Genomic DNA, 57,671 nt, shown 5'->3' on the forward strand with positions numbered 1-57,671 from the left:
CACCGTTGTATAACCACTCATCTACAGTAGCTGCTTCCCAAATTGGGTAGAAGTGTAGACCAATAGCGTTAGATGAAGGAACAACTGCACCTGAGATGATGTTGTTTCCATATAGGAATGAACCAGCAACTGGCTCTCTAATTCCGTCGATGTCTACTGGTGGTGCTGCGATGAATGCAACGATGAAGCAAGCCGCTGCTGTAAGAAGGCATGGAATCATTAAGACGCCGAACCAACCAACATAAATTCTGTTGTTAGTTGATGTTACCCACTCACAAAACTGTGGCCAACCTTTTAACAGCGAAGAACGCTGCTGCTGAATAGTTGTCATGAGTTCGTAAAGTATGTCTCCAAATTGAGACGTGTAAATAAAAACGGAAGAATTCCGCTTTGAAGATTTTAGACCAAAATCGCTAAAAATGTGTATTTTTTTTTCTTTAGGTAAACTTATTTTTTGCAATATCAGAGAAAAGAACCTCCATGTCTTAATATTTTCTTTGTTATTGAGGATTTAACTTGGTAATAATCGAATGGCTTCTTAACGGAAAAAGATCGAAAGAGGTAGTTTCCTTAAGAGAGGCTAAGCATAGAAGACTGCAATTAGAGGCTTTTGGAGCTATTATTTATTGGAGCGAAAGAATTTAAGTTTTTAAGGATTAAGACTTAGCAAAAAAAATAGAAGCATTTAATATTAAATAAACTTATCTTTTAAATAAAAAATCCTTATTAGTTTTCAACAATTTATTGTCCTTGTTTCTTAATTTAAAGGCTTTCAAACTCATAAACCCATTGATTGTTAGAACTAATAACTTCTTTCTTCGTGTAGCTCATGGCAATGTTTTTTTCCTTATAGGCAACTTCGCCAATAAAAACAGGCCAAATCAATTCTTCTCCATTATATTTATGTATTATTCCTTGGCTATCAAGAAATAATGGATCTCCTTTTTTAATCAATTTCCAATCTTGGTTTATTCTTTCAGGATGTATTAGGCCATCAATATATCCTTTTTCATCTCTTGGATAATCTACACTCCCTTGATGAACATGAACAACCAATTCCTTTGGAAGTTCTATAAGGTTGTTTTTTAATTTATCTATCTCTTCTCTTAAAGATCTAATGATTATTAAGAATCTATCTATGATTTTTGGATCATAAAAATTTTGTGCGACAGCTCCTATTTCAATAACTAAACCACATGGCCAAGCTTCTACAAGAAAGCCTGTTTGGGCTTTGTCTTTTTCGTGCAAATAAATAGGCAACCCAAATTTGTTCTGAAGTAATGCAGCTAAACAAAAATCTTTGAATCTCCTCCCATACAAAACAATGCTTGTTCCCATATTTGCAGTAGTAGTATGCAAATCAATTGCAATTTGACAGGGCTTGGATCCATGGATTCCAAATTGATCGACTAAAAAATTAGCTCTATTAGTCTCATAAAAGCTATTCTTTCGTTGGTCAAAATTTTCACTTTCTTTAAAAGATCTATTTAAATCTACATCTACATATCTGTAACCTTTTTCATAGGCAACAGGATTACCTATGATGTACTCATACTCAATACCATAATTTAGCCTATTTTCCTCTCTATTAAATTGCTTAACCGCCCACACAGGATTAATTTCATTCCCATGGGTTCCTGAAACGATAAGTATTCTTTGAACAGTCATTTTTTCTTTAAAAATAAAATTTCATGCAAAATAAATACCTAATAAAGGCCTCCAGAAAATTCTGGTTTTGGTTTTGGAGCAAATTAATGAATGGATTCGCACCATCAGATTTACATGGTAATTATAAAAGGCCTAAAGGTATAACAATTGATAGTGAATACGATATTAATAATGAGAATGGACAAATTTATTTATTGGTAGGGAATTCTTGTCCATGGTGTCAAAGAACTTTACTAGTCCACGCAATAAAACATTTATCTAAAAAAGTTAAAGTTATTTTTTTAAAAGCAGATCTTGAGCATGGCGAATGGATTTTCAATAAAAAGTTTAAGGGATGCATGAGACTCTCAGACCTTTACAAAAAAGCTAATAAAAAGATTATTTTTAGAGCGACTTTACCTCTTTTAATTAGTTTTGTAAAAGATGAAGTAAATATTTTGTCTAATGAAAGTTCACAAATTATAAGATTACTCAATTCAATAAAAATTCAATCAGAAATTCATATATTAACTATTAAGGACTGTAATCAAAAATTTTTAGATTTAATTAATAACCGCATTAATGATGGAGTATATAAATGTGGTTTCGCCAGAAACCAGTTAGCTTACGAAAATGCAAGTCACAATCTTTTCGCAGCTATAAATGAAGTTGAAAATTTTCTACAAAAAAACAAAGGTGACTGGATATTTGGAGAAGAGTTAACCTACGCAGATATTTACCTTTTTCCAACGCTTATAAGATGGGAATTGATATATAGCAAACTTTTCAAATGTACTGAACAAGAACTATCAAATTTCAAGAAAATTATTGAATGGAGACTAAATTTTTTTAAATTATCTAATGTAAATAGGACATGTTTCGACAATGAGTGGAAAAAAGATTACTACAAAGCTTTATTCCCTTTAAACCCAAATCAACTAATCCCAGTTTTACCATCGCTAGAGAAAATAATGAGATTAGAGTCCGAAAAAATATAAAAATCAATTTCCAAAAAAAAATGATGTTGTAATGAACACTTATTTAGTTCATAGATAATGCAATTTCATTAGAAATTAACTATGTTATGTATGTCTACTAAAGTACGAAAAGCTTAAAATGAAATCCATTGACGAACACATCCAAAAAGATCAATCGGAAATCGAATCTGCAAAAGCAGAGGGCAATCTTCCAAAGGTCAGACATTTAACTGAAGAGCTAAAAGAACTCGAAGAGTATAAGGATCATCATCCAGAAGATAAACATGATCCTAATGCTTTGGAATTATTTTGCGATGCAAACCCAGATGAACCAGAATGTCTTGTTTATGATGATTAAGTTTATTTAATTATTAGATAATGCAAAAAAAAAGGGCTTAAAAAGCCCTTTTTTTAATTCTTGAATTCTTTTAGTAATCCATATTGAAATCTGATGGGCTACCTGTCAGAGAACATACCACCGACTCTTCATTTTTCATTTCCTTAACTTCTACAATCGGTCTTCCCATTTTCTTAAGAACCTCAATATCTTGTATTGTTTGACATCTAGCTATTATTTTTCCTTGTTTATCAAAACAACTGTAGAAATTCATATTAGGTTTAAAGAATTATCTTATTTATGGCTAATTTTCATTATTAAATCAAGTATATTTATTTACAAAAAAATTTTTAATTTAAGTTAGATCCTTTTCCACACTTCAGAAAGCAGTGAGGATAGACCTTTTTTTAAAGATGAAGAAATAACTAAAACTTTCTTTTTTGATAAATCTTCTAACTTTTTTGTAATTATTTTCAAATAATCATCATCTACCAGCTCCATTTTATTTAACACTATTATCCTCTCTTTATCTAAAAGACCTTTCCCATATTTTTTTAATTCCTGCTCAATAATCTCAAAATCATGTAAAGGATTTTCTGCAATTGCATCAATTAAGTGAACAAGTATCTTCGTTCTTTGGATGTGCCTTAAAAAATCATGGCCTAAACCTATGCCATCAGCTGCACCTGATATTAATCCAGGAATATCCGCAAAAAGGCAACCATTCCCATCAATTTTTCTTACTACACCTAAGTTAGGTATTAGAGTTGTGAAAGGATAATTTGCGATTTTTGGACGGGCAGATGATACAACGGAAATCAAAGTACTTTTTCCAGCATTTGGAAGGCCTATAATCCCAACCTCTGCAAGAAGTTTTAGTTCTAATTGAACCTCCCATATCTCACCATCTTTTCCTTCAGTGAATGATTCAGGGGCTCTATTTTGATTACTTAAATAGTAAGCATTACCATGTCCACCTCTTCCTCCAATGGCAATAGTTAAACTTTGTTTATCTTTAGTTAAGTCTCCTAAAATGATGCCGGATTTAATATCCCTTATTTCTGTACCGCAGGGGACTTTAAGGATTCTATCCTCACCTGAAGCACCTGATCTCTTATTCGGACCTCCTTTGCATCCATCTTCAGCAATTATTTCACGTTTGAATTTGAAATCTAATAATGTTTGAAGGTTATTATCAGCCATCAAAATAACTGAACCCCCTCTTCCACCATTCCCCCCCGAAGGTCCTCCAGCAGGAACGAATTTTTCTCTTCTAAATGAAACTATTCCATTTCCACCTTTTCCTGCTTTAAGAATAATGTTGGCTTGATCAATAAATTGCACTTAATACGCTTATTAAATTGTTTTCTAGGTATTTTAAATTTTATTTTATCCACGCAATACTGCAACCAGGGCCACCCTCGTTGTTGGCTGCATCTTCAATCTTATCAACATAATTTAAACCTGATAACCAATTTCTTAGTCCTTTTTTTAATTTTCCTGTGCCAATTCCATGAACAATCCATAGCGGTCCATGAAATTTTCTAATTTTCTCTTCAATAATTATTTCGGCTTCATGGACTCTTAACCCTCTTACGTCAATTGTATTTTTACTCGTTCTAATTTTAGAAAAAGAAAAATCTTCTCTTATAGACTTGATCTCAATTTTTGAACTTTTGAAATTAGGCTTTTCTCCATTAATACCTTCAAAGTCATTTACAGATAATGTGCTTCTAAATGAACCACATTTAATTTCATAAAAACCACCTTTTTTATCTAAATCTACAATTTGTCCCGTACTATTTAGACTTTTAATTTTTACAAAATCACCTACCTGAGGGTTCCACGATATTGACTTTTCAGATTTTTTTTGGGTTAAATGTTCCGTTTCAATTTCCTTTAATCTTTTTCCAATAATTCTCGTATCCTCTCCATTTACATTTTTATCTCTTAATTTTTTAATCAAATCTATCACCTCTTTTTTAGCGGATACAATATGTTTTGATAATTTAGACCTTTCAATTTCCTGGATTTTTTCAGCATTTATTTTTTGATATTCATAATTTCTCTTCAGTTCATCATGTAATATTTCAGTCCTTGCAATCAATTCTGCAGCAGCTTCTGCAGAATTTTGTTGTTTAATCTTCTCTTCCTCAAGTCCTTTGATAATACTGTTAATATTGTCAACTTCTTTTGGCTTTAGATAATTTGCAGCTTCATTGAGTATGCTTTCATCGAGACCAATTCTCTTTGAAATTGACAAAGCATTACTTCTCCCAGGAATACCCCAGTTGAGTATATATTTTGGCTTCAAAGAATCCTCATCAAAGGCAACTGATACGTTTTCAAATCTTGAGTCGTTATATTTTAAAGCCTTAATATCTCCATAATGTGTAGTTGCAAAAGTGATATCAGATTTATTTGCAAATTCTTTTAATAAAGCCATCGCAAGAGCACTTCCTTCAAGAGGATCTGTGCCAGATCCAATCTCATCTAGCAAAACAACCGACAATCCTTTCTTATAATTAAGTGAATCTAATATTTCTTTTATGCGGGATATGTGCCCACTGAAGGTAGATAAATTTTCTTCTAATGATTGATTATCTCCTATATCCACATATATATTTGGACAAAAAGGAATAATAGGATTATTAGTTGAAGGTATCAATAATCCTGCTCTAGCCATAAGTAAAGACAAGCCCAAACCTTTTAAAGCTGCTGTTTTACCTCCAGTATTTGGACCTGTAATAGCTACAACTTTAATATTCCTATTTATATAAAAATCGACAGCTACTGGTGGAGGGGCTCCTTTTTTCTTATGTTCCCAAATTAATAACGGATGAGAAAAACCAATTAAAGAAATAATAGGACTTTTCTCAAAAGTAGGAGTTTTGCCTCCAATCCATTTCGAATATCTTGAACGAGTTAGGGCATTTTCTAATCTCAATAAAATGGATGCCATTTCAATAAGATTTTCTGAATTATCACTAACAATTTGGGACCATTTCTTAAGTAATTTAAATTCTTCTGCTGTGATCCTAGCCTCTAAAGAAGCAATCTTATTACCTTTAGTTACTACACTTTCAGGCTCAAAATATACTGTATTTCCTGAAGATGAAGAGTCATGAATTATTCCTTTAAATTTATCTACATAATTAACTTTCACTGCTAAAACAGGCCTTCCATATCGATCTCCAATAGTAGTATCTTGCAAATAAGCTAAATTCTTTTGAATAAATTTTTCAACTAATATTTTTCTTTCAAGTTTCTTAGATAAAAATTCTTTTCTAAGAATAGATAGTTCATTACTAGCATTGTCTGAAATCCTTCCATTGGATTCAATGCCTTTTTTAAAAATCGTTTCGATATTCTGATGGTCAATTAAATTTTTTGTGAATGATGAAATATAAGGCCTTTGTTCAAAATCTAATAAGATTTTTTTTAAATTTCTAGCTGCAGCAATTGTTTTCGCTATTTCTAACAATTCAGAAGATGAAATTACACCTCCCTTCGAACAAATTTCAATATTTCTACTTATATCAAAAACACCAGAAAAACTAATTGATTTATCTAAATTTTTTTCTAGCTCATTAATTTCAACAGTTTCATTCAAAAATCTTTTAGATGCCTCGTATTCTGAAGGTATAACAAAACTTAAAATTGATCGTTTACCCATTTCCGTTGAGGCGAAGGAAGATAAATGCGTTTTTAATGAATCCCACTCTAAAAGGTTTATAGATTCTTCTTCTAAGGTGTTATCTGAATATGATTTTTTAGAATAACTTTTCTCTTGCATACAAAAAAAAGAATCAAGTATTCGATTGAATACCCTCAGGAGGAACATAAAGCATCTCAAGCCAGTTTCCTTCAGTATCCTTCATATAAAAAGATGCTGTTCCATCTCTATGCTCATGTAAAGGACCAACTTTTACACCAGAATTTTTTAAATCATTTTGAAAATTTTCCACTTCTTTTTTATTTTCAAAATGAAAAGCAAAGTGAGGTCCCGCAGCTTTGTAGCTAGGGCCTAACAAGGCAAGTCCATCTTTCCCTTTACCTGCCTCTAAATAAGACCAATCTTTATCATCCCAAACCAATTTCATACCCAGCTTAATATAAAAGGATTTCGCCCTTTCGAGATTCTCTACTCTAAGCGCAATGTGACCAATCCTATTTACTCCTTGTGAAAACTTCAAAACAAAGCAATTAATTTATTACTTATCTAAGAATAAACCAAATTTTTGTTAATAATGAGTTTTTAAGTATCCTGCAACCATTGAGATGCATCACAAGCATGATAAGTGAGTATTAATTTTGCTCCTGCTCTTTTAAAACTAAGCAATGTCTCTAAAACAATATCTTTTTCGTTAATCCAGTTCTTCATAGCAGCAGACTTTACCATGGAATACTCCCCACTAACGTTGTATGCAGCTATGGGCTTATTTGAAAATGTGCTTAGTCTATAAACAATATCCAAATATGAAATTCCTGGTTTTACCATCAAAATATCAGCTCCTTCATACTGATCCAATGCAGATTCAATTAAAGCCTCTTTTGAATTGGCAGGGTCCATTTGATATGTAGACTTATTGTCTGGAATTACTTTCTTACTATTTTCTCTAGGAGCCGAATCTAAAGCAGTTCTAAACGGACCATAATAAGCAGATGAATATTTAGCTGTATAACTAATAATACCTACATCACTAAATCCTTCACTATCAAGAGCAGTTCTAATTGCTCCAACTCTCCCATCCATCATGTCACTAGGACCAATAAAATCTGCTCCAGCTCTAGCTTGAGTTAAAGCTTGTTTTTTTAAAATTTCGATTGTTTCATCGTTCAATATTTTGCCAGTTTCATCAACTAATCCATCATGACCATCACAAGAGTATGGGTCCAAGGCAACATCTGTCATTATTGCCATTTCTGGAATCTCTTTTTTTAATATTCGAATAGCTTTAGGTATTAAACCATCTTCATTAAAACATTCTGCTCCATCTTCAGTCTTTAAGCTATCGTCAATTTTTGGGAAAAGAACCACACACCTTATTCCCAATTCCCATGCCCTAGTAACCTCCTTTATTAAGCCATTAATATCCCATCTATAAGTTCCAGGCATTGCTGAAATGTCCTCTTTAAAATCTTTTTCATGAATAAATAATGGATATATAAAGTCCGATGCCTTTAGATGGTTTTCTCTAACCATTTCTCTAATTGCCTCATTTCTTCTTAATCTTCTTGGACGAATAATCGAATTCATTTGAATATTATTTAAATTGAAAAATATTTATCTAATACATTAATCGCTTGCCTCGCACAAAAATTAATCAGAGACTACTTTTGTTCAGGAAAATTAACTAAAATTTATTTAATAAGTGCAAAAAAAGTTACAAAAATATTTTGCACAATCTTCATTTTTCACAAATTTTCATCATTTAGAGATAATATCTTTTAGTTAAGTATTTATTTTGAGGAAAGGATCTTTGAACATAATTAATGGATTTCATCTGAAAAATGTAAGAGGCGATATTCTAGGAGGCATCACAGCCGCAGTAGTGGCTTTACCTCTCGCTCTTGCTTTTGGAAATGCTGCGTTAGGACCTGGCGGAGCAATTTATGGACTTTATGGAGCAGTAGTAGTTGGTTTTTTAGCCGCATTATTCGGCGGAACACCTGCTCAAGTTAGTGGACCTACAGGTCCCATGAGTGTAACTGTTGCGGGTGTAGTAGCAGGCTTGGCCGCAGTAGGGGTTCCAAGAGATCTTTCTGCAGGACAAATTTTACCTTTAGTTATGGCAGCGGTAGTCATTGGAGGCTTACTGCAAATATTATTCGGGATTCTAAAACTAGGTAAATACATTACTTTAGTTCCATATTCTGTTGTTTCAGGATTTATGTCTGGTATTGGAGTAATAATCATTGCGCTTCAGATTGGACCATTACTTGGAATTAGCACTCGAGGTGGAGTAGTCGAATCTTTAACTACTGTATTTTCAAATTTCCAGCCCAATGGTGCTGCTATTGGAGTTGCAATAATGACACTAGGTATAGTATTTCTTACTCCTAGAAAAATAAGTCAGTGGGTACCTTCTCCTCTCTTGGCCCTCTTGATAGTTACTCCAATATCAATATTAATTTTTGGAGATGGAGCAATTGATAGAATTGGAGAAATTCCAAGGGGAGTTCCATCTTTAAATTTCCCAAGTTTTAATCAATATTTCCCAATTATTTTCAAAGCAGGATTAGTCCTAGCAGTACTTGGCGCAATTGACTCCTTACTGACATCTCTAGTAGCAGACAATATCTCTCAAACAAAACATAATTCTGATAGAGAACTTATTGGTCAAGGGATAGGAAATGCAGTTGCAGGTCTGTTTTCAGGTTTACCTGGAGCAGGAGCAACAATGAGAACAGTCATAAATGTTAAATCTGGAGGATCAACTCCTATCTCTGGTATGGTTCACTCAGTTGTATTGTTGATAGTTTTAGTTGGTGCGGGACCTTTAGCTGAGCAAATACCAACTGCGTTACTAGCAGGAATCCTTATAAAAGTAGGTTTAGATATTATTGATTGGGGATTTTTAAGGAGGGCTCACAAATTATCTTTAAAAACTTCAGTAGTAATGTATGGTGTACTTTTGATGACAGTTTTTTGGGATTTAATTTGGGCAGTTTTAGTAGGTGTATTCATAGCAAATATGCTCACTATCGATTCAATAACTGAAACTCAACTAGAAGGTATGGATGAGGATAATCCTTTATCAAAAGATGATCATGCAAAAAATGCATTACCTGCTGATGAAAAAGCACTACTAGATAGATGTTCAGGCGAAGTAATGCTATTTAGACTTAAAGGACCACTTAGTTTTGGAGCAGCTAAAGGTATATCTGAGAGAATGATGCTTGTAAGAAACTACAAAGTTTTGATATTAGATATCACTGATGTTCCAAGACTTGGAGTGACCGCGACTCTGGCAATAGAAGATATGATGCAAGAAGCAAAAAATAATTCCAGAAAAGCATTTGTTGCAGGTGCTAATGAAAAAGTAAAAGATAGATTAGCTAAGTTTGGAGTTGAAGGGATTATTGAAACAAGAAAAGAAGCTTTAGAAACTGCTCTAAATGAAATAGCCTAATAATTTATGGAAATAAGTCCAATTCTGCAAAATGTATTAGCCCCGCCAGTTCTTTTCTTTTTGATTGGAGCAATATCAGTACTCTTTAAATCTGATTTAGAGATACCAGCTCCATTACCTAAACTCTTCTCCTTATACCTACTCCTAGCTATTGGTTTTAAGGGAGGTATAGAGATACAGAAAAGTGGTTTTACAGATCAAGTATTGCCTACTTTAAGTGCTGCAATACTGATGTCACTAGTAATCCCGCTGATTGGATTTTTAATTTTAAGATTTAAGTTTGATGTCTTTAATTCAGCCGCGATAGCAGCAGCATACGGTTCAATTAGTGCTGTTACATTTATCTCTGCAGAAAGTTTTTTAGAAAGTCAAAAAATAGCTTTTGATGGGTTTATGGTTGGCGCTTTAGCTTTAATGGAATCTCCTGCAATAATTGTTGGATTATTACTTGTGAAATTTGCAGCTCCAAAAAATAGACCAAAATCAAGAAAAATGCATCTAAGCGCAATATTACACGAATCACTTTTGAATGGATCAGTTTATTTATTGCTCTCAAGCTTGATTGTAGGATTTCTCACTGCTTCCAGTAATCCCTCAGGAATTGAAAAAATGGAGCCTTTTACTGGACAATTATTCTATGGAGCAGAATGCTTCTTCTTGTTAGATATGGGAATAGTTGCTGCTCAAAGATTGCCGAGACTGAAAAATGCGGGTTCGTTCTTGATTGGATTTGCCATTTTTATGCCTTTATTTAACGCATTTATTGGTGTTTTCGTTGCAAGATTTTTATCTTTAGGACCTGGCAACGCACTTTTATTTGTGGTTTTATGTGCAAGCGCCTCTTATTTAGCAGTTCCTGCAGCAATGAGGATGACAGTTCCAGAAGCTAAATCTAGTTATTATATTTCAACTACACTAGGTCTAACTTTCCCATTCAATATAGTTCTCGGCATTCCCATATATATGAGTTTAGTAAATACTATTATCCCACTATCCCCTTTATAAAAATGAAAAGATTAGACTTGATATTTAGTGAAAGAGAACTAGATGCAATCATTAAAACATTAGAAAAAGCTAATGTTCCTGGATATACAGTTATGAAACACGCTACAGGCAGAGGACCTGAAAGAGTTGTTACTGAAGATATGGAATTTACAGGATTAGGAGCGAATGCTCATGTAATTGTTTTTTGCGAGCAAGAATTAATAGATAAAATGAGAGATAACATCAGGGATGATTTGAGCTATTACGGAGGAGTCGCTTATATTTCTGAAGCAACACCCCTTTAGATCAAAGAAGAAATATTTTATTTAAGAATGAATCCAATCCACTCTAATATTTTTTCTACTATTTAAATATCTATCAATTGACATTGCAGCAATACATCCGTCAGAAGCTGCAACTACGGCTTGCTTAAATGGTGTGTTTCTTATATCTCCAATAGCCCATACTCCATCAGAATTTGTAGACATAAAGTCATCCACAATAACTCCTCCGTCTTCTTTTAAAGCAATTTGATCCCCTAAAAAATCAGTAATCGGCTTCGAACCACTCATGTAGACAAACACTCCATCTAAATTTAAATTGATAGGATTTTCCTCTTGCTTATTTTTTACAACGACCCCATTAACACCCATATCATCTCCCAATATTTCTAATAATCTTGTTCTACTCCAATGTTTTATATTTGAATTATCCATCAATTCCATAGCTTCTTCGTTATCTGATTTAGGATCACTTGATGTAATCCAATGCACGGTTGATGCGAATTTAGTTAGAACAGTTGCCTCTTCAATTGCCTCCTTGTTTACTCCAACAACGGCAACCTCTCTATTTTTATAAAAAGCCCCATCACATGTAGCACAATAACTTACTCCTTTACCAAGAAAATCCGCTTCTCCCTTAAATGATGCAGGCCTACCCATGGCTCCACTTGCAAGTACAAGTGCTTTAGCTTTAAAAGTGCCCTCGGGCGTGTAAACCATTTTCCATTCTCCACTAGCGTCTATTCCAAACACTTGCGCTCTTCTATAATCTGTGCCATATTGCACAGCCTGTTCTCTCATTAAGGTAAGTAATTTTTCTCCACTTATATCAACAGGAACCCCTGGATAATTAGCTATTTGATGAGTTATTGCTAAGGCGCCAACAGATGGATTTTTATCTAAAATTACTGTCTTTAAATTTGAACGAGATGTATAAAGTGCGCAAGTACATCCGGCAGGTCCTCCTCCGATAATAACTACATCTGACTCAATGATTTCCAATTTTTAAAAACTCCTTTTGTAGTTAATTAGATGAGTTCTTGGTTAGAAGATATTTTTAAAGTAAATACCTGAACCTTTATATAGATATAAGTTAAAAGAAAAAAGAGAAAAAAGCTTAATATAGAAACAAACTTACATAGGAAAAACATAAAAAATTAATTTTCAAAATGATCAGTTACGTGAAATGTTCTGTATTGATCTATTATTAGATCATATCGAAAAATCAATTGCCGTTGAAACATTATATTTTTCATGACCAACTCTGATTACCTTTTAAAAGCTGCCATTAAGAAAGTAACCGAAAAATTAAACGAAATATTGGTTGAAAAAATTGAAGAAGCAACACATATTGCTCAGGATGCTCCTGAAATTCTCAAAAAAGAATTTGATAATTTAAAAGAATCCATAATCGAAGAAGCATCAAGACTAGAAAAAGCAGAGAATATTGAAGAAAATGAGTCTACAAATACTTATCAAGATTCCAAAATAAAAAAAGCTTTAAATGAAATTGAGGGTATCAATAAGCAAATTGATTTCTTTAATAAAAATATAAATAATCAAATTAAATGAGTTATCACGTTCTTCATTATCGTTTAAAAAAATTGAAGAGGTCCTTTCTTATTTGGATAACTCTGATTTCGCTTTTATTAAATTTATGGATAGATAATATTAGATTTACAATTTTCCAAACCAAGAACAATGAAAAAAGTAGGGTCCAAATTAAAAGAGCTAGGTGGTTTACTAATCAATTAATAGAGCTTGGATCAGCATTTATTAAAATTGGACAATTATTATCAGCGAGACCTGATTTAATTCCTAATACCTGGATACAGGAATTGTCTAAATTGCAGGATCAAGTACCTAATTTTTCATTTGCACAAGTTGAAAAGACTATAAGAAATGAACTAGGGTCTAAGTTTAATAAAATAGATCAAATAATATGTGATCCGGTTGGATCAGCATCACTAGCTCAGGTTCATAGGGCGACTTTAGAAGATGGTAAGAAAGTAGTTTTTAAAGTTCAAAGACCCAATTTAAAAGAATTGTTTATTATCGATTTGGGCATAATGCAGCAAATAGCAGGATTATTGCAGAAAAATAAGAATTGGAGTCGAGGTAGAAACTGGGTTGAGATTGCTAAAGAGTGTAGGAAAGTTCTGATGAAAGAACTTGATTTTAATAGCGAAGCGCAATATGCAGCAAGATTTAGGCAGCAATTTCTTGATGATGAAAATGTTGAAGTTCCCGAAGTAATTTGGGATATGAGTAGTGAAAAAGTGCTTTGTTTAAGTTATGTAGAAGGGACAAAAATAAGCGATTTAGAAAAATTAAAATCACAAGAAATTGATTTATCTAAAATTGCAGAGATAGGTGCAATCAGCTACTTAAAACAATTAGTAAATTACGGTTTTTTTCATGCAGATCCTCATCCAGGGAATCTAGCAGTTTCAAGTGAAGGTAAATTGATTTTTTATGATTTTGGAATGATGGGGAACATCTCAAATAATCTTCAAACAAGATTAGGGGGGATGGTAAAGGCTGCTGCTCTTAGAGACGCCTCATCACTTGTTAGTCAATTACAACAAGCTGGGCTAATTTCAAAAGATATTGATATAGGACCAGTCAGAAGATTAGTCAGATTGATGCTTAAAGAAGCCTTAACTCCGCCATTTAGTCCTAATATTATTGAAAAATTATCTGGAGATTTATACGAACTGGTTTATGAAACGCCATTTCAACTGCCAGTAGATTTAATCTTTGTGATGAGAGCTTTATCAACTTTTGAAGGAGTTGGTAGAATGCTTGATCCAGGGTTTAACCTTGTATCAGTTACCAAGCCGTATTTAATAGAACTTATGACTTCAAATAATCAAAGTCCCAACGATTTAATTAACCAATTTGGAAGGCAAGTAGGTGAACTAGGATCTAAAGCTGTTGGAATTCCCAAAAGAATAGATGAAAGTTTAGAAAGATTAGAACAGGGCGATTTACAATTGCAAATAAGAATGGGAGAGTCTGATAGGCAATTCAAAAAAATGTTTACTGCTCAAAAAACTTTAGGCCATTCAATTCTCATAGGAAGTTTATCAATTGCATCTGCTTTACTTGTAACCAATAAACAAAATAATTTTGCATTGTTGCCACTTTTTTTTGCACTACCAATAAGTATTGATTGGATAAAGTGCCAATTAAGTATGAGAAAAGGCTCACGTTTAGAAAAACTTAAGCGCTAAAAAAACTATATATTTTTGGGACCTAAACCTAGAGCTCCAGCGAATCTTGCTTGATTTCCTAATTCCTCCTCAATTTTTAAAAGCCTATTATATTTTGCAATCCTTTCACTTCTGCTCAAAGAGCCAGTCTTGATCTGACCCGATCTTGTGGCGACAGATAAATCTGCAATTGTTGTATCTTCAGTCTCACCACTTCTATGACTTATAACACTTGTGAAACCAGACATTTTAGCTAACTCAATAGCTTCCAAAGTTTCAGTTAATGTTCCAATTTGATTAACCTTTATTAGGATTGAATTGGCAGATTTTTCCAAAATCCCTTTCCGTAATCTTTCTGTATTAGTAACGAATAAATCATCACCTACAAGCTGAACTTTATTCCCTAATTCTTTGTTTAATTCTGACCAACCCTCCCAATCATCCTCAGCTAAACCGTCCTCTATTGAAACTATGGGATAATTAGAAACTAATTTTGAAAGATATGAAATCATTTCAGAACTATTTAAGCTTTTACCTTCATATTTATAAATACCATCACTATAAAATTCAGTACTAGCAGCATCTAAAGCTAAAGATACCTGCTCACCAGGCTTAAATCCGGCTTTTTGAATTGCTTCTAATAATAAGTCCCCTGCTTCTTCGCTTGATGACAAATTAGGGGCAAATCCACCCTCATCCCCTACAGCAGTAGATAGACCTTTTTGATCAAGCAATGATTTTAATGAGTGAAAAATTTCAGTACCCATTCTTAATGATTCACTGAAATTATTAACTCCATGTGGGACAAGCATAAATTCCTGAAAATCAAGACTATTTGGTGCATGAGCACCACCATTTATTACATTCATTAATGGGACTGGAAGGAGATTGGATAATGGATCTCCAAGATACCTATATAGTGGAAGGTCTAAAGCATTTGCTGATGCTCTGGCAGTTGCAAGACTTACCGCAAGGATTGAATTTGCTCCAAGGTTAGATTTATTATGAGTTCCATCAATTTCAATCATTAATTTATCTACTGCAGTTTGATCTAAAGCTGACAAACCACATAAAGCCGGGGATATTGTTTCATGAATTTTATTAACAGCATTTAAAACACCCTTCCCCATATATTTGGAACCACCATCCCTTAATTCATGTGCCTCATGAGCTCCAGTGCTAGCTCCGCTAGGAACAATTGCTCTACCACTTGCACCACATTCCAAAAATACTTCTGCCTCTACAGTTGGATTACCTCTTGAATCAAGGACTTGTCTTGCTTCAACTGTATCAATAAGAAAATCAATAGTTTCTTTCACAATTTAATTATTACTATTTAAATCCTATTAATAGCTGAACTATTTGGCTAACATCTGAAATATATATGTTAGACAATTAAAATTTTTATTTCATAACAGTTCAAATATTAGCTAACACTTTTATTAATTCCAAAGTCCCCGAAATCCCTCTCATAAAAATATTTTTGAAATTCATCTTACAATTTGAAAATTATTGGATGATTATTAATGCAGATCCTATTTAGAATATTAATTAATAATCAACAGTAGTTGTATAGTTTATGAGAGAAACCCTTACATCCAGTCCTGAACTATTTAGCGATATCAGTTGGAACCTCCTTTTATTAGGGGAAGAAACCGCAAAAAAATGGGATCATAGCGAATTTAATATTGAACACATAATTCATACATTGTTCTCATCAAGCGAATTCTTTGCTTTCATTGAAAAATTATCAATCGACCAAGATACAGTTTTAGACATAACAGAAGATTTTTTAGAAGAGACACCAACTAATGAGTCAGATATTTTTACTATCGGAGAAGATTTAGAAATTTTGTTAGATAATGCGAATCAGATTAAAACTCAATGGGGATCAAGATTAATAGAAATCCCTCATTTACTAATTGCTCTTGGAAGAGATTTAAGAATTGGAAATTATGTTTTTGAAGAAGGAAACCTTTCAATGGAAAAATTAGAGGAAGAGTTAAAGTTTTACCCAAATATTAATCAATCAAAAGATTCTTTTAATTATGGGAAGGTAATTGAAATAAATAATCAATCTAATTTTGAATCAGGCAAAGAAACTTTAGTTAAAGAAGAAAAATTGAAAAAAGCTATTGTTCCATTACCGAAAAGTGAACTTCAAATTGAAACCAAAAAACAAGTTGGAAAAGATGAAAATGCTCTTTCAATTTATGGAAAAGATTTAACAGAATCAGCTAAAAAAGGCTTATTGGATCCCGTTTTAGGAAGAGAAAATGAGATCAATAACTTAATGAGGGTACTCTGCAGAAGAAACAAAAATAACCCTATACTTATTGGAAATCCTGGAGTTGGTAAAACCTCAATTGCAAAATTACTTGCTCAATTAATTGTAGACAAAAAAGTTCCTGATACTTTAAAGGACTTAAAAATTATTTCACTTGACTTAGGCGCATTAGTTTCTGGGACCAAATTTAGAGGTCAACTAGAGGAAAGACTAAGCTTAATAATGCAGGAACTAAATAATCCAAACCAAGGAATGATTCTATTTATTGATGAAATTCACGCAATATTAAGTTCTGACAGATCTTCTACCGGCATCAGTAATATCTTAAAACCTTTACTAGCTGAAGGAGAACTTAGATGTATCGGTACAACAACACCTGAGAAATTTCGTGAAACTATTGAAAAAGATCAGGCATTAAATAGTTGCTTTCAAAAGATAGCTGTTAATGAACCTTCAGTAGAATTAAGCGCAAAAATATTACAAGGGATCAAAAAGAAATATGAATTACATCATGGCATAAAAATTTCTGAAGAGGCTGTAAACTATTCCGCAAAATTAGCCGATAGATACATCAGCGATAAATGTCTCCCTGATAGTGCAATAGATTTAATTGATGAAGCAGCTGCACAGTTGAAAATCGAGTCTAATAATATGCCTCAAATCATTCTTCAACAAGAAGACAAACTTAATACAATTGATGAAAAATTGAATAATTTGCAAGGAGAAAATATCGAAGCTCAAGAAAAACTATTGAATAATAGAAAGCAATCAGAGGCAAAATTAAACGTTCTTTTGGGAAATTGGAACAATTTATGTGAAGAAATGGAGGAACTTTCTATTTTAATGAAAGAAGAAGATAAGCTAACCAAAAAAATTAAAGATAAATCAAATCGCGAAATTGAAAATGATCTAGATTATTTAGAAAAGCTTGAAGAAGAGTTAAGTGAAATAGAGAATGACATACAAAAAGTTGAAGACAACTTTAATAAAATAAAGAAAAATAGAAATTTCCCTTTTAAATATCAAGTTGAACCTGATGATATTGCAGATGTCATATCAAAAATCACAGGAATTCCAATTTCTAAAGTAGTTTCAAATGAACGTAAGAAATTAGTCAATCTAGAAACAGAACTAAGTGAAAAAGTTATTGGACAAGAAAAAGCTATAGAAGCTGTTTCTGCTGCAATTAGAAGAGCTCGAGTTGGTATGAAAAGTCCTAAAAGACCTATTGGATCTTTTTTATTTATGGGTCCTACTGGTGTTGGCAAAACAGAATTAGCAAAATCTCTTGCAACAGCTTTATTTGATGAAGAAGACGCACTTTTAAGATTAGACATGAGTGAATATATGGAGAAAAATGCCGTAGCAAGACTTTTAGGAGCTCCCCCTGGTTATGTTGGTTATGAAGAGGGAGGTCAATTAACTGAAGCTGTAAGACGTAAACCCTATTCAGTAATACTTCTTGATGAGATAGAAAAAGCACATGCAGAAGTATTTAATATCCTTTTGCAAGTCTTAGATGAAGGAAGATTAACGGACTCTCAAGGGAGGACCGTAGATTTCAAAAATACGGTAATCATTATGACAAGTAACCTAGCTGGTAAATCTATATTGGAGTATTCACAAAAGATTTCTAAAAGTGAGGGAAAGTTAGAAAAAGATCAACAAACTCTAGATGATTCAATTAGTAATGCATTGTCTTCAATTTTTAGACCTGAATTTTTAAATAGAATTGACGAAGTTGTAAAGTTTGATCCATTATCTATTGATGAACTTCAAAAAATAATCATTCTACAAACAGAAGATTTAAAGAACCTGCTACTTGAGCAGAAAATAAATATCGCTATAGACAAAAAAGTTATCAACAAAATTGCAAACGATTCTTACGAACCTGAATATGGTGCTAGGCCACTTAGCAGGGAACTTAGAAGACAAATAGAAAATCCTTTGGCTGCAAAACTTTTAGAGGATAACTTCAAAAATAAAAAAAATATAACAATTAAACTTAACCCTACCAAAAAAGATGAGATCGTTTTCAAACCTAGCTGAGGTGTAAATCAATAAGCTAAAATAAAGACTAAAGCATAAAGCTCAATTTCAAAAAAATTTTGTGACAAGTCCTACTACTAATAAAGAACCTCTTAAAAAGGATTCTCCTGAAGTTGAAGAGCCTAAAAAAAAGAATAATTTTTTTAGATCTACCTACGATGAGCTTAAACTTGTCGTGTGGCCTAACAAACAACAACTTTTTAGTGAATCAGTAGCAGTTATAATTATGGTATCTTTTTCTGCTGCAGCCATTGCTTCTGTTAGTAGATTCTATGGATGGGCAGCCTCGCAAATTTTTGGTTAAATTATCTCCCGAATATCCATTAATAAAGATCTTAATTAAGCTTCAAGAAAAATGAGTAATGAATTAACTACAAACCTTGCTTCTTCAAAAGCAAATACAAGCATAGCAAGATGGTATGCAGTTCAAGTAGCATCAAGCTGTGAAAAAAAAGTAAAAGCGACTCTTGAGCAGAGATCAGTAACTTTAGGTGTTAATAATAGAATCATTGAAATTGAAATCCCCCAAACTCCAGGAATTAAATTAAAAAAAGATGGAAGCAGACAAACTACTGAAGAAAAAGTTTTCCCTGGTTATGTCCTCGTAAGAATGATTTTGGATGAAGATACAATGATGGCTGTTAAAAGTACTCCAAATGTAATTAACTTTGTCGGTGCTGAAGACGGTAGAGGCAGCGGAAGATCGCGAGGTCATATCAAACCTCGACCATTATCAAGACAAGAAGTTAATAGAATCTTTAAGCGAGCATCAGAGAAAAAAGCTGTAATCAAGTTAGATATTGAAGAAAAAGATAGAATCATTGTCACTAGCGGTCCATTCAAGGATTTCCAAGGAGAAGTTATAGAAGTTTCCGGAGAAAGAAATAAATTAAAAGCATTACTTTCAATATTTGGGCGCGAGACTCCTGTAGAATTAGAATTCTCCCAAATCAATAAACAAAATTAATTTTTAATTGTTCTTGTTTATCGAGTAAAATTATGATTTTCTACTCCAGCTTAAATTATCTAATCTAATGGCAAAAAAAATTGTTGCAGTTATTAAGCTTGCTCTACAAGCAGGCAAAGCAAATCCTGCTCCTCCTGTAGGGCCAGCTTTAGGACAACATGGTGTCAATATCATGGCATTTTGCAAAGAATACAACGCAAGGACACAAGATAAAGCAGGTTTTGTAATTCCAGTCGAGATTTCTGTTTTTGAAGATAGAAGCTTTACTTTTATCACAAAAACACCCCCTGCTTCCGTCTTAATAACAAAAGCAGCTGGTATAGAAAAAGGTTCAGGTGAATCCGCAAAAGGCTCTGTTGGGAATATAAGTAAAGCTCAATTAGAAGAAATAGCCAAAACTAAGCTTCCTGATCTAAACTGTTCTAGTGTTGAATCAGCAATGAAAGTAATTGAGGGTACTGCTCGAAATATGGGCGTCTCTATCACTGATTGAGTTGAATACACAATTTCTCACTATTTAGGGGAGGTTAGTTTATAACCGTTTGCACCCAATATTATTATGAAAAAACTATCTAAAAGAATGGCGGCTCTATCAACAAAGATAGAAGATCGCATCTACGCACCACTTGAAGCTCTTAGTATTATCAAGGAAAATGCTAATGCAAAATTTGATGAAACTATTGAAGCACATATACGTCTAGGTATTGATCCAAAATATACTGATCAACAATTAAGGACCACTGTTGCATTACCTCATGGTACTGGCCAAAGCATCAAAATTGCAGTAATTACAAGCGGTGAGAATGTATCGAAAGCTAAGGCTGCTGGTGCAGATTTATTTGGCGAAGAAGATCTTGTAGAAAGCATCAACAAAGGAAATATGGAGTTTGATCTTCTTATTGCAACTCCAGATATGATGCCAAAGGTTGCAAAATTAGGAAGAGTTTTAGGACCTAGAGGTTTAATGCCTAATCCTAAAGCTGGGACAGTAACTAATGACATTGCTAATGCAATAAAAGAATTCAAAGCTGGTAAGCTCGAATTTAGAGCAGACAAGGCTGGAATCGTTCATGTCCGCTTTGGAAAAGCAAGTTTCACAAAAGAGGCTCTATTTGACAACTTAAAAACCTTACAAGAATCAATTGATAAAAATAAACCAAGTGGAGCTAAAGGAAAGTATTGGAAAACTTTTTATGTAACTTCAACAATGGGGCCTTCAGTTCAAGTTGACATAAATGCTGTACAAGATTACCAACCTGAAGGTTAACGCTTTGTAGTATAATTTATATTGCAATAATACGGCCAAAGAAAGTAGGTTGATTTAGTTATTCTAAATTTTTAATTCCTACCGAGGACTCGTCTTAAATTATTTCTTTTTGGATCTAATAAAAGCGGCCTCTTAAAAAAGAACTTTGCCGCATTTCCTGCTCTCCCTAAATTACGATCCAAAAAACATCAATGGGCCGAACACTAGAGAATAAGCAAAAAATCGTTACTGAGATTAAATCTCTTTTAGACGACTCGGAAATGGCTGTAGTTCTTGACTATAAAGGTTTAACTATCAAAGAGATGTCAGATTTGCGATCTAGATTGCAAACAACTAACGGCATCTGCAAAGTTACTAAAAATTCATTAATGCGCAAAGCTATTGATGGAGACAGTAATTGGAACGATCTTGAATCTTTACTAACCGGAACAAATGCTTTTGTCTTAATTAAAGAAGATGTTGGTGGTGCTGTAAAAGCAATCCAATCTTTTCAAAAAGACACCAAAAAATCCGAGACCAAAGGAGCTTTATTTGAAGGCAGACTTCTTAGCGATTCTGAAATAAAAGAAATTGCAAGTCTTCCATCTAAAGAAGTATTGATGGCAAAAATTGCTGGCGCTCTTAATGGCGTTGCAACAAAAATTGCGATCTCTATTAATGAAGTACCTTCTGGACTTGCTAGATCACTTAAACAACATTCTGAAAAATCAGAATCCTAAATTCAAAACCTAATTAACTTTTAAGAAAATGTCCGCAAAAACTGAAGAAATTCTTGAATCATTAAAATCTCTATCACTTTTAGAAGCATCTGAGCTTGTAAAGCAAATTGAAGAGGCTTTTGGTGTATCTGCTGCAGCTTCTGCAGGTGTCGTTATGGCAGCTCCAGGAGCAGCTGGCGGTGACGCAGATGGTGGCGCTGCTGAAGAAAAAACTGAATTTGATGTAGTTCTCGAAAGCTTTGATGCAGCTGCAAAAATCAAAGTACTTAAGGTTGTAAGAAATGCAACTGGTCTAGGTCTTGGCGATGCAAAAGCACTTGTTGAATCTGCACCAAAAACAGTAAAAGAAGGAATTGCAAAAGCAGATGCCGAATCTTTAAAGAAAGAGATTGAAGAAGCTGGCGGTAAAGTTACACTTAAGTAAGAGAATATTTTTTCAAGCCGATAGACTGTATATCGGCTTCAAAAATCATGAATATTGATAGTATTGCAATTGAAGCTGCAACTGATGGAGCCTGTAGAGGTAATCCAGGTCCAGGTGGTTGGGGCGCACTGATAATTTTTGATGACAAAAGTGAATTAGAAATAGGTGGTTCCGAGCAAAATACTACCAATAATAGAATGGAACTCACTGCGGCTATAAAAACACTTGAGAAATTAAAAACCTATAAATTAAAGGAGAACTTTAAATTAAGAACTGATAGTAAATATGTCATAGAAGGTTATACAAAATGGATTGCTAATTGGAAGAGAAATGGATGGAAAACAAGTTCAGGAAAATCAGTTCAAAATCTTGATTTATGGCAAAAAATTGATCAATTAAGAATTAATGGCCTTGTAATGGAATATGTTAGGGGTCATAGTGGTGACAAACAAAATGATAGAGTTGATAAAATCGCAACCAACTATAGCAAAGGTATATCTTTAGAAAGTAAATTAAAAGAGTCAGAATCATCAGCTGACTTTTTTGAAAAAAATGCCCCTTCAGAAATTCAGGAATTATTTTCAAGGAATGAATTAATACAAAAATTTGCCGACAAAAAGTATTTGTTAAGTTCACCAGAACTAAGCACCTTATTAGGTGAAGAAAACCACTTAAAGATCAAACTCTATTCACTTTTTGAATGGCGTAATTGGAGATTGATTCCTAAAGATAAAAAATATTGGATAATAGAAAAAAAGAAGCCTAATTTTTTATGAATGAACAGAAGGGGGTATTTAAAAATCTTTATAAAGACTTGATTACCCCTGTATTAAAAAGAGACTCTGGAATTGATGCAGAATACTTAACTAATTTATCTCTTAGCCTTTTATCATTCAGTTCAAGAAAATATAATTGGCCTGTAGTTTCTTCTATCTTAAAAAATCTAAATGAAGAATTTTCTATAGTTGATAAAAGGTTAACTCAGAGCATATGTGGTATAGAATTTTGTAATCCAATTGGTTTAGCTGCGGGTTTTGACAAAAATGGAAATGCTGCAAATGTATGGAAAGATTTTGGTTTTGGATTTGCCGAACTTGGTACAGTAACCAAATTTGCTCAGAATGGAAATCCCAAACCAAGGTTGTTTAGATTAGCGGAGGAAGAAGCAGCATTAAATAGAATGGGTTTTAATAACAATGGTGCGGAAAATCTAGTTAAAAACTTTGTAGAACAAGGAATTGAGTTTAAAAAAAATAGAAAGAATATTTGTTTAGGGATAAATTTTGGCAAGTCTAAAATTACAGATTTATCTCAAGCAAAAGATGATTATTTAACTTCTCTAAAATTATTAATTCCATATTGTGATTATGCAGCAATAAACGTAAGTTCTCCAAATACTGAAGGACTAAGAAAGTTGCAAGATCCGATTCTTCTAAAAGAACTTCTTAGAGAAATTAAAAACTTACCTAATTGTCCGCCATTATTTGTAAAAATTGCGCCAGATTTAAGCCTTAAAGATATTGAAGATATTTGCCAATTAATAATAGAGGAAAATATCGATGGGATAATTGCTACTAACACCAGCATAGATAGATTAGGTCTTGAAAATAGGAAGATCAGGCAAACAGGATTATTACTTTCTGAAGAAAATGGAGGATTAAGTGGAAAGCCTCTACAAAAAAAAGCAAATCAAATAATAAAACATATTCATAATATTGATAAAAAGATTATTTTAATTGGCGTAGGAGGAATCGATAGCCCAGAGTCGGCTTGGGAAAGAATTTGTTCTGGAGCATCATTAATTCAAATTTATACGGGATGGATATATAAGGGGCCACAATTAGTCCCCAATATACTTGAAGGGATTTTAAAGCAACTCAATAAACATCAATTATCTAATATAAAAGAGGCCATTGGATCAGATTTAAAATGGGTTAAATAAAAATTAGAAAATGAATAATGAACAATCCGAAAACTAATGATTACTCAACATTAGCCATGCAAATATCAAACTTAAAGCATGGAGGAAATGTGTATGCAAATGCAAAAAAATTAAATTTATTACCCTCTGAAATCATTGACGCAAGTGCCTCTTTAGTACCCTTTGATCCACCTCAAATACTAATAGATTCATTAAATGATGAAATTAAGAATCTTGGATTTAGATATTACCCAGAGAGAAACTTGAATGATCTGAAAGAAATAATCGGTCAATTTCATGGGATAAATCCAGACAATATATTGCCTGGAAATGGAGCTTCTGAACTAATAACCTGGGCAGGTTATGAAGCATCCAAATTTGGAATAAGTTGTATCCCTTCTCCATCATTTGTTGATTATGAAAGATCCTTAAATTGTTGGAATAGCAATTTTATACATTGCGAATTACCAAAAAACTGGAATGATATTTTTCCTCAATCATTTCCGCTGCATCCAAAAGGTGATGTTATTTGGATAACAAATCCACATAACCCTACCGGCCAATTATGGGAAAAGAATTCATTGGAGGAAGTTGTAAAAAAATATAAATTAGTTATCTGTGATGAAGCTTTCTTATCGATAACACCTAATGGAGAGAAAGAATCTTTAATACCATTAACCCAAAGATTTGACAATTTATTAGTTCTGAGAAGCTTGACCAAAATCTTCAATATTCCTGGTCTTAGATTAGGTTACGTCATTGGCTCATCAAAAATACTAAAAAAATGGGAAATCAATAGAGATCCTTGGCCTTTAAATTCATTTTCTATTAAAGCCGGAATTGATCTACTAAGTAATAAGAAATTCTATGAACAGTGGACAAAACAGATTCACAGCTGGATAAATATTGAAAGACAGAGAGTATTTGAAAAATTATCAAAAATAGAAAACCTTAAAGTTCATAGCTCTTCAACCAACTTTTTTTTAATAGAAAGTAAAACATCCTTGTCGCCAAATATAAAATACTTAGAAAATAAGGGAATATTGCTTAGAGAATGTACTTCATTTAAATTTCTCGACGAAAAGTGGGCAAGAATAAGCTTGCAGAATAGGAAAAATAACACTCTTTTATGTAAAGAAATTCAGAATTCCTTTAGAAAATAATTAATAAATTTTTTAATCTCATTTTTAGATTTAATTTTATTATTATTTTCCATATTCCTCTTCATGAGATCTAATATTTCATAATGATTTTTACCCTTTTTTGATTTTATTTTAAAAATTCTTTCTAGAGTTTCTTCAAAAACTTCTTTAGAAATTTTATTCTGATTGATTAAAACTGAGCCTGCACTTTCAGCGAGAATCATTGCATTTTTCTCCTGATGATTATTTTTAGAATCTGGATATGGAATTAAAATAGAAGGTTTTTCAGCCTCTATTAGTTCATTTATTGTTCCTGCACCGGATCTCGATATTACAAGATCACAGTTTTGAATTAAAGCTGCTATTTCATTAGTAAATTTCTTTTGAATATAATTTTTGGAGTTTTTTACATAAAAAGGTTGTTGATTAGATTCCCCAATAATATGAACTATCCGAAACTGTTTTTTTAATAAAAATTCAAGAGATTGGATAAGAATTTGATTTATAGCTTTTGCTCCTTGACTACCTCCCATAACAATCAAAAGAGGTCCTTTTCCTTTTGGAACCCATTCTGGCAAGGGATTAGATTTATAGAATTGTTCTCTTAAAGGGGTACCAGTGAAAATAGTTTTACAATTTCTTAAATAAGAATTTGTATTCTTAAATCCTAGAAGAACATAGTTACACAAAAAACCAAAATATTTCGTGACCATTCCTGGAATTAAATTTGATTCATGAATAATGACAGGTATCCTTAGAAATTTTGAAGCAACAATAGTGGGGGCAGAGATATAACCTCCAGTCGTAAAAACCAAGTTAATTTTTTTTTCTTTTAAGATCCTAATTATTTGGAAAGTTGACATTAAAATTTCTATATATTGATAAAACAAAAAAATATTTTTTCGTGGTGTCTTTATGCTCAAAGTCCTCAGATTATATTTTTTGGGAATTAAATTGGCATCAAGTCTTTGCTTAACACCCAACCAATGTATATTCCACTTATCTTCTACCTCTTTAGAGACTGCCAACGCTGGGAAAATATGCCCCCCTGTCCCACTGGCTGCAACTAATAAATTATTTTTTTTAGACATAAAAACTTAAATTAGTAGAATAAAAACAATAAATGATAAATATGTTTAATTTAAACTTTTTCAGAAATATAGGTTTCCTTCTCTACTTATTTATTTATCTCATTATTCCCTATTCAGCAATAACGCAAACTTTAAAAGTTGATTTCATAAGAAATCTAGAAACCTCATTAAATAAGCGAGACTTAGAGTTTATTAGAAAAAATTTTAGAAATGATGAAAACAAAAATATACCAAAACAGTTTTCAAAAATTATTAATGATTTCCCTGATAGCAAATGGACAATCAAAAGATTAAAATCAAATATTCCAAATAAAGAAACTTTGAGAATAAAAGTTTTAGGAAAAAAAATAGTTAATGGAGAAATCCATATACTCGAATCCAATTTCGATTATGTTTTTTCAGTTCTAAATGGGAAAATTGATGAAGGTACCTATAAAAATTTATTCACCACAATAAGAAATGATGATAAGAAGATAGATATTAGTTTTAAAATCCCTGATAAAGTTCTTACTGGATCAAAATATGACATCGATATTATTATAAACAAACCACTTGAAGAAGTGATTATTGCTGGAGCAATAAAACCTCATCAAGTAAATTCATTTTTTGAACAGGAAATATTATTGGAGCCATTGGCATCTGGTGGAATTTTTAAAATGACAAGGGCACCTTTAAAACCAGGGACACAAATATGGTCAGGATTTATAGCTCATCCTGAAGGGATAATTACTTTCACAAAGAGTATTGATATTGTTGAAAAGATATAGCCTAAGCGTCGTTTAAAGAAGCTACACCAGGTAAAGTTTTACCTTCTAAAAGTTCCAAACTTGCTCCACCTCCAGTAGATATATGTGACATTTTCTCAGCTAATCCTGCTTTCTCTACTGCTGCGACTGAATCTCCACCACCAATTATTGTACAAACTTCAGAAAAGGCACTTAAGTCAGCAAGAGTCGTAGCTATTGCATTTGTACCGTCTGCAAATTTATCAAATTCAAAAACTCCCATTGGACCATTCCAAATAATTGTCTTACATTCTGCAAGAGCATTCTGAAAAACTTTAATGGAATCTGGACCAATATCGAGACCCATCCAATTCCCACTAATTGAATCAATTTGAGATATTTTGCTATTGGCGTCCGGAGAAAATTCATCAGCTAAAACAACATCAGTGGGTAATAATAATTGTACCCCTTTTGCTTTCGCTTTTGCTTCTAAATCTTTAGCAAGCTCGAGTTTATCTTCTTCTACAAGGCTCTTTCCGACATCTAAGCCTCTAGCTTTATAGAAAGTGAAAATCATACCTCCACCAATCATGATTTTGTCACACTTATCTAGTAAAGAATCAAGTACTCCTATTTTGCTACTAACCTTTGATCCTCCAACTATCGCTGCCAATGGACGCTTTGGGGAATCTATTGCTCCTTGTAAGTATTTCAATTCTTTTTCTAAAAGGAATCCAGCTACTGAAGGACTTAAATAATTAGTAACACCCTGAGTTGAAGCATGAGCTCTATGAGCAGCACCGAAAGCATCATTTACATACATATCTGCATGAGATGCTAATTTTTTAGAAAACTCCAGGTCGTTCTTTTCCTCTTCACCAAAAAAACGAACATTTTCAAGTAAAAGAACATCCCCATTAGATAAGCTATTTGATTGTGCAATTGCTTCATCCCCAATACAACTGTTAGTAAGAGCAACATTTTGCCCTAACAATTCACCTAATCTTGCTGCTACTGGAGTTAATCTCATTTTTTCATTTACCTGACCTTTTGGTCTACCAAAATGAGCAGCTAAAATAACTTTTGCAGAATGATTCATAAGATATTCAATCGTTGGAATCGCTGCACGAATACGCGTATCATCAGTTATTTGACCATCTTCATTTAATGGAACATTAAAATCTACCCTTACAAGAACTTTTTTTCCTTCTAAATGTGTCTTATCAAGACTGGAAAGAGATAACTTTGACATTAAACAAGCTTAATTTTTAATCTAAAGACCCTAACGTTAATTTGAGCTTATTGGGTTAAAAAGTAGTTACTGTTACCTATGCCTTAATAAATTTTAAGAATTAACGATTATAAAAATTTTTTAGTTATTTAATTTATACTAAACTTTAGAAGTAAATACTTTTGAAACTTATAAAAACTAAAAGGAATACAAAATTTTATTTGATTTATTGAAGTGGACATACCCAAAATTCAATGGTACCCCGGCCATATCGCAAAAGCAGAAAAGAAATTATCTGAAGTTATCAATAAAGTAGATTTAGTTATAGAAGTTAGAGATGCACGAATTCCCTTGTCAACAGGACATCCACACTTAAATAAATGGATAAATAATAAAAAACATATTCTTGTTATTAACAGATCAGACATGATCTCTCCTAATACAATCAATAGTTGGAATAAATGGTTTAAGGCTAAAGATCAATATCCCCTTTGGTGTGATGCTAAAAGAGGAATAGGTATTAAAGAAATTTGTAAGTCAGCCAAAGATTCTAGGACGTCAATCGACTACAGAAGACTCTCTAGAGGAATGCGAATTAGGCCAATTAGAGCCCTTACACTTGGTTTCCCAAACGTGGGAAAGTCAGCATTAATTAATAGAATTGCAAAAAAAAGAGTTGTAGATAGCGCTAGGAAAGCAGGTGTGACTCGGAATTTAAGATGGATAAAATTAGAAAGTGGTATAGATCTGCTAGATGCTCCTGGTGTTATACCTCCAAATTTAGAAGATCAAAAATCAGCACTTAATCTTGCACTGTGTGACGATATTGGTGAAGCTGCTTATGAAATAGAGAGTGTCGCAATTGGATTTATAAAAATTATATCCACTCTCAACAAAGATAAGAATGCGAATATCTCAGTTAAACAAATATCTAATAGATACGGAGTTGATATTGCAAAAGGCTTTAAGAATCCTTCTGCTTGGATCGACGAAGCAGCTTCAAAACATACTTCAGGCGATAAAAGGAGAATGTCTCATAAGTTATTGGAAGATTATAGAAATCAAATGCTGGGTAAAATTGCTTTAGAAGTCCCACTATGGAATTAAATAATCAAAATTCTTTCGGCATCGGACAAGGTGAGCTTATAGAAATTATTTATGAGCTACCTCTTCCTATGAGGCTAGACAGATGGTTGGTAAGTAAAAGGCCAGAGCAAAGTAGAGCAAGAATTCAACATTTCATAAATTCAGGTTTAGTACTAGTAAACTATAAGACCGCGAAAGCAAAGACCCCATTAAAAAATGGCGACAATGTTCAAATATGGATGCCTCCTCCAGAACCTCTTATTTATTTGAAACCTGAAAAAATGGATTTAAATATCCTTTTTGAAGACGAGCACATCATAGTAATCAATAAACAATCAGGACTAATAGTTCATCCAGCCCCTGGACACAAATCAGGCACTTTAGTGAATGGATTACTTTTTCACTGTAAAGATCTACCTGGAATTAATGGGAAACTAAGACCTGGGATTGTTCACAGATTAGATAAAGATACCTCCGGATGTATGGTGGTTGCAAAAAGCCAAGAGGCATTAGTAAATCTCCAGAAACAAATTAAAGAAAAAATAGCATCACGCGAATATATTGCAGTAATTCATGGAGCACCTAATTCTGAAGAAGGGCAAATAGTGGGACACATTGGTAGAGATAAATTAAATAGATTGAAATATAAAGTAGTTGAAGAAACTTCAGGAAGGTATGCCTGTACCTATTGGAAATTAGAAGAAAGATTTGGCAATTACTCGTTAATGAGTTTCAAACTAGATACAGGACGAACGCATCAAATAAGAGTTCATTGCGCTCACATCAATCATCCAATTGTGGGTGATCCGTTATATGGAAGATGTAAAAAACTACCATGTAAATTAGATGGCCAAGCCTTACACGCCATTAAGCTTGGACTTATACATCCAATAAATGGTAAAGAAATGATATTTGAATCAGAATTACCATTAGATTTTCAAAAATTACTAAGTGTTCTTAAAGTTAAATAAGGTTTAAAGAGGAATTTAGAAGCGATTTTGTATACGTATTTTTAGTTTTAGTGAATATTGTTGAACTTTCTCCTTCATCAACTATCTTTCCGTTATTCATAACTAGCAACCTATCACAAAATCTTTTTGCAATGCCTAAATCATGAGTAATAAAAATAATCGTTAAATTCATTTTTTCTTGCAAGGCTCTAAGTAATGCAAGAATCTCTATTTTTACTGAAGCATCCAACATATTAACGCTCTCATCACAAATCAAAATTTTTGGTTTCAACAATAGCGCTCTGGCTAATGAAATTCTTTGCAATTGACCACCTGATAATTGGCTAGGGTAAGAATTAAAAAAATCATTATTTAAGGGAAGATTTAAATTTCTTAACATTAATTTTATTTCTTTTTCGATTTTTCTTTTATTTGAAATTTTTTGAATAAAAAATATATCTTCCAAAATATTTTTAATTGTCATTTTCGGATTCAAACTTGAAAAAGGATCTTGAAAAATTATTTGCACATTATTAATCTTTTTAAAAGATTTAATTTTTTTCAATGCATGATTTTTATCATGAATTTTTATTTCACCACCTCTTACTTTAAGGAGTCCAATTAAAGCCCTACATAATGTACTTTTACCGCTCCCTGAAGAACCAACAATTCCAAGAGTCTCATTCTCATATAACTTGAAACTAACTTCATTTAAAGCCTTATTCCATTTATTAATGAAAATTGAAGAATTTAATTTATACCAATGTCTTAGGTTATTTACCTCTAGAACGACCTGATCTCGAGCATTATTTTTAGTATTTGGTTCTAATACTATTTTTGAAGCATTTACTAAATTTTTCCCGATATCTGATTTTGGTGATTGAAAAATATCTAATATATTACCTTTTTCAACAATCGATCCCTTTTCAATTATTGCAACTTTTTTACACCACTTTGCTGCAAGATTAATATCATGACTAATTAAAATTAAAGTAGTATCAAATTCATTACATAGATGAATTATTTCTTGCATAATTTCAAAACTTGTTTTGGTATCTAAGCTTGTTGTAGGTTCATCAGCTATTAATAATTTAGGTTTCAAAGCAAGTGCCATTGCTATTGAAACTCTCTGTCTCATTCCGCCGCTAAATTGATGTGGGAAAGAATCAAGTCTACTTTCTTCAATTCCGACTTTTTGAAAAACTTCTCTTACTAATTTTTTAATAACTAAAGATGATTTAGTTTGATCATGTGTTTTAAATAATTCATATAAATGATCCCCAACTCTCATTAGCGGATTAAGTTTTTTTATAGAGTCTTGATAAATAAATCCAAAATTCTTTCTTCTAAATAATTGTGCATCTTTGTTGTTTATTTTCCTAGGATCTACATTAGAAATCGATAGATACCCTTTAGAAGTGGCCTTTGCAGGCAATATATTTACTAATGTTTTTGCAAAAGTGGTCTTTCCACATCCAGAAGGTCCTATTATGGCCAAATGATCTCCACTATCTATTTCCAAATTAAAATTTTTGATAATAGGTTGCTGTTTTAGACCATATTTAACAGTAAGATTTTTAACTACAATAATTTTTTCTTTATTTTTTTCCATGATTTATAGCAAATTTTTCTAGACATAAATAAAATACATCTAAAGCAATATAAAATGTCCGAGGCAGCTGCAAATTCAAAAGAAAAAAACGAAATTGAAGTTTCCAAAACTATTTTGCCTGAAAATAAAAAATATGAAAGTGAATCTTTGAATTATCAAATAAAGATTCCCGATTGGCTTCTTAAAGATATTCATAATTTTGAAAAATCAAATAAAGAAAATGATGAGAATCAAAACCTTATAGTAAAGGCTTTTAAACTTGCTTATAAAGCTCATGATGGACAATTCCGTGCGAGCGGCGAACCATACATTATCCACCCGGTTGCTGTTGCAAATCTCCTTAAAGAAATAGGTGCTAGTTCATCTGTTATTGCTGCAGGCCTTTTACATGATGTAGTTGAAGATACTGGCATTGATTTATCCGAAATAGAAACAAATTTTGGATTAGAAGTAAAAATTCTTGTAGAGGGTGTAACAAAATTAGGCGGCATTCACTTTAACAACAGGACTGAAGCACAAGCTGAAAATCTTAGGAAAATGTTTTTGGCTATGGCCAGCGATATCAGAGTTGTCTTAGTTAAACTTGCAGATCGACTTCATAACATGAGAACAATTGAATGGCTAAATGATGAGAAAAAACTAAGAATAGCGAGAGAAACAAGAGAGATTTATGCACCATTAGCTAATCGACTAGGAATAAACAGATTTAAATGGGAATTAGAAGATTTAGCTTTTAAATTCCTAGAGCCTAAAGAATATCTAGATCTTAAAGATCAAATCGCCGTTAAAAGAAGTGATAGAGAAAAAAGATTAAAAGTAACTTTGAATCTTATGAAGGAAAACTTGATTTCAGCAGGTTTGAAAAATTTTGAAATAACAGGAAGGCCAAAACATCTTTATGGCATCTGGAGCAAAATGGAAAGACAACAAAAGCATTTTCACGAGATTTATGATGTTGCTGCCCTAAGAATTATCGTGGACAATTCAGATAGTTGTTATAGAGCTTTAGCAGTTGTTCATGATACTTTCAAACCAATTCCAGGTAGATTTAAAGACTATATAGGATTACCAAAACCCAATGGATATCAGTCCTTACACACTTCTGTGATTGGAAGACATCGACCTATTGAAGTTCAAATTAGAACTACTTCGATGCATCAAATTGCTGAATATGGTATTGCCGCTCATTGGCAATATAAAGAGGGTGGTTCTCCTGCTAAAAGTAATGCCGAGAGATTTAATTGGCTAAGACAATTAGTAGAATGGCAACAAGAAGGTAATGAAAAGGATCATAATGATTATTTAGCTTCAATTAAAGAAGATTTATTTGATGAAGAAGTATTTGTAATCACTCCAAAAGGAGATGTTGTTGGTTTGAGGAAAGGATCTACCGCGATAGATTTCGCCTACAGAATCCATTCTGAAGTTGGAAATCACTGTAATGGAATAAGAATTAATGAAAAACTTTCTACATTATCTACAGCACTTCAAAATGGTGACTTCATAGAAATTTTGACAAGTAATAATGCTACCCCAAGCTTGGATTGGCTGAACTTTGTAGTTACGCCAACTGCTAAAAATAGAATTCGCCAATGGTATAAGAAAAGCCATCGTGATGAAACGATTAAAAGAGGTAGAGATTTACTTGAAAAAGAAGTAGGTAGAAACGGTTTTGAAGCATTACTTTCTAGTGAAGCCATGAAAAAAGTTGCAAATCGATGCAATTTAAAAACTACTGAAGACCTTCTTGCATCTCTTGGTTTTGGTGGTTTAACTTTGCATCAAGTATTAAACAGACTAAGAGAAGAAATAAAATTACAGACAGAAGATGTAAAAAATGATTCTGACTCTGAAATAGCAAAATCTCTTAAAAGTAATAATAATTTATCCACTAATCAATCTAATACAGCAGCTAAATCACCAATTTCCGGGATAGAAGGTCTTGATTACAGAATAGGTAAATGCTGTTCCCCACTCCCAGGAGAGGATATTATCGGAACTGTGTCGCTCGGCAACCATGGGATAACTATACATAGGGAAGATTGTGAAAATGTAATACCAATTCCAATAGAGAGAAGATTACCTGTCGGTTGGAATCAAGATAATAAAACTGGCGATAATAAGTTTCCAATTCAACTACGAATAGAAGTAATTGATCGAGTTGGAGTTCTAAAAGATATTCTTATGCGGTTATCTGATAAAGGTATAAACGTTAGTGATGCCAATGTTAAAACTGCTTATGGTAAACCAGCTATTATAAATCTTTGTGTAGGTCTTGAAAGTTATAATCAACTTCACAAAACAATTGAACAAATTAAATCAATGGCAGATGTTTTAGATATTGCCAGAGTTGGACAAAGTTAATTTTAAAATCAGATCAATCTATCTTTTACTTTTTATCTTGTAAATAAAGAAAACAATACTGCCGCAAATCAAAGCTAATAAAATACCTACACAAGATGAACCTAAGAGTAATTTTACGGAAAAAATTCTACCTTGTTTCCATAAGTCATCAATAACTAAACTTTTTTCAAGAATTTTATTAGAAGGATTATTTAAAAAAATCGAACCAACTTTATAGTTAAAATAATAAAGTGGAATATAAGTAAAAGGGTTGCTGATCCAGGTACCAATTGCAGCTAGAACAATATTTCCCTTAGCTATTTTCGCAAAAAATACTCCCATTAAAGTCTGAAAACCAAAAAAAGGAAAGCAACCACTAAATACCCCTATAGCTAAACCTTTAGCATTAAAGAAAGGACTTCCATTCTGACTCCTAAATAATGATAGAATTTTCTTACAGGTAATATCTCTTTTAAATCTCATTCAGAAAGAAAATTTCAAAATTAAATTCTTGATAATCTTACTTAATTATCCATAACAAAGCGAGAGATGGATTCGATAGTTACTACAGAAGATACGATAGCCGCAATTGCTTCAGCTATAAGTATTGGGAAGGGAGGAGTTGCGATAATAAGAGTATCAGGGAAAGATGCAATAAATTCTTGCAAAAAGATTGTTCAAACTAAATCTACATATGCATGGGAATCACATAGGGTTTTTCGTGGTTTTATTCAGGAAAATAAACAAAATAAATTTATAGATGAGGTTTTAATTTTAGTGATGAAATCACCAAATAGCTTCACTGGAGAGGATGTTGTTGAACTTCATTGCCATGGCGGAATTATCATAGTAAATAAAGTTTTAAACATCTTATTATCTAGTAATTCTACAGTTAGACTTGCAAACCCAGGAGAATTTAGTCAAAGAGCTTTTCTTAATGGGAAAATAGACCTTACTCAAGCCGAGTCGATTAATCAATTAATTAATGCAAGCAATACCAGATCAGCAGAGTTAGCCTTTAGCGGGGTTCAAGGAGAAATAAAGAAAAAAATTGATGATATTAAAAATGACCTTATAAATCAACTTTGCGAAATAGAAGCGAGAGTTGATTTTGAAGAAGACTTCACAGATTTTGATTACACCAAATATCTAAAAAACATTAAAAAAGTCAAAGAAAAAATAGAATTACTAATAGAAAATGCAAAAAGAAATTCATATATTCACAATGGAATATCCATTGCGCTTATAGGTAAAACAAATGTTGGTAAAAGCTCTTTATTAAATTTGCTTGCAAAAAAAGAGAAAGCAATCGTAACTAATATTCCTGGAACAACTAGAGATGTTATTGAAGTTAATTTAACTATTAATGATATGCCAATGAAAATAATTGATACTGCTGGCATAAGAGAAACTCATGAACAAATTGAAAGTATTGGAATTAAAAAAAGTTTTGGGAAAATAAAAGAGTCAGATTTTATAATTTATATTTATAGTCTTGAAGAAGGATTTAATGAAGAAGACAAAAAAATAATACAAGAAATTCCCAAAGAAAAATTAATTACTATTTTGGGAAATAAAAAAGATTTAATTGATTGCAAAAATATTAATTCAAATGAATATAAAAACACAATTCTTATGAGTATTAAGAATAATGATGGAGAAAGATTATTAATAGACACAATCATAAAAAAATGCGGATTAAAACAAGTAGAAAATATCAATATATTTTTAAACGAAAGACATCTAAAAAATTTGTCTGCTTGCTTATCTAATTTAAATGACACTGATGAAATAATTGAAAATAAATTGCCATTTGATTTGTTATCAATTGAACTGAGAGATGGAATTCAAAACTTGTCTAAAATAACTGGTCAAGAATTAACAGAGGAACTTCTAGATAATATTTTTTCTAAGTTTTGTATTGGTAAATAAATTTGAGTTAAATTACATAGTGATATATAGTTGATTCTCTAACTTCAGTTTAATTTTTATTAATTAATTATTTTTTAGTTTAGTGGATTTAAATACTCCAATAATAAGTAAAATCATTGATAATTGGATCGATGAAGATATAGGTAGGGGAGATCTTACAAGTCCCTCTATTACAGAAGAGAATGGTAATGCATATTGGATTGCAAAAGAGGAGGGTATATTCTGTGGGGTTGAAATTATAAAAGAAATTTTTAGAAAAATTGATTTAAAAATCAGTCCAAAATTTAATATCTCTGATGGAGATAAATTTGTTAAAGATCAAAAACTCTTAGAAATATATGGACCTTCAAAAAGTTTACTCGCTAGTGAAAGGATCAGCTTAAATATAGCAATGCATTTATGTGGAATATCAACATATACAAAGAATATTACAGATAAATTAGAAGGCACAAATATAAAATTAGCAGATACTAGGAAAACGACTCCTGGCTTAAGAATATTTGAAAAATATGCATTCAAATGCGGAGGTGGGGTGAATCATAGAATGGGATTATACGATGCTGCTATGATCAAAGAAAATCATATTGCATGGACAGATAATCTTAAGAATGCAGTACAAAAAATTCGCCTAAATTCGCCTTTTACAACTCATATCATAATTGAAGCTGAGAATATCGAACAGGCAAAAGAAGCAGTATTAGCAGGGGCGGATAGTGTCTTATTAGATGAACTTAGTCCTGAAACAATCAAAAAAAGCGTTCAAGAATTAAGAGATTTATCTATTAATAGCTTAAAAAAAGAAGTCAATAAAAATTTGATAATAGAAGTTTCTGGAATAAACCCTCAAGAAATTAGTAAATATCTAATAAAAGGTATTGATTTGATTTCAACAAGTTCTTCAATCACCAAAAGTCATTGGATTGATTTGAGTATGCGTTATATTAATTAATTATATAGATAAATAATTTAATAATTAATGCTAATCATTTTTAAAGAATTAACAAAACAATTTGAACAATCTCTTTTAGATAGTCTTGAAAAAAATGATAAAAAAGGAGAATTCGAAATTCTTAGAAAAAATTTAATTACACAATCATCAAAAGAGGAATTTGGTGATTATCAATGTAATGTTTGTTTAAGTTTATCCAAAATATATAAAAAGAACCCAAGAGATATTTCTAATGATTTTATTAACCTTTTAAATAAAAATGAAAGCATAGCAAAATTATGTAAGAGTCTAGAAATAGCTGGACCTGGATTTATAAATATAAAATTAAAAGATGAAGTTCTAATAAATGAAATTAAGTCAAATATTCAATGCAATAGGGCTGGCATAACTTTAATTAGAAATGATTTAGATAGTAGTTTGTCTAATAAAGTTATTGTAGATTTTTCTAGTCCTAATATTGCTAAAGAAATGCATGTAGGGCATTTAAGATCAACAATAATAGGTGACTCAATATCTAGAATTTTCGAGTTAAGAGGTTATGAAGTATTAAGACTCAATCATGTTGGTGATTGGGGGACACAATTTGGCATGCTTATTACACAGCTCAAAGATTTATATTCAAATGATCTGGAAGAAATAGGAAAGATCAAGATAAGTGATTTAGTTGAATTTTATAAAGAATCAAAAAAAAGATTTGATAATGAATCTGAATTCCAAAAAAGATCTAGAGAGGAAGTAGTTAAGTTACAAAGTGGAGATATTAAATCGATTAAAGCTTGGAAATTATTATGTGATCAATCAAGGAAAGAATTTGATGAAATCTATAAAAATTTAAAAATAAAAATAGAAGAAAGAGGTGAATCTTTTTATAATCCCTTCTTAAAATCAGTTATTGATGATTTGAATTTAAAAAAAATATTAGTAGAAGATCAAGGCGCAAAATGTGTATTTTTAGATGGGATGACTAATAAAGAAGGCAAACCTTTACCGCTAATTATTCAAAAAAAAGATGGAGGTTTTAATTATGCCACCACAGATCTTGCTGCTATAAGATATAGATTCAATAAACCTCCTAATGGCGATGATGCTTCAAGAATTATTTATGTAACTGATCATGGGCAAGCAAATCATTTTGCTGGAGTTTTTCAAGTTGCAAAAAAAGCAAAATGGATCCCAGAAAATCGTCAAGTAGACCATGTCCCTTTTGGGTTAGTTCAAGGAATTGATGGCAAAAAACTTAAGACAAGAGAAGGTGAAACAATACGCCTAAAAGATTTATTAAATGAGGCAGTTAGAAGAGCAAAAGAAGATTTATTGAAAAGATTAAAAGATGAAGATCGTTATGAGACCGAAGAGTTTATAGCAAATACTTCAAGAATTATTGGATTAGGAGCTGTTAAGTATGCAGATTTAAGTCAAAATAGGATTACCAATTATCAATTCAGTTTTGATAAAATGCTTTCCCTTAATGGTAATACTGCTCCTTATTTGTTATATACCCTTGTAAGAATTTTAGGAATTAAAAGAAAAAATGATTTCGTTTATGACTCTAAAGATTTTCAGTACGTAAATTATGAACATAAATCTGAGTGGAAACTTATCAGAAAATTACTTAAGTTCGATGAAGTCATAATTTCTATTGAAAAAGACTTAATGCCAAATAGATTATGCAATTATCTGTTCGAGCTATGTCAGACTTTTAATAGATTCTATGATCAAGTACCAATCCTCAAAGAAGAAAAATATATAAAAATTTCTAGGCTTAATTTATGTGACCTAACTGCAAAAACACTAAAATTAAGCTTAGAGCTTTTAGGAATTGAAACTTTAGAAAGAATGTAATGAATGATTTTGATCCATTAAATAATCTTTTCCCAAAACCAAGAGAAGAAATAATAAATATGCAGTCTTACTCTGCACCTTTAGAAAATAGAAGAAATTTACTCCGCTTAGACTTTAATGAAAATACTTTAGGTCCAAGTCCTAAAGTTTTAGAGGCATTACAAGCGATAAAATTAGATGAGATTTCAATTTATCCAGAATATAATTTTTTAAAGAAATTTTTATGCGATAAATATCTTGATTCAAGAAAATTTGGTAATGATGAAATCGGAATTTTCAATGGAGCAGATGCAGCAATAAATGCAATTTTCAATTGCTTTGGAGAAAAAGATCAAATATTTCTAACCACAAATCCAACTTTTGGTTACTATTCTCCTTGTGCAGAAATCCGAGGAATGAAAAAAATAAGTTGTTCTTACATTGGAGAAAATTTTCTATTCCCCATCGAAGAATTTAGGGAAAAAATAATAAAGCATAATCCAAAGTTAATATTTATTTGCAATCCAAATAATCCAACAGGAACTGTTCTAAGCTCTCATGAAATAATTAATTTAGCCAATATCACTAACGATTCATTAATAGTTGTTGATGAACTATATGAAAAATTTAATGGAGATAGTCTTCTTGAATCGATAGATTTTGAAAAGAATAAAAATATACTAATAATCCAATCTCTTTCAAAAACTGCAGGTCTAGCTGGTTTAAGAATAGGTTTTACTTTTGGCAATAAAAGTTTAATTCAGTACATGAATAAAGTTACAGGACCATATGATGTAAACAGCTTTGCTATAACAGCTGCATTAGCAGCACTTAAAGACAAATCATATATTGATAATTATGTTTTAGAAGTAAAAAAGGCGAGGGAATGGATTTTAAATAAATTTAAATCAACAAAAATCAGAACTCACTTTAGTGGAGGTAATTATTTCTTAATTTGGCCAAAAAAAGATCCTAAAATCTTAATACAACAGATGAGAGAAAAAGGTATTCTTATTAGAAGTATGGAAAACAAAAAAGATATCGGTAATTCAATAAGGGTTAGTATTGGAACTAAAGAACAAATGATTTTTTTCTGGGATAATTACAAGATATTAGACTTAAAAAATTAATTACTGAAAATATAAATTGTATTTTGATCTATTTTTTTAGGTTTTATTTGGAAATCTTTTCCAACATACTTTACTTTAAAATCTTTCATATTTTCAATAAATAAATCAGCATTTGAGAAGTCACATTCTTTATTAATTTTTTTGCCGCGTTCAAAGTGAACAGGAATAACTACATTAGGTTTTAGAAGCTTAACTATTCTTGAAGCCTCTTGTCCGTCATAAGATTTTATTCCTCCTCCGATTGAAATAAACAATATATCTGGATTAGACAAAATAATTTGACTATTTATATCAATATCACCAGCAGCTCCTCCCATATGAACAATTTTAAGATCATTCTGCTCCCAACTCCAAACAGTTGCCATCCCAAATCTTCTTCCATCTAATCTGTCATGTGGTAAAGAAATTCCATTTAATAAAATATCCTCAAATTGATAGATTCCTGGCTCTACAAACATTAATTGATCATTAGGATTATATCCTTCATCTGGAAGCCTAGAACTAGCCAAAATAAAATCTACGTTGACTTCTTTTGGCTCCTTTAAATTACTTGCACAACCTATTGCTTTAAAGGGATTTATAAGAATAGATTTATCTGCACTAGTAATTAAAAAACTACTATGTCCCAAACTTTTTATTCCTAAATTCCTTGCCAATAATGAGGTAGGTAAAAAAGAGCTAACTAATATCAAAAATAAAAAGTTTTTAATTTGAGAAATCATAATATTTATTTTTTTTTATTTTACTTTTGTTCAGCCATTTTTAGAAAATTACTAATTAATTTATGACCAAATTGCGTCAACACACTTTCAGGATGGAACTGTACGCCATGTAAATGTTTATATTCTTTATGAGATATAGCCATAATTGTTGAGTCCTCTAAAGTCGCAGTTATGTCGAAACAAGATGGTAAGGAACTTGGATCAACAATAAGACTATGATATCTAGTAGCCACAAATGGAGTCTCGATATCTTTAAACAATCCTTTTTGATTATGAAATATTTTGGATGTCTTACCATGCATAAGTTCTTTCCCAACTATAACCTTACCTCCAAAAGCTTGGGCCAAAGCTTGATGACCTAAACAAACTCCCAATGTCGGAATATTTTTAGATAATTTTTTTAGAATTGGCAGACAAATTCCAGATTGATCTGGATTGCCTGGACCTGGAGATAATAAGATGCCACTAGGATTTAGTTTGATAATTTCTTCTAAAGTAATTTCATCATTTCTTTTAACTATTAATTCTTTAGTTATTTCATGCTCAACTGAAAGTTCTCCTAAATATTGAACAAGGTTATAAGTAAAACTATCGTAATTATCAATGACTAGAAACATATTTATATTGATTTAAAATAACAACTTTATTTTAGGAACAAAGATATATACAGCAATAATAACAGAATTAATGGAAGCTAATAATACTGCTCCAGCAGAAGTATCTTTTGTAATTTTAGCCAAAATACTAAATTCTTTTTTAACTACTAAATCAACGATTGATTCAATAGATGTGTTCAATATTTCTAATATTAAAACAGACATTATTGTTGCAATCAAAATAACATAATTACTTAGACTAATTTTGAGTAAAAAACCAATTATTAAACTTGTAACTGCCAAAATTAATTGAATTTTAAAATTTCTTGAAGTTTTTAATACATAACTAATACCACTGAAAGCATACTTAAAACTTATAAATACATTACTAGAAGTTTTGTATGATTCTTTTCTATTTTGTAAATAGTTTATTTTTTTTTTCATTGATTTTTAATCTAATCTAGTAATTAAATATTCTTGGAAATTTAACATATTTTCTAAATCATGCTCATTATTATGTTCCCACCCCAAAAGATGTAAAAATCCATGACTAGCCAACCAGATCATTTCTCTATAGATTGAATGTTTATATTCATAAGATTGTTCAAGTGCCATCTCTAATGATATAAATATATCTCCCAACTCTATATGATCTAAATTATTTAGAGATTCATCAGAAATAATTGGAAAAGATAGAACATCAGTTGGACCATTTTTTTGCATCCATTTCTTATTCAAAGAAGCAATTTCTTGATTAGATATTATCTCTAGGCCTAATGAAAAAGATTTTTTATCAAAAATATAATTTGGTAATTCATAATCCTTTTTTTTTAATATTATATTTATCCAAGATGAAAAAACTCTCTCCCAAAAAATAGATTCAAAAATAAGCTTACTTTTAGCATCTTTTAACTTATTTGAAAATTGAGAAAAATCATTAAATTGAAAAACCAAATCTAAATTTATTTCAGAAATAATTTTTTCTGTCATAGATTCTTACACAGGAATATTGGGCTTACCTATTGTGGCTACAAGTATTAATATCCCAATTAAAACTAGAAAGGTTATTGAAAAATGAGAAATACTTTTTGAACCCTTCCTTACCATATTTCTCATAGCAAGCTTTATAAAGCTTGGAGGAGCAACTTTTTTTTCTATATTTTCGTTTTTATTTTTCATTAGTTATTCAATAGATTCGTTAGAAGAAATATTCATGCGTAATAATTCATGAATAAATGGTTCAAGTCCACCATCTAAAACACTATCTAAGTCATTAGTCTCCTTCATAGTCCTGAGATCTTTTACCATTTGATAGGGATGGAAAACATAATTTCTTATTTGATTGCCCCATGCAGCTTCCACAATATCACCTTTAATATCAGCAACTTCTGCAGCTCGTTGTTCTTTAGCAATCACTAGTAGTTTAGACTTAAGAAGTAACATACCTTTTTCTTTATTTTGTAATTGAGATCTTTCTTGGGTACATCTTACTGAAATCCCTGAAGGCAAATGAACAATTCTCACCGCTGTTTCTACTTTATTAACATTTTGTCCTCCAGCACCACCTGATCTACTTGTTGTAATTTCTAAATCTTTTTCAGGTATATCAAGTGAAATATTGTCATCTAATTTTGGCATAACCTCAACCCCAGCAAAGCTGGTTTGTCTTTTACCATTAGCATTGAAAGGCGAAATTCTTACTAATCTATGAGTTCCTTTTTCATGTTGTAGATATCCGTATGCATATTTTCCATCAATTTCAAACGTTACACTTTTAATACCTGCTTCTTCTCCTTGAGATAATTCATTAATGACAAGGCTCATTTGATTATTATCGGCCCATCTTGAATACATTCTCAATAAGATCTCGACCCAATCCTGCGCATCTGTTCCACCCGCACCTGCATTAATAGAAACTACTGCTCCTTCCTTATCGTATTCACCACATAACAATCTTTCAAATTCCCATTTATCTAAATTCTCTCTTAATTTCTTTAGGCCCTGCTTGGATTCCAAAATCATTTCCTCTTCTGGTTCTAAAGAATAAAGCTCAAGAGAGGCATTAGCATCAGAAATAAAAGTTTTCCATTTATCCAACAATTCGAGTTGAGCCTTAACATCATCAAGGATTAACATTAGTTTTTTCGCTTCTTCTTGATTCTCCCAAAATTCAGGCTGAGCAGAAATTTGCTCTAACTCACTCCTTTTCGCTTTTAATCTTGGAACGTCAAAGACAATCCTGAGCATTACCCAGGCGCTCTGTGAGTTCCGAAAGATCTTTTTTGAAATCTGTAATATCTATCAAAATAGAATTTAATCGTTATTTATAATCTAACAGGCACTTTTGTTTAATAGTATAAACTAAGTATTATTTTAAAAAAATGTCCAAAGTTGAAATTTATACTTGGCAATATTGCCCATTCTGTATTCGAGCAAAATCCCTACTCAAGAAAAAAAATATAAATTTTACAGAATATAAGATTGACGGTGATGAAGATGCCAGAGCAATTATGACTGAAAGAGCTGATGGTAGAAGAACATTACCACAAATATTTATAGATAATGAGGGTATTGGAGGCTGCGACGATCTCTACACATTAGAAAATGAAAATAAATTAGACGCATTATTAGGCTAGATCTTATGAAATTTCTATTCGTAATAGATCCGATAAAAAATATAAACCCCTTAAAAGATTCATCTGCTGCTTTAATGCAAGCATCATCCAAAAAAAATATTGAAATCTGGAGTTGTACTCCTCAAGACCTTGAAGCTAGAGGTGATGAAGTATGGGCTTCTTCCGTAAAAGTTGAAGTCAATCCGTGGATTTCTTTAAAAGAGAATGATTGCATCCCTCTCGCCGAATTTAATTGCATTTGGATGAGAAAAGATCCCCCTGTAAATGAGGCTTATTTGTATGCAACACATCTTTTAGAAGTTGCCGAAAGAAAAGGAGTAAAGGTAGTTAACAAACCTTCATCATTAAGAGCATGGAATGAAAAGTTAGGTGCTCTGAGATACAGCCACTTAATGGCACCTACAATAGTTGCGAGTAAGGTAAAAGATCTTATTAATTTTGCAAATATAAATAATGAAGTAGTAATAAAACCTCTTGGAGGAAAAGGTGGTCAAGGTGTTATAAGGATAAATAAAAATTCTCCAGGAATTAAATCAATTATTGAATTAATCACTTCCCAAGAAGAATTACCCGTTATGATGCAAAAATTTATTCCTGAAGTCATAGATGGTGATAAAAGAATAATTATCGTAAATGGTGAAGCAATTGGATCTATAAATAGGATTCCTCAAGGAGGCGATTTTAGGAGTAACTTAGCGATGGGAGGAAAAGCTGAACCAACATTATTAACAGAAAAAGAAAAAAGTATCTGCTCAGAATTATCTCAACACTTCAAAGATGAAGGTTTATTTTTTGTAGGTATTGATGTAATAAATGGAATGCTGAGCGAGATTAATGTTACCAGTCCAACAGGTTTAAGAGAAATAGAAAATTTATCCAATAAGAATGTTTCAGTGGAAGTAATTGAAAAATTAGTAGAAATTATTTAGGATTTTTTAGCGAAAAATATTTGTTTTACTATGGATTCAAATTTTAATTTAATCTCATCTATTTCTTTATCTAAAACTGAACCTGAAACTATACCTGAACCGGCAGTAAATTCAATATTTTCTTCAATATATCTTGCGCCTCTTATGGCTAAAAGAAATGATGCATTTCCTGATGCATCAACCCAACCCATTGGAGAAGCATAATTTCCTCTAGGAAAAGACTCAAGAGTATTTATCCAATCCAATGCTGCATTTTTTGGATATCCACAAACAGCCGGAGATGGGTGTAAGTTTTTAAGTAATTCAAAAGGACATAAATTTTCAACTTTCGAGAAAATGAGTGTTTGCAAATGAGAAATATCTCCAAATGAATTTACCCTGATATCACTTTTTTTAAAGTTTTTTATTTTTGAAACTTCTAAACATTTAATCAAATACTGTGTTACGTAATTATGTTCCTTTAAGTCTTTAGTACTTTTTAGTAGTTTCTTAAAATTTGAATTAGTAGAGATAGTTCCAGCGAGAGCCTCCAAAGTTAAATTAGGTTTAGTAAAAGAAAATAATTTTTCTGGAGATGCTCCAAACAAAATGTCCTTGCTATTTCTTTTCCAAACGTATCTGCATGTATTTGAATGATTCTTTTTTAATCTTTTTAAAATTTCTACTAAATCTAATTTATTTTTAAATTTTATTTTAACCCTATTCGCTAAAACTATCTTTTCGAGAATACCTTTTTCTACTAATTGAATTCCTTTATTTACTACTTTTTTCAAATTTTTATTAGAAGTTTCTAAGGAGTGCAAGAAATCATCAATAATAGGAAAATCAAAAGTAGTTTTTAAGCCAGATGATTTTATTAATTCTAGCTCAGAATTAATAACTTGATTTCTAATTGTCCATATTTCTTCAATTAATGTTCTTAATGATGATTTACCTTCAACATGACCATTGATTCTTAACCAGCAATTCTTATCACTTTTAGTAATTAATATTTTTGGCAAGATGGCTTCCAAACTAGGGATATCTGAAGGTAAATTATTATTATTCAAATTTTCAGAGAAAGAAAATAGATAAATTATTTTTGAAAGCGCAGAATTATGTGATTCATTAGTTAAGTTAATTAAATTTTTAAAATTCTCAGAATTAAACTCTTTTGCCACCTCAAATCTTTTTGGACCATCCAAAGTAACATACTTACATTTGTCAAAAGCAATATATGAAATACCATTAGATTCCTCCCAAAATGAAGAAAACGGATATTTATTTATAAACAATTCATATACTTTTAATAAATCAATACAAGGAATCTCAAGGCAAATACTTACTAATCCAGAATTCTCCACTTTCTTATCGAAAGAGCAAAATACATCTTTTAAAAAGTCTGTTAAGTTTAAATCATTTTTCATTACTTATTGAAAATAACTAAAAATCATGCAATAAAGTAAAAAATGTAACTCAATTTATAAACTATATTTAATAATGATCGAATTTTGTGAGTTAAATAAAAATGGATGAAGATAAAAAAAAATTATGGCAACAAGCGATAAAATGGCCTCTTTATTCTGTTGCCATTCTTCCGGTTTTAATAACAGGGGCTTATGTGCTCAATCAATATGAAAAGGTAAAAATTTATAATTTGATTGCATTTACTTTAGCTGCAATTTTTATACTACTTTGGGAAAACCTAACTAATGATTTATTCGACGCAGAAACAGGAATCGATGAATTTAAATTCCATTCAATTGTAAATCTTGTAAAAAATAAAAAAATAATTTCATTTATTGCATATACATCTTTATTTATTGGTTTATTAATAATTTCAATTATTTCATTATCAACAAGTATAAACATTTTGATTTTGGTGGCATCTTGCTGCTTCTTAGGATATTTATATCAAGGACCTCCTTTTAGATTTGGCTATCAAGGTTTAGGAGAACCATTATGCTGGCTTGCATTTGGACCTTTTGCCTACTCTGCAATCTTAATTGCGTTAAATCCTTCTAATATTTACTTCGTAGATATTCCCTGGAGAGTTTCTTTATTACTTGGTTCAGGTCCTTCATTAGCAACAACTCTTGTATTATTTTGTTCTCATTTTCATCAAATTTCTGAAGATAAAAAGCATGGAAAAAATTCACCTTTAGTTCGCTTAGGAGCAAAAAAAGGTTCTCAATTTGTGCCTTGGATAATTTTCACAATATATATTTTTCAACTTTTAACTATATTTACTGGATTTATTCCAGTATTTTGTATCCTTTATTTGATTAGTTTTCCTCAAGCAATAAGACTTATAAATTTATTAAAATATTCATATAGAAAACCTTTTGCAATAAAAAATTCCAAATTCGTCGCAATAAAATTTCAAACTCTTAATGGAGTTGGCTTAATCACAGGATTAATTTTTAATTACTTACTTAATAAATGAAATTAATATTTAAAAAAAAATCTTATAGCTTTAAGTTATCCACAAAATTAGAAAATTCTAAAACCACTTATCTTACAAAACTGGGTTGGATAATTAAATTAAGAAGTAATGATAATAAAATTGGGTTTGGAGAAGTTTCACCACTTCTAGAAGAAGACTTAAAAAAATGTGCAACACAACTAAATATGATCCCTGAGAATGTAGAAGTATTTAAGTTATCTGAGCAAATAAATATTTTTCACCCATGCATTCAATCTGCAATAAATTCTGCATTAGCTGAGATAAATGGAAAAATAATTTTTAAAAAAAACTATGCCTTTGATAAAATTGATAAAACAGCCATACTTTTAAATTCTGAAAATGTAATTTCAGAGCTAAATGAAATTAAAAAAAGACAATCTAATATTGGAAAATCAGTAACCATAAAATGGAAAGTAGCATTAAGAGATAACCATGAGGAAGAAGCAAATTTAGAAGAAATTTTAAGCCAAATAGACAATAATATTAAGTTAAGAATAGATGCTAATGGTTCTTGGGGGAGAAAGATAGCTAATAGATGGGCTGATATTTTGAAAAATAACAAAAATATAGATTGGTTAGAACAACCTCTCTGTGTTGATGATATTGAAGGAATGAAAAAACTCAATAAAAAAATCCCAATAGCCTTAGACGAATCACTTTTAAAATTTCCAACTTTGATTGATGAGTGGAAGGGTTGGCAAATTCGAAGACCTTCTCAAGAAAATAATCCAATTAAGCTTTTAAGAGAATTAGAAAATAAAAAAGCTTTAATATCTATAAGTACCTCATTTGAAACTGGAATAGGTAAAAGATGGCTTTATCATTTATCGTCTTTACAATTACAAGGACCAACTCCAAAAGTTCCTGGGTTAGCAATGAATAAATTCCCAAATTCTTTTCTATTTTTAAATGAAGCAACAAAGATATGGAATCAATTATGAAAAATAAAATTCATACTATTGAAGTTGAAAATAATGAAACTCAATCTGTAGAAAAAATTATTGAACAAATTAGAGAAAATAAAATTATTTATGTAAAAAACAAATTTTATGAATATGAAGGAGTATTAGATTCAATTTCTGAACATGGGCCAGCAATTATCTTAAACAGTAGTGGTAGTTCTGGAAAACCAAGAAAATGTTTTCACCATTTAAATAATCTTAAATTATCTGCAGTTATATCAGGAAAATGGCTAATAGAGCAGGGATTTGAATTACAAAAATGCTTAATTTTAAATACTTTACCCCTGAACCATATAAGTGGATTAATGCCAATTTTTAGAAGTCAAGCTTGGGGATGTGATTGCATTAATATTTCTCCTCATTTACTAAAAAATACTAGAGAACTTTTACTTTTCACAATTAAATCTAAAAACAACAAAAAACACTTGATTACATCATTAGTACCTACACAATTACAAAGACTTTTAGCTAAAAAAGATGGTATTAGTTGGCTAAAAATTTTTGATCTAATTTGGGTAGGTGGAGCTTCAATTTCAAGCGAGACTGCAGAACAATGTATAGAAGAAAAAATAAAATTAGCACCTTGTTACGGCTCAACTGAAACAGCCGCAATGGTTACTAGTTTAAAACCAAAAGAATTCTTAATGGGATTTAAAAATGTTGGGGAAATACTACCTGATACAAAAATAAGAATTAACACACAAGGATTAATCGAGATTAAATCAGCCAGAATTGGAATCGAAATAATAGATTCTTCAAAAACTAAAAATTTCAAAAATAAAAATGGGTGGTGGTGCACCGGTGATTTAGGTGAAATTAATCAAATCAATAATTCTTTATATTTAAACTTTCTTGGAAGAAGTGATAACGCTTTTAATTCAGGAGGAGAAATCGTTTTTCCAAAAGTAATTGAGTCTCGATTAAATGATTTCATTATGAAAGAAAATATCCCAATTAATAAATTCAATATTTCAAAAGTATCCGACAAATTATGGGGAAATAAAATTAAGATAATTGTTGAATATAAAGAACATATAAATAATAAAAATATTGAAAATTCATTAAATTTATTAAAAAAATTTTCTCAAAGTTGGCCTAAACATGAAAAACCTGAAAAGTGGATTGTTAAAAACAAAAACACCAGTATAGAAAATATAAACTATAAATTTAAAAAATAATATTTAGCATTCTTTTAAATTTCTGCTTACATTTGAAGCCTCTATCCATCTTTCTAACTGATCGGGAAGTTCTATTTTATTTCTTGAATCAATATCTAAAGAACAATGTATTATTTTTCCTTCTGCTACTTTATTTCCATTTTTTATAAAAAAGCTATTTACTTGGAACAAATGAGTATTAATTTTATGAGGGGCAATTTTTACTTTTAAAAAATCTCCAATTTTTATAGGCGCAAGAAAGTTTGCTTCACAATTTACTATGGGAAAAATAATTTGACTTTTACGTATAGAAAAATCTGGAAAAATATCTTTATAAGGAATCCCATAAATTTCAATACTCTCTTCCCAAGCTTCGTGCGACCATTTTAATAAATTATGAAAATGAATTACACCTGCAGAATCACAATCACCAAATCTTACCTTCCTCTGCAATATTAACCAATCAGCGGGTTTCATTTAAAGAACTTATCTATCAACAGATCCCATAATTACATCTATTGAGCCAAGGATTGCCATAATATCAGCGATTTTGGCACCTTTAAGGATATGAGGCAATATTTGCAGATTATTTAAATCAGCTGCTCTGATTTTAAATCTCCATGGTGTAACTTCATTATTTCCTTGAATAAATACACCTATTTCACCTTTACCGGACTCTAATCTTGTATACAATTCTCCGTTAGGAATTTTAAAAGTTGGAGCAACCTTCTTAGCTACATATTGATAATCAATACCAAATATTTCACTTTTCTTATCTTCAGTAGCCATTCTTTGAGCTTCTAAATTTTCTGTTGGACCTCCTGGAATCATTTTGCAGGCTTGGCGAATGATGCTTAGTGATTGTCTCATTTCCTCAACTCTTACTCGATATCTCGCGTAACAATCACCTTCTCTTTCTGAAGCAATCTGCCAATCAAAATCGTCATAACATTCATAACTATCGACTTTCCTTAAATCCCAGGAAACTCCAGAAGCTCTAAGCATTGGCCCAGATAAAGACCAATTAATTGCCTGGTCTCTTTGTATTGTTCCGAGACCTTCGATTCTTTTTCTAAAAATTGGATTATTTGTTATTAATTTTTCGTATTCGTCTATTTTAGGACCGAACCAATCGCAAAAATCTATACATTTCTCTAACCATCCATATGGAAGATCACATGCGACACCACCTATCCTAAAGAAATTATTATTTATTAGCCTTTGTCCAGTAGCAGCTTCCCAGAGATCATAAATCATTTCTCTTTCTCTAAAAATATAGAAAAATGGAGTTTGAGCTCCTACGTCTGCTAAAAAGGGACCAAGCCACAAAAGATGATTAGCAATACGATTAAGTTCGAGCATAAGAACTCTAATGTAACTAGCTCTTTTAGGAACTGGAATATTAGCTAATCTTTCAGGAGCATTTACTACAATAGCTTCATAAAACATTCCTGCTGCATAATCCATTCTGCTTACATAAGGGACATACATTACATTTGTCCTATTTTCAGCTATCTTTTCCATTCCTCTATGTAAATATCCAATAACTGGCTCACAATCAATGACATTCTCACCATCAAGAGTTACAACTAACCTTAAAACCCCATGCATTGAAGGATGGTGAGGGCCAAAATTGACCACCATTGGTTCTGTTCTAGTCTCTAGCTGAGCCATTCGAAATTTAACTTCTAAACAAATCTTAGTCGAAAGTTATGCAAACTGACCTATCTGATTCATCTTTTTTCAATCATAAATCAGTTATGACAGATGAGATTATGGCCTCATTAGAGCATTACCCTTTAATTCATAACAACAAACTTACAGGAATAGACGCAACTCTAGGAGGAGGCGGGCACTCTTATCATTTGTTGAGAAAATATTCTGATTTAAATATAATTGGACTTGATCAAGATCCATTCGCGAGAAAATCAGCATCAAAAAAACTTGATGAATTTCAAAATAGGATTGATATAAGGGCTTCAAATTTTGCGGATTTTGTACCAAAAGAAAGAGTTTCTTTCGTAATTGCTGATCTTGGAGTAAATAGTAATCAAATTGATGACCCTAAAAGAGGATTTAGCTTCCAAAAAGATGGTCCACTTGATATGAGAATGAATCCTTTTCTTGAGGTTGATGCAGAGAAATTAATTGAGGCTTTAAATGAAAAAGATCTAGCTAACCTAATTTATAAATATGGAGATGAGAGATTATCAAGAAAAATTGCTAGGAAAATAAAAATGGATTTGAAGGAAAATGGGAAATACTCTGGGACGAAAGAGTTAGCTTATTCTATTGCGGGTTGCTTCCCACCAAAACAAAGATATAAAAAAATACATCCAGCAACAAGAACATTTCAAGCACTTAGAATTGCCGTTAATAAAGAAATTGACGTATTAGAAAAATTTTTGCAAGTTGTTCCTGAATGGCTTTTGCCGGGAGGAATTATTTCTATTATTAGTTTTCATTCCCTAGAGGATAGGTTAGTTAAAAGTTCTTTTAAAAATGATCAAAGACTAAAAAACCTAACAAAAAAGCCAATAACTCCTTCCGTAGAAGAAGTCGAAATAAATAAAAGAGCTAGAAGTGGAAAATTAAGAATTGCTCAATTAAATAAATTAAAGAGCCAATAATTTTTAACGTAATGATTTGATCGTATTTGTAAGAATATGAATTGCTTGTTTTATATCGTCTGAGTTAGTGCTTAATCCAATACTTAACCTTATTGAAGATTCTGCTTCTTTAAAAGATCTACCTAAGGCTAGTAAAACATGAGATGGTTCACCATTACTGCATGCAGATCCACTAGAACAAACTATTTTTGATTTTAAAAGTTTATGAAACTTCGCTCCGTTTAAATCCAATACAGTCAAATTTAAATTCTGAGGTAATCTTTTTTCTATTGAGCCATTAATTAATAAACCAGAATTATTTTCTAACAAACCCTCTAAAAGATTATTTCTGTACAAAAGTAATCTCTCAGCATAATTTTTTTGATTAAAAACTGCTATCTCTATTGCTTTAGCAAAGCCAACTACTAACGGAAGAGGTAATGTACCGGACCTAAGACCAAATTCCTGACCTCCTCCAACAATTAAAGGCTCAAGATTAATTTCTTCATCTATCAAAAGAAGTCCTATCCCTTTAGGACCATATATTTTGTGAGAACTCATCGTTATCATATTTACATCTGATAAAAGATTGTTTAACTCGATATAGCCTAAACATTGAGCGAAATCAGAATGGAAAGTTATTCCTCTCGATTTACATATCTTTGAAATACTCTCTATTGGCTGAATAACTCCTATTTCGTTATTTGCCAGCATTATACTAACCAGAAATGTATCTTCTCTTATATTTTTTTTGAATTGTTCTTCTGAAATTAAGCCATCTTTCTCAGGATTAATTTCTGTAACCATAAATCCCTCATTTTTTAGTTGGTTTAGGGGCTCTAAAACAGCTTTATGCTCTGTTTTTAAGGTAATAATATGTCCATAATTTCCTGTTTTTTTATAGTAATTTCTAGCAAAACCTAATAGGGCTAAGTTATTAGATTCAGTTGCACCACTTGTAAAAATAACTTTTTTATTCTTAAGAAATAAATTTTGTTCTATTTTTTCTCTTGAGGCTTCCAATATAGCGCTTGCATTAATCCCCGCCAAATTAGACTTGCTTGCAGGGTTAGAAAATATCTCACTCCAAAAAGGTTTCATAGAATCAACAACATCTTTAGAGCAAGGAGTCGAAGATTGATAGTCTAGTAGTATGGGAGTTGATAGCATTATGTTTAGTATATAAAATTCTGTTTATTACTAGAAAACCAAATTGAAGAATTTAAAACATGAATGAACTTAATCAAATAAATAATGAACCGATACGAAAATCAAGAATTTTATTAGTTGATGATGAGCCTGGTTTAAGAACAGCTGTTAAAACCTTTCTAGAAGATGAAGGCTTTGAAATATTTATTGCAGTTGATGGAGAGGATGGATGGGAAAAGGCTCAAACAATTTTTCCCGATTTGATAATTAGCGACATTATGATGCCCCGAGCTAACGGTTATGCTTTATTAGAAAAAATTAGAGAAGATGAAAAATTAGGAGGAACTCCAGTTATTTTTCTAACAGCAAAAGGAATGACCCTCGACAGAACAGAAGGCTATCTTGCAGGAGTTGATGATTATATTTCCAAACCTTTCGATCCCGATGAATTAGCTGCAAGAGTTAAAAATGTAATCAAGAGACAAGAACGATTATTAAAGGAAGCAGCACGATTTGCAGATATTGACGTAAGTAAAATGGCTAAACAAATTACTGAAATAAAATCTATGCTCACAGACCAAAATCCAACTAATTCAGAAAATAAAATAAATATTCCTACTTTTACTCCAAGAGAAGCAAGTGTACTTCAACTAGTAGCAGAGGGCCTAATGAACAAAGAAATTGCAAGACAGCTTGAAACATCTATTAGGAATGTTGAAAAATATGTAAGTAGACTTTTTATCAAGACAGGTACATCTAGCCGAACCGAATTAGTTCGTTATGCACTTGAAAATCATTTAGTTAAATAAATTTTTAAATTTTTTCGAATTCAATTAGTTTTGAAAAATAAAAAGGAGCTTGATTTAATTTCTTTTTAACCACTCTAAATCCTCTTTCTTTAGCAGCATTAATAATACCCTTTTCTTTCAATGTATATGCTCTTGTAGTTTTACTTGGCCCAGGAAATAATTTCCCAATATTTTTTAGGACAGCAAGAACTGGAGTATAAGGAGCAAAGCTAACGATTAGTTTTTCTTTGGTTAAATCGCATAGATGCTGGACCATTTCTTCTGCGACCGGTTGAGGATAATGAATAAATACATCCAAACAAACTACAACATCAAATAGTCCTTTTAATTTCTCCAGATCACAGACTTCATATTTGATTTTGCCTTGATTCAATCCTAATGTATTAATGCGTTTCTTTGTTTCTTTAATCATTTCAGAAGATATATCGCTAACCTGTAATTCTTTTATCCCTAGTCTTAGTAAAGGTATGGAAAGACTTCCTACACCACATCCTGCATCACAATAACTTTTTTTTGTTAGTTCAGGATAATTTTTGATGTAAGAGACTACATCATCTACAGTTTTTTGATGTCCTTTCCTAATATTTTTCTGAACTGTATTAATTTCATCAGATTTGCTATAAATTTTATTCCATCTTTCAAAGCCAGTTCCATTAAAATACTCCCTGACTTCACTTTTTTCGATAATCTTATTTGACGTCATAATATTCTATGAAAATTTCTTATTTTTATACTAACTAACTGGCGCCAAATTAATTGCACGCCATTATAGGAAAGAATTGATTTGTTATTTTGTCAGAATTGAATTCTAAAGATATTTATAAAATTGCTGTCGTAATGGGTAGTGATTCAGATCTAAAAACATTGAAACCAGCCATTGACATTTTAAGAGAATTTGGAATAAAAACTGAAATTTGTATACTTTCTGCCCATCGAACACCTATTGAAATGATGGAATATGCAAAAAATGCAGAATCAGAAAACATAAAAGTAATAATTGCCGGTGCTGGTGGAGCTGCTCATCTTCCAGGAATGCTGGCATCCATAACTTGCATTCCTGTAATTGGAGTACCAGTAGAGAGTAAGACACTTAAGGGGATTGACTCTCTTTTATCAATCGTTCAAATGCCCGCTGGAATTCCAGTTGCAACAGTTGCAATTAATGGAGGTCAGAATGCTGGATTATTGGCAATAGAGATGATCAGTTTATTTGATGAATCCATAAAGAAAAATTTAAAAGAATTCAGAGAAAATCTTCATAAACAGGTAAGAACAAAAAATAGTAAGTTATCAACTATTGGACCTGACAATTATCTTCAAAATTAATGAACTAATATTTTTCTATAAGGCCTTGTTAAGAAATTTTTCTGTTTTAAGGTAATTAACAACTTTTTCAACGGAATCATTTAAATCTAACGAACCTGTATCAACAACAATTTCTGGATTATGAGGAGCTTCATATGGACTAGAAATTCCTGTAAATTCTTTGATTTCACCCAAACGAGCTTTCTTATAAAGACCTTTAGTATCCCTATTTTCGCAAACTTTAATATCAGCAGCACAATAAACTTCAATAAAATCCTTAGATCCAATAATTTTTCTTACCTTATCTCTATCGCTAATAAATGGCGAAACGAATGCTGTAATAGTTATTATCCCAGCATTCATAAATAAATTCGCAACTTCTCCAATTCTTCTTATATTTTCTTCTCTATCTTCATCCGAAAAACCAAGATCTTTACATAAACCGTGTCTAATATTATCTCCATCCAACACATAAGTCGAAAAACCATCTAAGTGTAAAACTTCATTTAAAGCGTTGGCCAAAGTACTTTTACCAGAACCAGATAAACCTGTAAACCAGATAACCATACCTTTATGACCTCTCATTTTCTCTAACTTTTCTCTATCAATAGTTAAATTGTGCCACTTTATATTGGTTGACTTTGTTTGATCTTGTTCTTTCATTTTTTGCATCATCAAAATTAAAAACCTATCCTAACCCTTGCTTCATAAATTATGAAATCCCTCTTTACGAAGAAACTCAATTGATTTCGATACCATATCACCCTGTAACTGGATATTTCTATCAATTAATGTTCCTCCAGTCCCACAAAAAACTTTAATTTTTTTTAGTAATTCTTTTAATAAGATTTCATCCTCAGTGCCTAAACCCCTAATTAAAGTTATAGTCTTGCCCTTTTTCCCTTTTTTTTGTTTTGAAATATTTATTTTTGATCTTTTATCAAAAGTATCTTTCTTAGCTGTTTCTTCAGTTTTTTTTTCTTGATTATCAAATTCGATCCAATTCTTTTTTCCCATTATTTTCAATATATTCTATAGTTAGTTAATACTTATTCTATAGAAAAAGTGGTAAGTACATTTTCTCGCAAAGATCAAAACTATAAAAATGAAGATTTAAATCAGCCCTCGAAAGAGGGAAGATTTGGAAAATATGGTGGTCAATATGTTCCTGAAACGCTAATGCCTGCTCTTTTTGAGCTTGAAACAGCTGCATCTAATGCATGGAAAGATAAACTTTTTGTAGAAGAATTAAATCATCTACTTAAGACTTATGTAGGAAGAGAAACACCACTTTACGAAGCCAAAAGACTTACTAAACATTACAAAACTAAACAAGCAACTCCCAGAATATGGCTTAAAAGAGAAGATTTAAATCATACTGGTGCTCACAAAATTAATAATGCCCTTGGACAAGCTTTATTAGCGATAAGAATGGGCAAAAAAAGAATAATTGCAGAAACTGGAGCAGGTCAGCATGGAGTTGCTACAGCTACTGTTTGTGCAAGATTTGGCTTGAAATGTATTATCTACATGGGTGCTGAAGACATAAAAAGGCAATCCCTTAACGTTTTCAGAATGAAACTTCTAGGAGCTGAAGTTAAAGTTGTAAATTCTGGAACAGCAACACTGAAGGATGCTACTAGTGAAGCCATTAGAGATTGGGTTTCTAATGTCGAAACCACACACTACATTTTAGGATCTGTTGCCGGCCCACACCCTTTCCCAAAGATTGTCAGAGATTTTCATGCAGTTATAGGTGAAGAAACTAAAAAACAATGTATGGAATCATTTGGATCCTTTCCAGATATTTTGCTTGCTTGTGTAGGTGGGGGATCAAATGCAATGGGGCTTTTCCATCCTTTTGTTAAAGAAACTTCTGTTCGTCTTATTGGTGTTGAAGCTGCAGGGAATGGAGTTGATACTGATAAACATGCTGCTACCATCACTAAAGGGTCAGTTGGAATTTTGCATGGATCAATGAGTCTTCTTTTACAAGATGATAATGGTCAAGTACAAGAAGCTCACTCAATAAGTGCAGGATTAGACTACCCTGGCGTAGGACCAGAACACAGCCATTTAAAAGATATAGGTAGAGCAGAATATGGATCAGTTACAGATCAAGAAGCTT

Annotated in this window: 60 protein-coding genes and 1 pseudogene (1 of these 61 running past the window's edge); 35 read left to right on the top strand and 26 right to left on the bottom strand. The window is 31.5% G+C overall.

From position 1 onward, the window contains the following. Positions 1-331, bottom strand: a pseudogene (locus tag EU98_RS0108950) (photosystem II q(b) protein); the annotation flags it as partial. Positions 332-516: 185 nt separating this feature from the next. Between EU98_RS0108950 and EU98_RS10145 the strand changes: the two are divergent. Next, positions 517-645 (top strand): hypothetical protein, encoded by a 129-nt coding sequence (locus EU98_RS10145; protein WP_275040607.1) that lies wholly within the window; start codon positions 517-519, stop codon positions 643-645. Positions 646-762: 117 nt separating this feature from the next. On the opposite strand, the gene EU98_RS04305 is transcribed toward EU98_RS10145, so the two are convergent. Then, on the bottom strand, positions 763-1,668 hold the full coding sequence (locus tag EU98_RS04305) for an aspartoacylase (RefSeq protein ID WP_032515786.1): 906 nt from the start codon (positions 1,666-1,668) through the stop codon (positions 763-765). A gap of 23 nt (positions 1,669-1,691) precedes the next feature. On the opposite strand from EU98_RS04305, the gene EU98_RS04300 reads away from it, so the two are divergent. Next, a complete protein-coding gene (locus EU98_RS04300) occupies positions 1,692-2,645 on the top strand; it encodes a glutathione S-transferase (protein ID WP_032515787.1) in 954 nt (317 codons plus the stop codon). Between the two features lie 118 nt (positions 2,646-2,763). Beyond that, on the top strand, positions 2,764-2,982 hold the full coding sequence (locus EU98_RS04295) for a CP12 domain-containing protein (RefSeq protein WP_011817713.1): 219 nt from the start codon (positions 2,764-2,766) through the stop codon (positions 2,980-2,982). Between the two features lie 70 nt (positions 2,983-3,052). Here EU98_RS04295 and EU98_RS04290 read toward each other — a convergent pair whose 3' ends face one another. The 5 genes from EU98_RS04290 to hemB form a co-directional block, all read right to left on the bottom strand. After that, a complete protein-coding gene (locus EU98_RS04290; protein ID WP_011862263.1) occupies positions 3,053-3,235 on the bottom strand; it encodes a hypothetical protein in 183 nt (60 codons plus the stop codon). An 86-nt stretch (positions 3,236-3,321) separates the two neighbouring features. Next, the gene (gene obgE / locus EU98_RS04285; protein ID WP_032515788.1) at positions 3,322-4,305 is read right to left on the bottom strand and encodes a GTPase ObgE; all 984 of its coding nucleotides are present in this window, start codon (positions 4,303-4,305) and stop codon (positions 3,322-3,324) included. Positions 4,306-4,345: 40 nt separating this feature from the next. After that, positions 4,346-6,757 (bottom strand): endonuclease MutS2, encoded by a 2,412-nt coding sequence (locus EU98_RS04280; protein ID WP_032515789.1) that lies wholly within the window; start codon positions 6,755-6,757, stop codon positions 4,346-4,348. A gap of 13 nt (positions 6,758-6,770) precedes the next feature. Continuing rightward, positions 6,771-7,157 carry a VOC family protein gene (locus tag EU98_RS0108955; protein ID WP_032515790.1) on the bottom strand — a complete coding sequence of 129 codons (387 nt, stop codon included), beginning with the start codon at positions 7,155-7,157 and terminating at the stop codon, positions 6,771-6,773. Between the two features lie 62 nt (positions 7,158-7,219). Further along, positions 7,220-8,221 (bottom strand): porphobilinogen synthase, encoded by a 1,002-nt coding sequence (gene hemB, locus EU98_RS04275; RefSeq protein WP_032515791.1) that lies wholly within the window; start codon positions 8,219-8,221, stop codon positions 7,220-7,222. Positions 8,222-8,444: 223 nt separating this feature from the next. On the opposite strand from hemB, the gene EU98_RS04270 reads away from it, so the two are divergent. The 3 genes from EU98_RS04270 to EU98_RS04260 are packed head-to-tail and all read left to right on the top strand — an operon-like array spanning position 8,445 to position 11,386. Next, on the top strand, positions 8,445-10,097 hold the full coding sequence (locus EU98_RS04270) for a SulP family inorganic anion transporter (RefSeq protein ID WP_032515908.1): 1,653 nt from the start codon (positions 8,445-8,447) through the stop codon (positions 10,095-10,097). Between the two features lie 6 nt (positions 10,098-10,103). After that, a complete protein-coding gene (locus EU98_RS04265; RefSeq protein ID WP_025892544.1) occupies positions 10,104-11,102 on the top strand; it encodes a sodium-dependent bicarbonate transport family permease in 999 nt (332 codons plus the stop codon). A gap of 2 nt (positions 11,103-11,104) precedes the next feature. Then, positions 11,105-11,386 (top strand): P-II family nitrogen regulator, encoded by a 282-nt coding sequence (locus tag EU98_RS04260; protein WP_002805886.1) that lies wholly within the window; start codon positions 11,105-11,107, stop codon positions 11,384-11,386. Positions 11,387-11,407: 21 nt separating this feature from the next. Here EU98_RS04260 and EU98_RS04255 read toward each other — a convergent pair whose 3' ends face one another. Next, entirely contained in the window at positions 11,408-12,364 is a 957-nt protein-coding gene (locus EU98_RS04255) for an NAD(P)/FAD-dependent oxidoreductase (RefSeq protein ID WP_025913212.1), read from the bottom strand. Positions 12,365-12,616: 252 nt separating this feature from the next. On the opposite strand from EU98_RS04255, the gene EU98_RS04250 reads away from it, so the two are divergent. Both EU98_RS04250 and EU98_RS04245 read left to right on the top strand, forming a co-directional pair. Beyond that, positions 12,617-12,934: a hypothetical protein gene (locus EU98_RS04250; RefSeq protein WP_032515792.1), complete on the top strand. Its 318-nt coding sequence runs from the start codon at positions 12,617-12,619 to the stop codon at positions 12,932-12,934. Beyond that, entirely contained in the window at positions 12,931-14,598 is a 1,668-nt protein-coding gene (locus EU98_RS04245) for an ABC1 kinase family protein (RefSeq protein WP_032515793.1), read from the top strand. The genes EU98_RS04250 and EU98_RS04245 overlap by 4 nt, the downstream gene beginning before the upstream one ends. A gap of 5 nt (positions 14,599-14,603) precedes the next feature. Here EU98_RS04245 and eno read toward each other — a convergent pair whose 3' ends face one another. Beyond that, complete coding sequence (gene eno, locus EU98_RS04240; protein WP_032515794.1) at positions 14,604-15,896, bottom strand: phosphopyruvate hydratase; 1,293 nt, start codon at positions 15,894-15,896, stop codon at positions 14,604-14,606. A gap of 260 nt (positions 15,897-16,156) precedes the next feature. Between eno and EU98_RS04235 the strand changes: the two genes are divergently transcribed. The 10 genes from EU98_RS04235 to EU98_RS04190 all read left to right on the top strand — a co-directional run bounded on the left by EU98_RS04235 (position 16,157) and on the right by EU98_RS04190 (position 25,374). Next, a complete protein-coding gene (locus tag EU98_RS04235) occupies positions 16,157-18,913 on the top strand; it encodes an ATP-dependent Clp protease ATP-binding subunit (protein ID WP_032515795.1) in 2,757 nt (918 codons plus the stop codon). Positions 18,914-18,974: 61 nt separating this feature from the next. After that, complete coding sequence (secE, locus tag EU98_RS04230) at positions 18,975-19,217, top strand: preprotein translocase subunit SecE (RefSeq protein WP_011817698.1); 243 nt, start codon at positions 18,975-18,977, stop codon at positions 19,215-19,217. 51 nt (positions 19,218-19,268) lie between these two features. Continuing rightward, a complete protein-coding gene (gene nusG, locus EU98_RS04225) occupies positions 19,269-19,880 on the top strand; it encodes a transcription termination/antitermination protein NusG (protein ID WP_011817697.1) in 612 nt (203 codons plus the stop codon). 67 nt (positions 19,881-19,947) lie between these two features. Continuing rightward, entirely contained in the window at positions 19,948-20,373 is a 426-nt protein-coding gene (gene rplK, locus EU98_RS04220) for a 50S ribosomal protein L11 (protein WP_002805232.1), read from the top strand. Between the two features lie 66 nt (positions 20,374-20,439). Beyond that, positions 20,440-21,147: a 50S ribosomal protein L1 gene (rplA, locus tag EU98_RS04215; RefSeq protein ID WP_011862247.1), complete on the top strand. Its 708-nt coding sequence runs from the start codon at positions 20,440-20,442 to the stop codon at positions 21,145-21,147. A gap of 191 nt (positions 21,148-21,338) precedes the next feature. Continuing rightward, positions 21,339-21,866 (top strand): 50S ribosomal protein L10, encoded by a 528-nt coding sequence (gene rplJ, locus EU98_RS04210; RefSeq protein ID WP_011817695.1) that lies wholly within the window; start codon positions 21,339-21,341, stop codon positions 21,864-21,866. A gap of 28 nt (positions 21,867-21,894) precedes the next feature. Beyond that, the gene (rplL, locus tag EU98_RS04205; RefSeq protein ID WP_011817694.1) at positions 21,895-22,290 is read left to right on the top strand and encodes a 50S ribosomal protein L7/L12; all 396 of its coding nucleotides are present in this window, start codon (positions 21,895-21,897) and stop codon (positions 22,288-22,290) included. A 47-nt stretch (positions 22,291-22,337) separates the two neighbouring features. After that, positions 22,338-23,066, top strand: a complete 729-nt coding sequence (gene rnhA, locus EU98_RS04200) for a ribonuclease HI (RefSeq protein ID WP_032515797.1) — start codon at positions 22,338-22,340, stop codon at positions 23,064-23,066. Continuing rightward, on the top strand, positions 23,063-24,232 hold the full coding sequence (locus tag EU98_RS04195; protein WP_032515799.1) for a quinone-dependent dihydroorotate dehydrogenase: 1,170 nt from the start codon (positions 23,063-23,065) through the stop codon (positions 24,230-24,232). Before rnhA ends, EU98_RS04195 begins: the two co-directional genes overlap by 4 nt. 17 nt (positions 24,233-24,249) lie before the next feature. Beyond that, on the top strand, positions 24,250-25,374 hold the full coding sequence (locus tag EU98_RS04190; protein WP_032515800.1) for a pyridoxal phosphate-dependent aminotransferase: 1,125 nt from the start codon (positions 24,250-24,252) through the stop codon (positions 25,372-25,374). Here the strand turns inward: EU98_RS04190 and EU98_RS04185 are convergent. Next, a complete protein-coding gene (locus EU98_RS04185) occupies positions 25,353-26,444 on the bottom strand; it encodes a UDP-N-acetylglucosamine--N-acetylmuramyl-(pentapeptide) pyrophosphoryl-undecaprenol N-acetylglucosamine transferase (RefSeq protein ID WP_032515801.1) in 1,092 nt (363 codons plus the stop codon). The two genes, EU98_RS04190 and EU98_RS04185, sit on opposite strands and share 22 nt — an antisense overlap. Before the next feature lie 41 nt (positions 26,445-26,485). Here EU98_RS04185 and EU98_RS04180 point away from each other — a divergent pair, with 41 nt between their 5' ends. After that, positions 26,486-27,211, top strand: a complete 726-nt coding sequence (locus EU98_RS04180) for a hypothetical protein (protein WP_032515802.1) — start codon at positions 26,486-26,488, stop codon at positions 27,209-27,211. A gap of 1 nt (position 27,212) precedes the next feature. Here EU98_RS04180 and EU98_RS04175 read toward each other — a convergent pair whose 3' ends face one another. Then, positions 27,213-28,421 (bottom strand): phosphoglycerate kinase, encoded by a 1,209-nt coding sequence (locus tag EU98_RS04175; RefSeq protein WP_032515804.1) that lies wholly within the window; start codon positions 28,419-28,421, stop codon positions 27,213-27,215. 213 nt (positions 28,422-28,634) lie between these two features. Between EU98_RS04175 and ylqF the strand changes: the two genes are divergently transcribed. Both ylqF and EU98_RS04165 read left to right on the top strand, forming a co-directional pair. Continuing rightward, positions 28,635-29,507: a ribosome biogenesis GTPase YlqF gene (gene ylqF, locus EU98_RS04170; RefSeq protein WP_032515805.1), complete on the top strand. Its 873-nt coding sequence runs from the start codon at positions 28,635-28,637 to the stop codon at positions 29,505-29,507. After that, positions 29,498-30,457 (top strand): RluA family pseudouridine synthase, encoded by a 960-nt coding sequence (locus tag EU98_RS04165; protein WP_032515806.1) that lies wholly within the window; start codon positions 29,498-29,500, stop codon positions 30,455-30,457. The genes ylqF and EU98_RS04165 overlap by 10 nt, the downstream gene beginning before the upstream one ends. Here the strand turns inward: EU98_RS04165 and EU98_RS04160 are convergent. Beyond that, complete coding sequence (locus EU98_RS04160) at positions 30,450-32,048, bottom strand: ABC transporter ATP-binding protein (protein ID WP_032515807.1); 1,599 nt, start codon at positions 32,046-32,048, stop codon at positions 30,450-30,452. The genes EU98_RS04165 and EU98_RS04160 overlap by 8 nt on opposite strands. A gap of 54 nt (positions 32,049-32,102) precedes the next feature. On the opposite strand from EU98_RS04160, the gene EU98_RS04155 reads away from it, so the two are divergent. Beyond that, on the top strand, positions 32,103-34,412 hold the full coding sequence (locus EU98_RS04155) for a RelA/SpoT family protein (RefSeq protein WP_032515808.1): 2,310 nt from the start codon (positions 32,103-32,105) through the stop codon (positions 34,410-34,412). An 18-nt stretch (positions 34,413-34,430) separates the two neighbouring features. Here EU98_RS04155 and EU98_RS04150 read toward each other — a convergent pair whose 3' ends face one another. Next, entirely contained in the window at positions 34,431-34,874 is a 444-nt protein-coding gene (locus EU98_RS04150; RefSeq protein WP_032515809.1) for a DUF2062 domain-containing protein, read from the bottom strand. A 66-nt stretch (positions 34,875-34,940) separates the two neighbouring features. Between EU98_RS04150 and mnmE the strand changes: the two genes are divergently transcribed. The 4 genes from mnmE (at position 34,941) to EU98_RS04130 (ending at position 40,223) form a co-directional block, all read left to right on the top strand. Beyond that, positions 34,941-36,323 carry a tRNA uridine-5-carboxymethylaminomethyl(34) synthesis GTPase MnmE gene (mnmE, locus tag EU98_RS04145; protein ID WP_032515810.1) on the top strand — a complete coding sequence of 461 codons (1,383 nt, stop codon included), beginning with the start codon at positions 34,941-34,943 and terminating at the stop codon, positions 36,321-36,323. An 82-nt stretch (positions 36,324-36,405) separates the two neighbouring features. Then, positions 36,406-37,272: a carboxylating nicotinate-nucleotide diphosphorylase gene (gene nadC / locus EU98_RS04140; protein ID WP_032515811.1), complete on the top strand. Its 867-nt coding sequence runs from the start codon at positions 36,406-36,408 to the stop codon at positions 37,270-37,272. Between the two features lie 27 nt (positions 37,273-37,299). After that, on the top strand, positions 37,300-39,114 hold the full coding sequence (gene argS / locus EU98_RS04135) for an arginine--tRNA ligase (RefSeq protein WP_032515812.1): 1,815 nt from the start codon (positions 37,300-37,302) through the stop codon (positions 39,112-39,114). Beyond that, positions 39,114-40,223 carry a pyridoxal phosphate-dependent aminotransferase gene (locus EU98_RS04130; RefSeq protein ID WP_032515813.1) on the top strand — a complete coding sequence of 370 codons (1,110 nt, stop codon included), beginning with the start codon at positions 39,114-39,116 and terminating at the stop codon, positions 40,221-40,223. The genes argS and EU98_RS04130 overlap by 1 nt, the downstream gene beginning before the upstream one ends. On the opposite strand, the gene EU98_RS04125 is transcribed toward EU98_RS04130, so the two are convergent. From EU98_RS04125 to prfB, 6 genes are all read right to left on the bottom strand, one after another. After that, a complete protein-coding gene (locus EU98_RS04125; protein ID WP_032515814.1) occupies positions 40,220-40,945 on the bottom strand; it encodes an MBL fold metallo-hydrolase in 726 nt (241 codons plus the stop codon). The two genes, EU98_RS04130 and EU98_RS04125, sit on opposite strands and share 4 nt — an antisense overlap. A 20-nt stretch (positions 40,946-40,965) precedes the next feature. Beyond that, complete coding sequence (locus EU98_RS04120) at positions 40,966-41,562, bottom strand: anthranilate synthase component II (RefSeq protein ID WP_032515815.1); 597 nt, start codon at positions 41,560-41,562, stop codon at positions 40,966-40,968. Between the two features lie 12 nt (positions 41,563-41,574). Beyond that, the gene (locus tag EU98_RS04115; RefSeq protein ID WP_032515816.1) at positions 41,575-41,985 is read right to left on the bottom strand and encodes a diacylglycerol kinase family protein; all 411 of its coding nucleotides are present in this window, start codon (positions 41,983-41,985) and stop codon (positions 41,575-41,577) included. Positions 41,986-41,991: 6 nt separating this feature from the next. Further along, complete coding sequence (gene ybeY, locus EU98_RS04110) at positions 41,992-42,531, bottom strand: rRNA maturation RNase YbeY (protein WP_032515817.1); 540 nt, start codon at positions 42,529-42,531, stop codon at positions 41,992-41,994. 6 nt (positions 42,532-42,537) lie between these two features. Next, positions 42,538-42,720, bottom strand: a complete 183-nt coding sequence (locus EU98_RS04105; RefSeq protein WP_002807789.1) for a DUF3285 domain-containing protein — start codon at positions 42,718-42,720, stop codon at positions 42,538-42,540. Between the two features lie 3 nt (positions 42,721-42,723). Continuing rightward, a protein-coding gene (gene prfB / locus EU98_RS04100; protein WP_152557469.1) for a peptide chain release factor 2 occupies positions 42,724-43,846 on the bottom strand; the annotation gives its coding sequence in 2 pieces (ribosomal slippage) (positions 42,724-43,770 and positions 43,772-43,846; 1,122 coding nt in all). A 76-nt stretch (positions 43,847-43,922) separates the two neighbouring features. Here prfB and grxC point away from each other — a divergent pair. Both grxC and gshB read left to right on the top strand, forming a co-directional pair. After that, a complete protein-coding gene (grxC, locus tag EU98_RS04095; protein ID WP_032515819.1) occupies positions 43,923-44,177 on the top strand; it encodes a glutaredoxin 3 in 255 nt (84 codons plus the stop codon). 5 nt (positions 44,178-44,182) lie between these two features. Next, positions 44,183-45,106 carry a glutathione synthase gene (gshB, locus tag EU98_RS04090; protein ID WP_032515820.1) on the top strand — a complete coding sequence of 308 codons (924 nt, stop codon included), beginning with the start codon at positions 44,183-44,185 and terminating at the stop codon, positions 45,104-45,106. Here gshB and EU98_RS04085 read toward each other — a convergent pair. Beyond that, positions 45,103-46,512 carry a chorismate-binding protein gene (locus EU98_RS04085; protein WP_032515821.1) on the bottom strand — a complete coding sequence of 470 codons (1,410 nt, stop codon included), beginning with the start codon at positions 46,510-46,512 and terminating at the stop codon, positions 45,103-45,105. The genes gshB and EU98_RS04085 overlap by 4 nt on opposite strands. Positions 46,513-46,613: 101 nt before the next feature. Between EU98_RS04085 and menA the strand changes: the two genes are divergently transcribed. From menA to EU98_RS04070, 3 genes are read left to right on the top strand one after another with little or no spacing between them, the layout of a single operon-like run. Continuing rightward, a complete protein-coding gene (gene menA, locus EU98_RS04080) occupies positions 46,614-47,531 on the top strand; it encodes a 2-carboxy-1,4-naphthoquinone phytyltransferase (RefSeq protein WP_032515822.1) in 918 nt (305 codons plus the stop codon). Beyond that, on the top strand, positions 47,528-48,493 hold the full coding sequence (locus EU98_RS04075; protein WP_032515823.1) for an o-succinylbenzoate synthase: 966 nt from the start codon (positions 47,528-47,530) through the stop codon (positions 48,491-48,493). Before menA ends, EU98_RS04075 begins: the two co-directional genes overlap by 4 nt. Then, a complete protein-coding gene (locus EU98_RS04070; RefSeq protein WP_032515909.1) occupies positions 48,490-49,692 on the top strand; it encodes an AMP-binding protein in 1,203 nt (400 codons plus the stop codon). The genes EU98_RS04075 and EU98_RS04070 overlap by 4 nt, the downstream gene beginning before the upstream one ends. Before the next feature lie 3 nt (positions 49,693-49,695). Here EU98_RS04070 and EU98_RS04065 read toward each other — a convergent pair whose 3' ends face one another. Both EU98_RS04065 and EU98_RS04060 read right to left on the bottom strand, forming a co-directional pair. After that, entirely contained in the window at positions 49,696-50,148 is a 453-nt protein-coding gene (locus EU98_RS04065) for an acyl-CoA thioesterase (RefSeq protein ID WP_032515824.1), read from the bottom strand. Between the two features lie 9 nt (positions 50,149-50,157). Beyond that, on the bottom strand, positions 50,158-51,345 hold the full coding sequence (locus EU98_RS04060; RefSeq protein WP_032515825.1) for an NAD(P)H-quinone oxidoreductase subunit H: 1,188 nt from the start codon (positions 51,343-51,345) through the stop codon (positions 50,158-50,160). Positions 51,346-51,383: 38 nt separating this feature from the next. Between EU98_RS04060 and rsmH the strand changes: the two genes are divergently transcribed. Then, entirely contained in the window at positions 51,384-52,301 is a 918-nt protein-coding gene (gene rsmH, locus EU98_RS04055) for a 16S rRNA (cytosine(1402)-N(4))-methyltransferase RsmH (protein ID WP_032515827.1), read from the top strand. 3 nt (positions 52,302-52,304) lie between these two features. Here the strand turns inward: rsmH and EU98_RS04050 are convergent, their stop codons facing one another. Next, positions 52,305-53,450, bottom strand: a complete 1,146-nt coding sequence (locus EU98_RS04050; RefSeq protein WP_032515828.1) for a cysteine desulfurase family protein — start codon at positions 53,448-53,450, stop codon at positions 52,305-52,307. A 59-nt stretch (positions 53,451-53,509) separates the two neighbouring features. Between EU98_RS04050 and EU98_RS04045 the strand changes: the two genes are divergently transcribed. Then, entirely contained in the window at positions 53,510-54,238 is a 729-nt protein-coding gene (locus tag EU98_RS04045; protein ID WP_032515829.1) for a response regulator transcription factor, read from the top strand. 4 nt (positions 54,239-54,242) lie between these two features. Here EU98_RS04045 and bchM read toward each other — a convergent pair whose 3' ends face one another. Then, positions 54,243-54,941: a magnesium protoporphyrin IX methyltransferase gene (gene bchM / locus EU98_RS04040; RefSeq protein ID WP_032515830.1), complete on the bottom strand. Its 699-nt coding sequence runs from the start codon at positions 54,939-54,941 to the stop codon at positions 54,243-54,245. An 89-nt stretch (positions 54,942-55,030) separates the two neighbouring features. Between bchM and purE the strand changes: the two genes are divergently transcribed. Continuing rightward, positions 55,031-55,564: a 5-(carboxyamino)imidazole ribonucleotide mutase gene (gene purE, locus EU98_RS04035; RefSeq protein ID WP_032515831.1), complete on the top strand. Its 534-nt coding sequence runs from the start codon at positions 55,031-55,033 to the stop codon at positions 55,562-55,564. A 15-nt stretch (positions 55,565-55,579) separates the two neighbouring features. Here purE and cysC read toward each other — a convergent pair whose 3' ends face one another. Continuing rightward, on the bottom strand, positions 55,580-56,206 hold the full coding sequence (gene cysC, locus EU98_RS04030; protein ID WP_193743014.1) for an adenylyl-sulfate kinase: 627 nt from the start codon (positions 56,204-56,206) through the stop codon (positions 55,580-55,582). Between the two features lie 42 nt (positions 56,207-56,248). Beyond that, entirely contained in the window at positions 56,249-56,560 is a 312-nt protein-coding gene (locus EU98_RS04025) for a translation initiation factor SUI1 (RefSeq protein WP_032515832.1), read from the bottom strand. Between the two features lie 48 nt (positions 56,561-56,608). Between EU98_RS04025 and trpB the strand changes: the two genes are divergently transcribed. Then, a protein-coding gene (gene trpB / locus EU98_RS04020) for a tryptophan synthase subunit beta (RefSeq protein WP_032515833.1) crosses the window boundary here: on the top strand, positions 56,609-57,671 show its 5' portion. 182 nt of this gene lie beyond the right edge of the window; the window shows 1,063 of its 1,245 coding nt (coding positions 1-1,063); the start codon lies at positions 56,609-56,611; its stop codon lies off the right edge, out of view.

It is taken from the genome of Prochlorococcus marinus str. MIT 9314, assembly GCF_000760035.1.
In the GTDB taxonomy this organism is placed as follows: Bacteria; Cyanobacteriota; Cyanobacteriia; order PCC-6307; family Cyanobiaceae; genus Prochlorococcus_A; species Prochlorococcus_A marinus_B.

Excerpts from the sequence above, each read along its gene's own strand:
- EU98_RS04305 (WP_032515786.1), bottom strand. The coding sequence starts at position 1,668 with ATGACTGTTCAAAGAATACTTATCGTTTCAGGAACCCATGGGAATGAA.
- EU98_RS04300 (WP_032515787.1), top strand. The coding sequence starts at position 1,692 with ATGCAAAATAAATACCTAATAAAGGCCTCCAGAAAATTCTGGTTTTGG.
- EU98_RS04295 (WP_011817713.1), top strand. The coding sequence starts at position 2,764 with ATGAAATCCATTGACGAACACATCCAAAAAGATCAATCGGAAATCGAA.
- EU98_RS04290 (WP_011862263.1), bottom strand. The coding sequence starts at position 3,235 with ATGAATTTCTACAGTTGTTTTGATAAACAAGGAAAAATAATAGCTAGA.
- EU98_RS04280 (WP_032515789.1), bottom strand. The coding sequence starts at position 6,757 with ATGCAAGAGAAAAGTTATTCTAAAAAATCATATTCAGATAACACCTTA.
- hemB (WP_032515791.1), bottom strand. The coding sequence starts at position 8,221 with ATGAATTCGATTATTCGTCCAAGAAGATTAAGAAGAAATGAGGCAATT.
- EU98_RS04265 (WP_025892544.1), top strand. The coding sequence starts at position 10,104 with ATGGAAATAAGTCCAATTCTGCAAAATGTATTAGCCCCGCCAGTTCTT.
- EU98_RS04260 (WP_002805886.1), top strand. The coding sequence starts at position 11,105 with ATGAAAAGATTAGACTTGATATTTAGTGAAAGAGAACTAGATGCAATC.
- EU98_RS04250 (WP_032515792.1), top strand. The coding sequence starts at position 12,617 with ATGACCAACTCTGATTACCTTTTAAAAGCTGCCATTAAGAAAGTAACC.
- EU98_RS04245 (WP_032515793.1), top strand. The coding sequence starts at position 12,931 with ATGAGTTATCACGTTCTTCATTATCGTTTAAAAAAATTGAAGAGGTCC.
- EU98_RS04235 (WP_032515795.1), top strand. The coding sequence starts at position 16,157 with ATGAGAGAAACCCTTACATCCAGTCCTGAACTATTTAGCGATATCAGT.
- nusG (WP_011817697.1), top strand. The coding sequence starts at position 19,269 with ATGAGTAATGAATTAACTACAAACCTTGCTTCTTCAAAAGCAAATACA.
- rplK (WP_002805232.1), top strand. The coding sequence starts at position 19,948 with ATGGCAAAAAAAATTGTTGCAGTTATTAAGCTTGCTCTACAAGCAGGC.
- rplA (WP_011862247.1), top strand. The coding sequence starts at position 20,440 with ATGAAAAAACTATCTAAAAGAATGGCGGCTCTATCAACAAAGATAGAA.
- rplJ (WP_011817695.1), top strand. The coding sequence starts at position 21,339 with ATGGGCCGAACACTAGAGAATAAGCAAAAAATCGTTACTGAGATTAAA.
- rplL (WP_011817694.1), top strand. The coding sequence starts at position 21,895 with ATGTCCGCAAAAACTGAAGAAATTCTTGAATCATTAAAATCTCTATCA.
- rnhA (WP_032515797.1), top strand. The coding sequence starts at position 22,338 with ATGAATATTGATAGTATTGCAATTGAAGCTGCAACTGATGGAGCCTGT.
- EU98_RS04195 (WP_032515799.1), top strand. The coding sequence starts at position 23,063 with ATGAATGAACAGAAGGGGGTATTTAAAAATCTTTATAAAGACTTGATT.
- EU98_RS04190 (WP_032515800.1), top strand. The coding sequence starts at position 24,250 with ATGAACAATCCGAAAACTAATGATTACTCAACATTAGCCATGCAAATA.
- EU98_RS04185 (WP_032515801.1), bottom strand. The coding sequence starts at position 26,444 with ATGTCTAAAAAAAATAATTTATTAGTTGCAGCCAGTGGGACAGGGGGG.
- EU98_RS04180 (WP_032515802.1), top strand. The coding sequence starts at position 26,486 with ATGTTTAATTTAAACTTTTTCAGAAATATAGGTTTCCTTCTCTACTTA.
- EU98_RS04175 (WP_032515804.1), bottom strand. The coding sequence starts at position 28,421 with ATGTCAAAGTTATCTCTTTCCAGTCTTGATAAGACACATTTAGAAGGA.
- EU98_RS04165 (WP_032515806.1), top strand. The coding sequence starts at position 29,498 with ATGGAATTAAATAATCAAAATTCTTTCGGCATCGGACAAGGTGAGCTT.
- EU98_RS04160 (WP_032515807.1), bottom strand. The coding sequence starts at position 32,048 with ATGGAAAAAAATAAAGAAAAAATTATTGTAGTTAAAAATCTTACTGTT.
- EU98_RS04155 (WP_032515808.1), top strand. The coding sequence starts at position 32,103 with ATGTCCGAGGCAGCTGCAAATTCAAAAGAAAAAAACGAAATTGAAGTT.
- EU98_RS04150 (WP_032515809.1), bottom strand. The coding sequence starts at position 34,874 with ATGAGATTTAAAAGAGATATTACCTGTAAGAAAATTCTATCATTATTT.
- mnmE (WP_032515810.1), top strand. The coding sequence starts at position 34,941 with ATGGATTCGATAGTTACTACAGAAGATACGATAGCCGCAATTGCTTCA.
- argS (WP_032515812.1), top strand. The coding sequence starts at position 37,300 with ATGCTAATCATTTTTAAAGAATTAACAAAACAATTTGAACAATCTCTT.
- EU98_RS04130 (WP_032515813.1), top strand. The coding sequence starts at position 39,114 with ATGAATGATTTTGATCCATTAAATAATCTTTTCCCAAAACCAAGAGAA.
- EU98_RS04125 (WP_032515814.1), bottom strand. The coding sequence starts at position 40,945 with ATGATTTCTCAAATTAAAAACTTTTTATTTTTGATATTAGTTAGCTCT.
- EU98_RS04120 (WP_032515815.1), bottom strand. The coding sequence starts at position 41,562 with ATGTTTCTAGTCATTGATAATTACGATAGTTTTACTTATAACCTTGTT.
- EU98_RS04115 (WP_032515816.1), bottom strand. The coding sequence starts at position 41,985 with ATGAAAAAAAAAATAAACTATTTACAAAATAGAAAAGAATCATACAAA.
- ybeY (WP_032515817.1), bottom strand. The coding sequence starts at position 42,531 with ATGACAGAAAAAATTATTTCTGAAATAAATTTAGATTTGGTTTTTCAA.
- EU98_RS04105 (WP_002807789.1), bottom strand. The coding sequence starts at position 42,720 with ATGAAAAATAAAAACGAAAATATAGAAAAAAAAGTTGCTCCTCCAAGC.
- grxC (WP_032515819.1), top strand. The coding sequence starts at position 43,923 with ATGTCCAAAGTTGAAATTTATACTTGGCAATATTGCCCATTCTGTATT.
- gshB (WP_032515820.1), top strand. The coding sequence starts at position 44,183 with ATGAAATTTCTATTCGTAATAGATCCGATAAAAAATATAAACCCCTTA.
- EU98_RS04085 (WP_032515821.1), bottom strand. The coding sequence starts at position 46,512 with ATGAAAAATGATTTAAACTTAACAGACTTTTTAAAAGATGTATTTTGC.
- menA (WP_032515822.1), top strand. The coding sequence starts at position 46,614 with ATGGATGAAGATAAAAAAAAATTATGGCAACAAGCGATAAAATGGCCT.
- EU98_RS04075 (WP_032515823.1), top strand. The coding sequence starts at position 47,528 with ATGAAATTAATATTTAAAAAAAAATCTTATAGCTTTAAGTTATCCACA.
- EU98_RS04070 (WP_032515909.1), top strand. The coding sequence starts at position 48,490 with ATGAAAAATAAAATTCATACTATTGAAGTTGAAAATAATGAAACTCAA.
- EU98_RS04065 (WP_032515824.1), bottom strand. The coding sequence starts at position 50,148 with ATGAAACCCGCTGATTGGTTAATATTGCAGAGGAAGGTAAGATTTGGT.
- EU98_RS04060 (WP_032515825.1), bottom strand. The coding sequence starts at position 51,345 with ATGGCTCAGCTAGAGACTAGAACAGAACCAATGGTGGTCAATTTTGGC.
- rsmH (WP_032515827.1), top strand. The coding sequence starts at position 51,384 with ATGCAAACTGACCTATCTGATTCATCTTTTTTCAATCATAAATCAGTT.
- EU98_RS04050 (WP_032515828.1), bottom strand. The coding sequence starts at position 53,450 with ATGCTATCAACTCCCATACTACTAGACTATCAATCTTCGACTCCTTGC.
- EU98_RS04045 (WP_032515829.1), top strand. The coding sequence starts at position 53,510 with ATGAATGAACTTAATCAAATAAATAATGAACCGATACGAAAATCAAGA.
- bchM (WP_032515830.1), bottom strand. The coding sequence starts at position 54,941 with ATGACGTCAAATAAGATTATCGAAAAAAGTGAAGTCAGGGAGTATTTT.
- cysC (WP_193743014.1), bottom strand. The coding sequence starts at position 56,206 with ATGAAAGAACAAGATCAAACAAAGTCAACCAATATAAAGTGGCACAAT.
- EU98_RS04025 (WP_032515832.1), bottom strand. The coding sequence starts at position 56,560 with ATGGGAAAAAAGAATTGGATCGAATTTGATAATCAAGAAAAAAAAACT.